Annotated in this window: 52 protein-coding genes (2 of these 52 only partly in view); 26 read left to right on the forward strand and 26 right to left on the reverse strand. The window is 52.3% G+C overall.

Annotated features, from left to right (window positions below):
• A protein-coding gene (locus tag DUE52_RS05035; protein ID WP_114404868.1) for a sulfatase family protein crosses the window boundary here: on the forward strand, window positions 1–210 show its final stretch. Its footprint begins 1,179 nt before the window's first position; the window shows 210 of its 1,389 coding nt (coding positions 1,180–1,389); its start codon lies off the left edge, out of view; the stop codon is at window positions 208–210.
• A 12-nt stretch (window positions 211–222) separates the two neighbouring features.
• On the opposite strand, the gene DUE52_RS05040 is transcribed toward DUE52_RS05035, so the two are convergent.
• From DUE52_RS05040 to DUE52_RS05085, 10 genes are all read right to left on the reverse strand, one after another.
• Window positions 223–432 carry a hypothetical protein gene (locus DUE52_RS05040; protein ID WP_114404869.1) on the reverse strand — a complete coding sequence of 70 codons (210 nt, stop codon included), beginning with the start codon at window positions 430–432 and terminating at the stop codon, window positions 223–225.
• Between the two features lie 91 nt (window positions 433–523).
• Window positions 524–835 (reverse strand): hypothetical protein, encoded by a 312-nt coding sequence (locus tag DUE52_RS05045; protein ID WP_114404870.1) that lies wholly within the window; start codon window positions 833–835, stop codon window positions 524–526.
• Window positions 836–1,356: 521 nt separating this feature from the next.
• Window positions 1,357–1,824: a nuclear transport factor 2 family protein gene (locus tag DUE52_RS05050; RefSeq protein WP_114404871.1), complete on the reverse strand. Its 468-nt coding sequence runs from the start codon at window positions 1,822–1,824 to the stop codon at window positions 1,357–1,359.
• Window positions 1,825–1,882: 58 nt separating this feature from the next.
• Window positions 1,883–3,535: an FAD-dependent oxidoreductase gene (locus DUE52_RS05055; RefSeq protein WP_114404872.1), complete on the reverse strand. Its 1,653-nt coding sequence runs from the start codon at window positions 3,533–3,535 to the stop codon at window positions 1,883–1,885.
• A complete protein-coding gene (locus tag DUE52_RS05060) occupies window positions 3,510–5,033 on the reverse strand; it encodes a polyamine aminopropyltransferase (protein WP_114404873.1) in 1,524 nt (507 codons plus the stop codon). The genes DUE52_RS05055 and DUE52_RS05060 overlap by 26 nt, the downstream gene beginning before the upstream one ends.
• Complete coding sequence (locus DUE52_RS05065) at window positions 5,026–5,241, reverse strand: DUF350 domain-containing protein (protein WP_114404874.1); 216 nt, start codon at window positions 5,239–5,241, stop codon at window positions 5,026–5,028. Before DUE52_RS05065 ends, DUE52_RS05060 begins: the two co-directional genes overlap by 8 nt.
• 12 nt (window positions 5,242–5,253) lie before the next feature.
• Window positions 5,254–5,445 (reverse strand): hypothetical protein, encoded by a 192-nt coding sequence (locus tag DUE52_RS05070; RefSeq protein ID WP_114404875.1) that lies wholly within the window; start codon window positions 5,443–5,445, stop codon window positions 5,254–5,256.
• A gap of 156 nt (window positions 5,446–5,601) precedes the next feature.
• The gene (locus DUE52_RS05075; RefSeq protein WP_114404876.1) at window positions 5,602–6,876 is read right to left on the reverse strand and encodes a DUF4178 domain-containing protein; all 1,275 of its coding nucleotides are present in this window, start codon (window positions 6,874–6,876) and stop codon (window positions 5,602–5,604) included.
• Between the two features lie 14 nt (window positions 6,877–6,890).
• Window positions 6,891–7,247, reverse strand: coding sequence for an S-adenosylmethionine decarboxylase family protein (locus tag DUE52_RS05080; RefSeq protein WP_114404877.1), 357 nt, complete (start codon window positions 7,245–7,247; stop codon window positions 6,891–6,893).
• Window positions 7,248–7,268: 21 nt separating this feature from the next.
• Window positions 7,269–8,963 (reverse strand): tetratricopeptide repeat protein, encoded by a 1,695-nt coding sequence (locus DUE52_RS05085; RefSeq protein WP_114404878.1) that lies wholly within the window; start codon window positions 8,961–8,963, stop codon window positions 7,269–7,271.
• Between the two features lie 181 nt (window positions 8,964–9,144).
• Between DUE52_RS05085 and DUE52_RS05090 the strand changes: the two genes are divergently transcribed.
• A complete protein-coding gene (locus DUE52_RS05090; RefSeq protein WP_114404879.1) occupies window positions 9,145–9,420 on the forward strand; it encodes a hypothetical protein in 276 nt (91 codons plus the stop codon).
• Between the two features lie 113 nt (window positions 9,421–9,533).
• Here DUE52_RS05090 and alaS read toward each other — a convergent pair whose 3' ends face one another.
• Entirely contained in the window at window positions 9,534–12,188 is a 2,655-nt protein-coding gene (gene alaS, locus DUE52_RS05095; RefSeq protein WP_114404880.1) for an alanine--tRNA ligase, read from the reverse strand.
• 105 nt (window positions 12,189–12,293) lie between these two features.
• On the opposite strand from alaS, the gene DUE52_RS05100 reads away from it, so the two are divergent.
• The gene (locus DUE52_RS05100) at window positions 12,294–12,623 is read left to right on the forward strand and encodes a MerR family transcriptional regulator (RefSeq protein WP_114404881.1); all 330 of its coding nucleotides are present in this window, start codon (window positions 12,294–12,296) and stop codon (window positions 12,621–12,623) included.
• A 105-nt stretch (window positions 12,624–12,728) separates the two neighbouring features.
• Here the strand turns inward: DUE52_RS05100 and DUE52_RS05105 are convergent, their stop codons facing one another.
• From DUE52_RS05105 to DUE52_RS05120, 4 genes are all read right to left on the reverse strand, one after another.
• Complete coding sequence (locus DUE52_RS05105) at window positions 12,729–14,237, reverse strand: capsule assembly Wzi family protein (RefSeq protein ID WP_114404882.1); 1,509 nt, start codon at window positions 14,235–14,237, stop codon at window positions 12,729–12,731.
• Window positions 14,234–14,446 (reverse strand): hypothetical protein, encoded by a 213-nt coding sequence (locus tag DUE52_RS05110; protein ID WP_114404883.1) that lies wholly within the window; start codon window positions 14,444–14,446, stop codon window positions 14,234–14,236. Before DUE52_RS05110 ends, DUE52_RS05105 begins: the two co-directional genes overlap by 4 nt.
• Window positions 14,447–15,036: 590 nt before the next feature.
• Window positions 15,037–16,938 carry a cytochrome-c peroxidase gene (locus tag DUE52_RS05115; protein WP_229312068.1) on the reverse strand — a complete coding sequence of 634 codons (1,902 nt, stop codon included), beginning with the start codon at window positions 16,936–16,938 and terminating at the stop codon, window positions 15,037–15,039.
• Complete coding sequence (locus DUE52_RS05120; protein ID WP_114404885.1) at window positions 16,925–18,412, reverse strand: PhoX family protein; 1,488 nt, start codon at window positions 18,410–18,412, stop codon at window positions 16,925–16,927. Before DUE52_RS05120 ends, DUE52_RS05115 begins: the two co-directional genes overlap by 14 nt.
• 102 nt (window positions 18,413–18,514) lie before the next feature.
• Here DUE52_RS05120 and dprA point away from each other — a divergent pair, with 102 nt between their 5' ends.
• Window positions 18,515–19,621 (forward strand): DNA-processing protein DprA, encoded by a 1,107-nt coding sequence (gene dprA / locus DUE52_RS05125; protein ID WP_445473989.1) that lies wholly within the window; start codon window positions 18,515–18,517, stop codon window positions 19,619–19,621.
• 506 nt (window positions 19,622–20,127) lie between these two features.
• Here dprA and DUE52_RS05130 read toward each other — a convergent pair.
• The 4 genes from DUE52_RS05130 to DUE52_RS05145 form a co-directional block, all read right to left on the reverse strand.
• Window positions 20,128–21,711 (reverse strand): DUF4394 domain-containing protein, encoded by a 1,584-nt coding sequence (locus DUE52_RS05130; RefSeq protein ID WP_114404886.1) that lies wholly within the window; start codon window positions 21,709–21,711, stop codon window positions 20,128–20,130.
• Between the two features lie 198 nt (window positions 21,712–21,909).
• Window positions 21,910–23,373 carry a capsule assembly Wzi family protein gene (locus DUE52_RS05135; RefSeq protein ID WP_114404887.1) on the reverse strand — a complete coding sequence of 488 codons (1,464 nt, stop codon included), beginning with the start codon at window positions 23,371–23,373 and terminating at the stop codon, window positions 21,910–21,912.
• A gap of 11 nt (window positions 23,374–23,384) precedes the next feature.
• Window positions 23,385–24,011 (reverse strand): orotate phosphoribosyltransferase, encoded by a 627-nt coding sequence (pyrE, locus tag DUE52_RS05140; RefSeq protein WP_114404888.1) that lies wholly within the window; start codon window positions 24,009–24,011, stop codon window positions 23,385–23,387.
• 113 nt (window positions 24,012–24,124) lie between these two features.
• Window positions 24,125–25,408 (reverse strand): hemolysin family protein, encoded by a 1,284-nt coding sequence (locus DUE52_RS05145; protein ID WP_114404889.1) that lies wholly within the window; start codon window positions 25,406–25,408, stop codon window positions 24,125–24,127.
• Window positions 25,409–25,553: 145 nt separating this feature from the next.
• On the opposite strand from DUE52_RS05145, the gene DUE52_RS05150 reads away from it, so the two are divergent.
• Entirely contained in the window at window positions 25,554–26,255 is a 702-nt protein-coding gene (locus DUE52_RS05150) for an NUDIX hydrolase (protein WP_114404890.1), read from the forward strand.
• 122 nt (window positions 26,256–26,377) lie between these two features.
• Here the strand turns inward: DUE52_RS05150 and coaD are convergent, their stop codons facing one another.
• The 4 genes from coaD to DUE52_RS05170 form a co-directional block, all read right to left on the reverse strand.
• Window positions 26,378–26,833, reverse strand: coding sequence for a pantetheine-phosphate adenylyltransferase (gene coaD / locus DUE52_RS05155; RefSeq protein ID WP_114404891.1), 456 nt, complete (start codon window positions 26,831–26,833; stop codon window positions 26,378–26,380).
• 66 nt (window positions 26,834–26,899) lie between these two features.
• The gene (locus DUE52_RS05160; RefSeq protein ID WP_229312069.1) at window positions 26,900–27,772 is read right to left on the reverse strand and encodes a DUF3822 family protein; all 873 of its coding nucleotides are present in this window, start codon (window positions 27,770–27,772) and stop codon (window positions 26,900–26,902) included.
• Window positions 27,773–27,898: 126 nt separating this feature from the next.
• Window positions 27,899–28,387, reverse strand: coding sequence for an NUDIX domain-containing protein (locus tag DUE52_RS05165; protein ID WP_114404892.1), 489 nt, complete (start codon window positions 28,385–28,387; stop codon window positions 27,899–27,901).
• A gap of 161 nt (window positions 28,388–28,548) precedes the next feature.
• Window positions 28,549–28,986: a CBS domain-containing protein gene (locus tag DUE52_RS05170; RefSeq protein ID WP_114404893.1), complete on the reverse strand. Its 438-nt coding sequence runs from the start codon at window positions 28,984–28,986 to the stop codon at window positions 28,549–28,551.
• 213 nt (window positions 28,987–29,199) lie between these two features.
• On the opposite strand from DUE52_RS05170, the gene DUE52_RS05175 reads away from it, so the two are divergent.
• The 15 genes from DUE52_RS05175 (at window position 29,200) to DUE52_RS05245 (ending at window position 46,845) form a co-directional block, all read left to right on the forward strand.
• Window positions 29,200–29,568: a hypothetical protein gene (locus DUE52_RS05175; protein ID WP_133299764.1), complete on the forward strand. Its 369-nt coding sequence runs from the start codon at window positions 29,200–29,202 to the stop codon at window positions 29,566–29,568.
• 43 nt (window positions 29,569–29,611) lie between these two features.
• Complete coding sequence (locus DUE52_RS05180; protein WP_114404895.1) at window positions 29,612–31,054, forward strand: ATP-dependent DNA helicase; 1,443 nt, start codon at window positions 29,612–29,614, stop codon at window positions 31,052–31,054.
• On the forward strand, window positions 31,041–31,334 hold the full coding sequence (locus tag DUE52_RS05185) for a hypothetical protein (RefSeq protein ID WP_114404896.1): 294 nt from the start codon (window positions 31,041–31,043) through the stop codon (window positions 31,332–31,334). Before DUE52_RS05180 ends, DUE52_RS05185 begins: the two co-directional genes overlap by 14 nt.
• 3 nt (window positions 31,335–31,337) lie before the next feature.
• Entirely contained in the window at window positions 31,338–32,687 is a 1,350-nt protein-coding gene (locus DUE52_RS05190; RefSeq protein ID WP_114404897.1) for a neutral/alkaline non-lysosomal ceramidase N-terminal domain-containing protein, read from the forward strand.
• A gap of 83 nt (window positions 32,688–32,770) precedes the next feature.
• On the forward strand, window positions 32,771–33,199 hold the full coding sequence (locus DUE52_RS05195; RefSeq protein WP_114404898.1) for a response regulator: 429 nt from the start codon (window positions 32,771–32,773) through the stop codon (window positions 33,197–33,199).
• A gap of 397 nt (window positions 33,200–33,596) precedes the next feature.
• Entirely contained in the window at window positions 33,597–35,225 is a 1,629-nt protein-coding gene (locus DUE52_RS05200) for a sensor histidine kinase (protein WP_114404899.1), read from the forward strand.
• A 561-nt stretch (window positions 35,226–35,786) separates the two neighbouring features.
• Window positions 35,787–38,168, forward strand: a complete 2,382-nt coding sequence (locus DUE52_RS05205; protein WP_114404900.1) for a putative Ig domain-containing protein — start codon at window positions 35,787–35,789, stop codon at window positions 38,166–38,168.
• 299 nt (window positions 38,169–38,467) lie between these two features.
• On the forward strand, window positions 38,468–40,096 hold the full coding sequence (locus tag DUE52_RS05210; protein ID WP_114404901.1) for an NADP-dependent glyceraldehyde-3-phosphate dehydrogenase: 1,629 nt from the start codon (window positions 38,468–38,470) through the stop codon (window positions 40,094–40,096).
• Between the two features lie 231 nt (window positions 40,097–40,327).
• Window positions 40,328–41,218: a cupin-like domain-containing protein gene (locus DUE52_RS05215; protein ID WP_114404902.1), complete on the forward strand. Its 891-nt coding sequence runs from the start codon at window positions 40,328–40,330 to the stop codon at window positions 41,216–41,218.
• Between the two features lie 244 nt (window positions 41,219–41,462).
• Window positions 41,463–41,936 (forward strand): hypothetical protein, encoded by a 474-nt coding sequence (locus DUE52_RS05220; protein ID WP_114404903.1) that lies wholly within the window; start codon window positions 41,463–41,465, stop codon window positions 41,934–41,936.
• Between the two features lie 41 nt (window positions 41,937–41,977).
• Entirely contained in the window at window positions 41,978–42,505 is a 528-nt protein-coding gene (locus DUE52_RS05225; protein ID WP_114404904.1) for a GNAT family N-acetyltransferase, read from the forward strand.
• Window positions 42,502–43,338, forward strand: a complete 837-nt coding sequence (locus tag DUE52_RS05230) for a hypothetical protein (protein ID WP_114404905.1) — start codon at window positions 42,502–42,504, stop codon at window positions 43,336–43,338. Before DUE52_RS05225 ends, DUE52_RS05230 begins: the two co-directional genes overlap by 4 nt.
• Before the next feature lie 174 nt (window positions 43,339–43,512).
• A complete protein-coding gene (locus DUE52_RS05235; protein WP_114404906.1) occupies window positions 43,513–44,493 on the forward strand; it encodes an SPFH domain-containing protein in 981 nt (326 codons plus the stop codon).
• A gap of 89 nt (window positions 44,494–44,582) precedes the next feature.
• Window positions 44,583–45,680 (forward strand): TFIIB-type zinc ribbon-containing protein, encoded by a 1,098-nt coding sequence (locus tag DUE52_RS05240; RefSeq protein WP_114404907.1) that lies wholly within the window; start codon window positions 44,583–44,585, stop codon window positions 45,678–45,680.
• A 160-nt stretch (window positions 45,681–45,840) separates the two neighbouring features.
• Window positions 45,841–46,845, forward strand: a complete 1,005-nt coding sequence (locus tag DUE52_RS05245; protein WP_114404908.1) for an ABC transporter ATP-binding protein — start codon at window positions 45,841–45,843, stop codon at window positions 46,843–46,845.
• On the opposite strand, the gene DUE52_RS05250 is transcribed toward DUE52_RS05245, so the two are convergent.
• Together DUE52_RS05250 and DUE52_RS05255 are read right to left on the reverse strand one after the other, a co-directional pair.
• The gene (locus DUE52_RS05250) at window positions 46,842–47,537 is read right to left on the reverse strand and encodes a head GIN domain-containing protein (RefSeq protein ID WP_114404909.1); all 696 of its coding nucleotides are present in this window, start codon (window positions 47,535–47,537) and stop codon (window positions 46,842–46,844) included. The genes DUE52_RS05245 and DUE52_RS05250 overlap by 4 nt on opposite strands.
• 68 nt (window positions 47,538–47,605) lie before the next feature.
• Complete coding sequence (locus DUE52_RS05255) at window positions 47,606–48,991, reverse strand: sulfatase-like hydrolase/transferase (RefSeq protein WP_114404910.1); 1,386 nt, start codon at window positions 48,989–48,991, stop codon at window positions 47,606–47,608.
• Between the two features lie 63 nt (window positions 48,992–49,054).
• Between DUE52_RS05255 and DUE52_RS05260 the strand changes: the two genes are divergently transcribed.
• From DUE52_RS05260 to bshB1, 5 genes are all read left to right on the forward strand, one after another.
• On the forward strand, window positions 49,055–49,687 hold the full coding sequence (locus tag DUE52_RS05260; protein WP_229312070.1) for a 7-carboxy-7-deazaguanine synthase QueE: 633 nt from the start codon (window positions 49,055–49,057) through the stop codon (window positions 49,685–49,687).
• Window positions 49,688–49,692: 5 nt separating this feature from the next.
• Window positions 49,693–51,639, forward strand: coding sequence for an OmpA family protein (locus DUE52_RS05265; RefSeq protein WP_310587777.1), 1,947 nt, complete (start codon window positions 49,693–49,695; stop codon window positions 51,637–51,639).
• 185 nt (window positions 51,640–51,824) lie between these two features.
• Window positions 51,825–52,778 carry a thioredoxin-disulfide reductase gene (trxB, locus tag DUE52_RS05270; RefSeq protein WP_114404912.1) on the forward strand — a complete coding sequence of 318 codons (954 nt, stop codon included), beginning with the start codon at window positions 51,825–51,827 and terminating at the stop codon, window positions 52,776–52,778.
• 127 nt (window positions 52,779–52,905) lie between these two features.
• Window positions 52,906–53,979 carry a M23 family metallopeptidase gene (locus DUE52_RS05275; protein ID WP_114404913.1) on the forward strand — a complete coding sequence of 358 codons (1,074 nt, stop codon included), beginning with the start codon at window positions 52,906–52,908 and terminating at the stop codon, window positions 53,977–53,979.
• 3 nt (window positions 53,980–53,982) lie between these two features.
• Window positions 53,983–54,717, forward strand: a complete 735-nt coding sequence (gene bshB1, locus DUE52_RS05280) for a bacillithiol biosynthesis deacetylase BshB1 (RefSeq protein ID WP_114404914.1) — start codon at window positions 53,983–53,985, stop codon at window positions 54,715–54,717.
• Window positions 54,718–54,794: 77 nt separating this feature from the next.
• On the opposite strand, the gene pdxH is transcribed toward bshB1, so the two are convergent.
• Entirely contained in the window at window positions 54,795–55,436 is a 642-nt protein-coding gene (gene pdxH, locus DUE52_RS05285; protein WP_114404915.1) for a pyridoxamine 5'-phosphate oxidase, read from the reverse strand.
• A gap of 96 nt (window positions 55,437–55,532) precedes the next feature.
• Here pdxH and DUE52_RS05290 point away from each other — a divergent pair, with 96 nt between their 5' ends.
• Window positions 55,533–57,671 carry the 5' portion of a DUF349 domain-containing protein gene (locus tag DUE52_RS05290; RefSeq protein ID WP_114404916.1) on the forward strand. 69 nt of this gene lie beyond the right edge of the window, so 2,139 of the gene's 2,208 nt are visible here — the first part of the coding sequence; the start codon lies at window positions 55,533–55,535; the stop codon falls past the right edge of the window.

The following is a 57,671-nucleotide window of genomic DNA, read 5'->3' on the forward strand; positions in this document are numbered from 1 at the left end:
CCGGGACCAAATACCGAAGACCACGCATTTCCGCTTGCCCTGTATGACCTCCGGCGCGACCCCGGTGAACGCTATGATGTCCGTGAGCAAAACCCCGAAATCGTGGCGGTTCTGGAAAAATTAGCCGACGAAGCCCGCGCCGATCTGGGAGATGATTTGCAGAAACGCGAAGGGAAAAATGTGCGTCCGGCGGGACGGGTTGACAAATAGTGCAGTTAACAATTAACTGTCTTTCCGGTGCGGAATGATCGTCCAGTGTTTGGCGTTCGGCATGTGTTCGGCCGCAATGGCAGCCGCTACCTCTTCCAGATTTTCTTCGTTGGTGGTAAAAAAGAGACTCTTGTGATGCGCGTCATCCTGGGTCGTATGCACTTCAAAATATTCATTGTGCTGCGCGATGTCGTCTTTTTCGACCAGTTGGAAATGTAACATGCCTGATGGAGTTAGGATTAGAATGAAAAAAAATAGCCCACTGAACCAGGAGCTTCCAACGGATAGGCTGGATCAGCGGGCTATTTTTTAATTAATTAGCCGCTTTGGCTGCTTCAATGGCCGCGGCCGCTTCAAGCGCAGCAATGGCCGCTCCGTTCTTCTCGGCATACTCATCGCGTTGGCTCTCAAAGTACGAAAAAATCTCCGTAATGGAATCCAGGTTTTCGGCGATTTTTCCGTGCATGGTTCCCAGCGTTTTTTCCAGATTCGCGTCGTTCAACCCATTCATGTTGTCGACTTCGATCTTTCCGATTTTCTGAATGAGAGCCGTCTGACTATTTTGAAGATCCTCGAATTCACGAACAATCTTATTCATCAATTCAAACTTCTGTAGCTTATCCATAATTGCAATTTGTGGTAAATACAGAATACTAACCGGATGCCTGCCAAAAAGTTTTGCGGATGGGATAATCAAGGCAAAAGAGTGGGTGACGGTTCTGTTTTGTCGGACACCATAAAACCGCCTTTTAAATCTAAGACTTACGTTTGAGAACTCTATTACACGTTCACTATCTGCCCCGTTCCCCTAAAAGCCGGACTGTTACGTTCCTGAATTAACGCGAACTATAAGGTTTATTGATTGATTATTAGATAATTAAGTGCCATAGGCACGACATGTTTGTAGCCAATCGAATCACCCGGTTCCTCCGGCGTGCCTTTGGGTACGCAATCTGCTGCACTTGTTGCGTACCCAAAGGCACGCCGGAGGAACCGGGTGATTCGATTGGCTACAAACATCAGTCCGCTACGCGGGCAATAATCCCATTGCTCGCATTAATTCAAGAACGTAACAGCCCGGCCTTTAGGGGGACGGAGCAGAAATCGAAAGTCCTAAAACCATTCAACGATCGTTAGAACCCAAACTCAAAACGGATTTTGCAAAATAAAGCCGTTCCAGTCCAGCGCAGACTGGTAGAAATATTCCCGCCAGTTGCCGATCAGGCCTTCGCGGATTTTGACACTGACCATGCCGTGCGCGCTGGAACCGTTGGTGAGCGTAAACTCGCCCGAGCCAACCTGGGTTTGCTCATCGAACGTCAGGTGGTGCCACACCATCTGCACTACTTTCGGGCGTCCTTTCCAGCCGCCAAAAAACTCAAAAATCCGGTCGCGACCCCGGTAAATCTGTTTGTTGGGCGGTTCGGAATAAATGGCGTCCAGCGTAAAACAGTCGGCTGCTTTCCGGCCATTGTTCTCGTTGAGACCAGCGGCCACGGTTTGCATGAGCCGAATGAATTCGGCCCGGTTGATGGGTTTCCGGTTGCCCAACTGGGCCGGGGATTGAACGAATAATCCGAATAAGAAAAAGCAGAAAAGTAAGGTTCGCTTCATGAAATGGGGGCAGTGGGTGCTTCCTGTTGGAGCAACGATCAGTCGTTCCGATAGATTGTCAGGCGGAGGATTTTTGCCCCAAAATTTCTTTGGCAGCCCGAATGCCCTGATAAAAGGCCTCCTCAAAAATCGAAACACCGCTCAGGTCCGAGTGAGCAAAATAGAGTTTGTGATTGATGGCCGTGGCGGCTTTCTGGCGGGCTTTACCCCAGATAAAACCGGGAGTGGGCGCTATCATCCCGTGCCCCCAAATCCAGCAATCGATGGATGCAATGTTTTCACTGACACCGGGATGCGCCCTTTCCAGATCGGCCACCAGCAGCGTTACCCATTCTTCGTACGGTATTTGGTAGGCTTTGCGCCGGGCAAGATCGGGCGGTTCCTGAACCAGCGGCCAATAGACCGTAATCACTTTCCGGTCCGTCGCTTCCAGGTGCTGGTGCGTGGCCGTGACGTAGCCGACGGAGGGGCTTCCGTAAATCACGTTATCCCAGCATAGCGGCATGCCCCGGTATTGCGGCAATCCGCTGACGGTCAGATTGGCCACTAGCCAGGGAGCATATTCGAATCCGTCGATTATCCGGTTTTTGAGCAGATTTTTCGTAATGAACTGGGGCGTCGCCAGCAAAACTTTCCGGGCCAGAATCGCAGTGGTCGTTTTCTGAACGACATCGTAACTGAGAACGCGCACGCCCTGATCGGTTTCCTCCAAACCGAAAACCAGCCGGTTTGATTGGATGGGAGATGCTGCCTGCTTTTCTAACTGGGTGACTAAGAAAGCATTGCCTTCCGGCCAGGTGAGCACCGCATTGGCTTCGGCATTGGCCGCAACGCCTTTTCGGGCGGCAAAATAATGCAACCCGGCCCAGGCTGAGGTGTTTGACAAGGTCGTTCCGTAATCATCCTTGCAACCGTATTCCAGAAACCAGCGCAGATAGGGCGACGTAAACTGCTGTTCGTTCAGATACGTTTCGAACGAAACCGCGTCCCACTGCCGGAAGCGATCATCCGTCGAAGATCCGTCGAGTGGAATGGCAAACGCATCCCGGCCATCCTTGCCTTTGGCTTGTTTCAGTTCGTCTACGAGTTTAAAAAACCGGGCGATCTGATGTTTGTCGTCGTCCGAAATCCCCACTTCCGGCACCAGCCCTTCCTGCCAGTGCCCGTTGATGAACAGCCTTTCTTCGGGATCATGACAGAGGTAGTAATCATTGTAAACCGGTAAACCGCCTGAATCAAAACCGGTAATGACTTGGCTTTCGGTCAGGAAATCAAGCAGTTCGCGATTGCGAAGATCAGGAATCGGTAGATAATGCGCCCCCCACGGATAGGCCGATATGGCATTCTGACCACTGACGGAATTGCCCCCCGGTCGATCCGCCAGTTCCACCAGCAACACATCCCGCATGCCCTGCTGCCAGAGCCACCGCCGGGCCGACAAACCGGCAACGCCACCGCCCACAATCAGGACGTCCGTTTCCAGTGTCTGCGTCGGCAGGGGCAGTTTTTCCGGATTCCGCAGCAAATGACCGACCGCATGATTTGCTCCGATCATGCCGCCCTGGATGTGTTTGAGAGACGACGGCTGGCAGGCACTCAAACCCGCCGATCCGGCCAACAGAGCCGACAAACCGAGTCCGGCGGCTTGTTCCAGAAACTGACGGCGGCCCGGCGATTCGGGCGGGTCAGTGGGCGTAGGGCGTCCAGTCATCTTCGAAATAATGCACCAGCACCTGGTTGTTGAGCTTGTTGATTTCGGTGGGAACCTCGGCCATGTCGGGCGGAAAATTCAGCATGTCGTGGATGGTTCGCGCATTGACAAACCGGAGCCCCGTCGGCAACGGCCCGTCACCCCGCCAGTGGTGGTTTCGCAACAGCAGAATAAAACCCCACTCGCCAAACGAGGGAACGTAAGCGTGGTAGGGAATCGTCTGAAAACCGGAGGCCGCAATCGTGTTTCGAATGCACCAGAATGACTGCCGGGCGATATAAGGTGAGGTCGATTGTACCACCGCCAGACCACCTGGCTGGATCAGGCGATTGAGTTCCTGGTAAAAGGATGTGCTGTACAATTTTCCAATCGAGTAATTCGAAGGATCGGGAAAATCAATGACAATCAGGTCGTAACGGGCGGTGTCCTGCCGGACGAAATTGTAGGCATCGGTATTAATAATCTGTACTTTGGGTGAAAGCAAGGAACGGTTATTCAGTTTAAGGAGTACCTCATTCCGGCGAAAAAGATCCGTCATGCCGGGATCGAGGTCGACGAGTGTAACAGATTGGATGTGCGGGTATTTCAGGATTTCGCGCACGGCCAATCCGTCGCCACCGCCCAACACCAGCACCCGGCTGGCCTTCGGAAGGGCCTGCAAAGCCGGATGGACGAGCGCTTCGTGGTAGCGGTATTCATCCGCCGAACTGAACTGAAGATTGCCGTTGAGGAAAAGCCGCAACTCGCGGTTGTTGGCCGTCAGCACGATGCGTTGGTAAGAGGTGCTTTTGCTGTAAATCACCTTGTCCTGAAACGTCAGATTTTCGGTGTAGGTCATGATCTGTTCGGCATAAACAAAACCGCCGATCAGCAGAAAAGAGGAGAGGAGAATGGCCGTGACCAGCGACCGGCGATACGGTTTGGTTTCGGGAAACTGGTGCAGCAGAAACCAGGCGACGCCGACGTTCATCAACCCGAAAAACAGCGACGTCCGGATGAGGCCCAGATAGGGGACGAGCACGAGCGGGAAGATCAGCGAAGCGAGCAACGCCCCAATGTAATCGAAGGTGAAAACTCTGGAAACCAAGTCTTTGAAGGCGAGCTGGTTTTCTAGAATCCGCATCAGCAATGGAATTTCCAGCCCTACCAGAATACCGGTTAAACTCACCAGCGAATACAGAACCAGCCGGAACGAAGCCGCGTATTCGAACAACACAAAGAGCAGCGGAGCACTGCCACCGCCCACGATGCCGACCAGAATTTCGATGCGAATGAACCACTTTAACAGATTGCCATCGAGGTACTTGGAAAGCCACGAACCAATGCCCATCGAAAACAGATAGACACCAATGATGGTCGAAAACTGCGTAACCGAATCGCCCAGGAGGTAACTCGCCAGCGTTCCGGCCACCAATTCGTAGATGAGTCCGCAGGTGGCAATCACAAAAACCGACAGCAACAACAGCAGGTGCCGGTGTCGATTTTCCGGGTTACTCATGTATGGCGGAACTGATGATAATCGCCACCGCAATCATGAAAGCGGCTGCCAGAATGGAAAGCGCGACGTTTTCTTCGTCGACAATCTTTTTCCACAGGTTTTCGGGGGCAATTTTCTCGATAATGACGAAACTGATGACCAGAATCAGGATACCGACAAATGAATAAACGACGGAGGGAACGATGTACTTCAGCGTAGACAAGTCCATGAGAAACAGGGTTTATTTGTGGTAAAAATAACTGCGTCGGCCCGAATGCCGCCCGCCCGAACCGTTTTTGTAGTTGTCGAGCTTGTCGACACTTTCCAGATCGTCGCCCAGCAACCGGCTGCCCGACATCCCGGCCCAGGCGAATCCGGCCAGGAGCAAACCACCCGCCAACAACAGGGGTTTTATTTTTGTGAGGTTTTTCATGATTGTTACATAGACAAAAAGGTTTGTTTGATATTCGGATAGTTTGTTGTAGTTCTCGTGTTTTGCCCCTAAATCCCCTGAAGGGGACTTTTAGCATCCGGAGAGCTCCGCGTCCAAGTCCCCTTCAGGGGATTTAGGGGCAAAACCGGATCGAAACTATCCCGTCGGTCCGAAATCGCTCTCGGCCCACCGTTTCTGTTCGAACAGATTTCGCTGAAAAAACAGGATGATCGGGTAGATCGCCAGCAGGGCCAGCATGATAAACAGGTTGGAATACAGAATCGGATTTTGAATCACTTTAAGCTGGAAAATAACCCGGTTTTTCCCTTCGGACGACGGATACAGATTGAGGTGATAGCGCCCGGACGGAATGCGCGACAAAATGGCTTCGTCGTCCTGCGCCCCTTCCTGCCAGCTTTCGCCGTATTCAACACCGTGGTAATATTCGACAATGCGCGTGAACTCGTAGGACTGGTTGGTGCTTTCGTTGATCAGACTGACCGGTAATTCGAACCAGTTGTTGTCGATATTGACCTTTAACTGAATCGCCACAGCCGCCGGGCCGTCGATGTTGAACGAAGGCGACACGATGGGTTGCGCGCGGCTTTGCACCGTCGAATCCGAGTTCCAGGAAAACTCCTGATTGAAAAGAGTTTGTTGCGGTTTCAGGAAGTAAAAAAGCACCTGAACGGCTACGATCAGCAACGCCAGCCGGGTCGTCAACCAGATCGCCGGTTCCCGTTTTTCGACCCCCGGATTGGGCTGGATGGCCCCGACACCAACGGGTTTCGGTAAAGCCGTATCGGCCAGTCCGAAGGCTTTCGAAATGTCCTGTGGCGTTTTGTATTCCGCTTTGTAGCACTCGGTTTTCTGGCTGCTGGCCTCCCGGCTAATCAGATAGGGCGGATGAATATACTCCGAAATGGTCAGTTCCGTATCATCGATAATGTTCCAGTAAAACTCTCCGACGGCATTCAGAATGAGGCAGTTGTAGCGGTTATACAGGACGTATTCGCGGTCCTGATCCGAGACTTTCGCGTTCTGTGTTTCAGTATAGGTTTCGGCCACCGGCCGAATCACCATCCAGTGTCCCCTGAATTCGGCCAGCATCTGGTGCTGTCCTTCTTTGGTCATCAGGACGTATTCCATCCAGCTTTCCTCATACTGGATTTCCCGTTTGCGCAGGTAGCCCGTCACCCGAACCCATTTTCCATCGAGGTACCCTTCGGCTCCGAGCGGCAGGGCGGGTGGCGTGGGCATGGGCGGAAAGGCCATGATGATGCGCCGTGGGCCAGTATCACCATATTGAAAATAGGTGTAGCACTGGCCGCAGCAGAAATACGAACTCTCGGCCAGGTCATAGCCCGGAACCGGGGCCTGGCAGTGTGGGCAGTTGAACGAGGTAGGGGAAGAGGATGGGTCGGTGGGCATGGTTTCGGACAGCGTCAGCGGATGATTTCCTGTTCGTTTAAAACCGCCGTAGCCCCGAACAGACGCAGGGATTCCTCATAGAACCGTCGGACTTTCGGGCTGTTATCGCGTAGGAAATTGGACAGGAAAACGTCGAACGTCGCCAGCCCGTTTTCGGGCCAGGTATGAATCGACACGTGCGATTCGGTCAGGCAGAGAACCGCCGTAAAACCGCCGTTGGGAAACGAATAATAGACCTCGCCGACCTTAGCCAGTTCCAGTTCCTGAATCAGTCGGTCGAAGCCCGCGCGACACCGCTCAACGTCCGTGAGGGCAGACAATGGGGCTTCGAAGGTCGACAAAATGTGCAGGCCGGGGCGGTAGGCATTCATGGCCCGCAAGATAGAATTTTGTTATTTCTTTTTTGGAAAATTTTGCGCTAAAAATACCGCATCGGCTTTCGACCAGCCTTGCCGGGCCAGTTGACGTTCGCGTTCGGCGGTTGCTTTGTCACCTTTCAGTTCGGCCACCCGGGCGAGGGCAAAATGAGTGCCGGGGTAATACGGATCATGTTCCGCCAGCACCTTCGTGGCTTCTTCGGCGAAATCGGTCAATTTGAGCTGGGCGGCCACCTGCGCGATGATTTCCAGTTGAAAAAGGGCTTCAATCCAGGGATCGGGGCCGGTTTGGTCGCGGGCGCTGGCCTGAAACTTGCGGATGTCGGCCAGTCCTTTCTCCCGGGCTGCGGGGTCGTGCAGGGCAATCAGAGAAGCCAGGAATTTGGGATGGGGATCGAGCCAGGCATTCAGCCAGTCGGTGTGGGCGATGTTTTTGGCTTCCACCAACTCGGTTTGCGACTGCTTCAGCGAAGCCCGCGCCGATTCGATTTGGTTCTTTTTCAGGGCGATCATGCCCAGTAAATAGTGTCCGATCACGCGTTCGCCCGGTGTTTTGCCTTTCGTCATTTCCTCGGCAATGGGCCGGGCTTCTTCGTCCCGGTTTTGCGTAATCAGCAGCGTTGGGTAGCCCATTTTGTTGTAGAACGTCCGCTCCAGATTGATCGGTCGTTTGATCTCAAACCGTTCCTTCACCAGTTGTTCCGCTTCCTGAATCCGGCCCTGATACTGGTAGCAAAGTGCCAGCAATGAGATGTTGTGAATGTGGTGCCAGTCGTACATCGGATCGTATTTTTCGCTGGTATATAACCCGCGTTCAATGGCGTCCGTCTGTTTCATTTCCGCGATGGCACTATCTACATCGCCGGTTTTCATCAGGTCGTGGGCATACATGTGGAGGGCGTGGGCCAGATTCGGAGCCAGCCGGGCGTAGGCTTTGCCATGTTTCAGGGCTTCGGTATAATCGCCCATGCCTTCGTAAGCGTGAATCAGATAATGGTGAGCTGCCGGATGTTCGGGCGCAAACTGGAGGATTTTCTCGTAAATGGCGATGCTGCCCGTCGACGAACCCTGCCCCCGGCCGGTGGCAAATTTTTCGTAGGAGTTGCCGGACAGCAGCCACAGTTCCGGATCGGTCGGGAAGCGTTTGACGGCACCGTTGACTTTTGTCCGGTACTCGTTCAGCAGTTTTTGATTGCTCAGGGAATCGACGGCTTTCAACTGCGCAAACCGCAGATCGATGTGGGCTTTTTCGCGTTCCGATGCAAATTTCGAGAACGACTTGGCAGTTTCGGCGGCTTTCAAAGCGGCCTTGTTGTCTTCCAGTTGGATATACAGACGGCTCAGGCCCACGTGCGCCATCACGAATGTCGAATCGAATTTCAATGCTTCGTGAAACGACCGGGCCGCTTCCACCAGTGCATAACCGTGCAGATACGCCATGCCCTGTTCAAAATACGCCTGTGCCTTCGGGTTTTTGGTGGAGGTTGGTGTGGTGAATTGCCCGACATTCGGCCGCAGCGCCACAGATTGTTGCAGCAGCGAATTGGGAATCCCGCCAATGTTTGCCATGCCGCAAATGGGGGCGTACGGAACCTCGTTGACCGTCAGCGTTTGCGCCGGTTCGGATGGCTTTTGGGTTTGGGTAAATTCACCCACCAGCAATGCGATCAGCAGGAGCGGGAGATAGGAGTAGGTATAGAGTCGTTTCATAAGCGTGTTTGCGGATCGTACGGGCGTCCTGTTTTCGGGTAAAAAAGCGGACACCCATCCGGGGTGTACGTAAAAATAGCAATTTATTGGTTGAGATGATAACCGTTTACGAAAAGGAAAGCAAGGTCTGCCCCAACTTTTGCGCGTCGGAACAGTTTAGTAGAAAAACAGATTACACCGTATGGAAAAGATGTTTGTAGTTCGCGTCATTGCCGTCGATGAACGGGGTGTTGAAACGCCCACCACGATACCGATGAAATTCGAGACGTCGCCCGAGGTCGCGTTGATTGAACAGGATTTGGATGCGCAATATCCCCACCTGAAACACCGCGTTGTTGAAATCGATGAATTAAAAACCCCGGAGCAGGTCGAAGATTGGCAGCATTCGTATCTGGGGCCGGTGCTGGGGTCAGAACATACCCCGCTGGAGGAAGAGAAGGAAACGAAGGAGGAGTAAAAAAGGAATTTCAAATAATAAATGATGAATGTTAAATGTAAAAGTGCAGAATTGGCATCTCCTTTTACATTTAATATTCATCATTTTACATTTAAAATTCCTTTCTTAAGCTTTTATTGCAAAAGTTCCCGCCCCTTCGCCAGTGCCCGGTCGAGGCCGGTGGCATCGGTGCCGCCAGCGGTGGCAAAGAACGGCTGACCACCGCCACCCCCGCGAATTTCCTTCGCCAGTTCTTTCACCAGCGTGCCGGCGTGGAGGTTTTTGGTTTTGATCAGGTCATCGGGCAGCATCACGGCCAGTTGCGGTTTTCCGTTGATATCCGAACCCAGCACCAGAGCCAGGTTATCCAGCTTCGCTTTCAGGTCATAGGCCAGTTGTTTCAGCGCATCCGCCGACGGAACCTCGATGCGTTCCACAATGACAAAATGCCCGTTGGCCGAATAGACTTTTGTCAACAAATCTGCTTTCACTTTTTGAAGCTTCTCGGCTTCCAGCACTTCAATTTTTTTCTGTAACTGATGGCGTTCATCCATCAGGTTTTGAACGGCTTTCAGCACATCTTTCGGCGCTTTCAGGAGTTCTTTCAACTGGTCCAGTGTTGCTTGCTGCTCGTTCAGAAGGGCCAAGGCTTTTTCGGCGGTTACGGCTTCGATGCGCCGGATACCGGTCGAAACGGAACCTTCGGATGTGAACTTGAAGAGGCCAATTTGCCCTGTTGCAGGAACGTGTGTTCCGCCACAAAGTTCGACCGAATAGTTGGGGTCAAAAGTAATGACGCGCACGAAGTCGCCGTATTTTTCACCGAACAAAGCCATCGCGCCGAGGCTTCGGGCTTCGTCGATGGGAACATTGCGCCGTTCGTTCAGTTGAATATTCTCCCGGATTTTTTCATTCACAATTCGCTCCACCTTTGCCAGTTCGTCGTCCGTCACTTTGGCAAAGTGGGAGAAGTCAAACCGCAAGGCATCCGGCCCGACGTACGAGCCTTTCTGCCCGACGTGTTTGCCCAGCACTTCGCGCAAAGCCGCGTGCAGCAGGTGGGTGGCCGAGTGGTTGTCTTCAATGGCGACGCGACGGTTGGTATCAATTTTGGCGAATACCGCAGTGTGGTTATCCAGGATTTCCTCCAGATTTTTGTCGTTGGAAATGTGGATGATCAGGTCGTTTTCTTTTTTTGTATCGGCAATGCGGATCAACACGGTTTCGTCGCCCACGCGCAGTTCCAGGCTGCCGGTATCACCAATCTGACCACCGGATTCGGCGTAGAACGGCGTCCGGTCCAGCACGATCTGGTATTGGGTGCCTTGCTTGTTCTGTACTTTCCGGTATTTGGCAATCCGGGCTTCGGCTTCGGTCTGGTCGTAGCCGACAAATTCGACGCCGTCGATGTCAGTGAGTTCCGTCCAGTCGCCGGTTGCCGAGGTCGCATCTTTGCGTGAGCGTTCTTTCTGTTGCTGAAGGGCTTTCTGAAAACCGGCTTCATCGATAGAAAGCCCTTTTTCACGCGCGATCAGAGCGGTTAAATCGGAGGGGAAACCGAACGTATCGTTGAGTTCGAAAACCGTCTCGCCGTCGATTTCTTTTCCGCCCGACTGTGCGAGATCAGACGTGATTTTATCGAGCAATTTCAAACCATTTTCCAGGGTCCGCAGAAACGAGGCTTCTTCTTCCCGAATCACCGTTGCCACGAAGTCACGCTGGGCGTTCAGTTCCGGGAAAACGTCGGCAAACTGCATCGCCAGTGTGGGCACGAGTTTGGTCATAAACGGTTCGGTGAAACCGAGGTACGAGTAGCCGTAGCGAACAGCCCGGCGCAGAATCCGGCGGATGACGTAGCCCGCCCGCGCGTTCGACGGAACCAAACCGTCGGCAATGGCGAACGAAACCGCCCGGATGTGGTCGGCAATCACACGCATGGCCACGTCCGGGTAGTCGCGCTGCGAACCCTTGTAGGAAATGCCCGACAGTTCTTCGATGACCTTGATGGTATGCGTAAATACATCGGTATCGTAGTTCGACAGTTTGCTCTGAATCGCCATGCAAAGCCGCTCGAAACCCATGCCGGTGTCGACGTGCCGCGCGGGCAGCGGGTCGAGCGAACCGTCGGCTTTGCGGTTGAACTGCATGAAAACGAGGTTCCAGATCTCGACCACCTGCGGGTGATCGGCGTTCACCAGTTGCTTGCCGGGCTTCAGTTCAACCTCCGACTGGGGCCGCAGATCGACGTGGATTTCGGAGCAGGGACCACACGGCCCCGTATCGCCCATTTCCCAGAAATTATCTTTTTTATTGCCGAGAATGATGCGGTCTTCGCCCACAATCGGTTTCCACAAATCCCAGGCTTCCTGATCGAACGAAACGTTGTCTTTGGTATCGCCTTCAAAAACAGATACATAGAGCCGGTCTTTCGGCAGCTTATAGACCTCCGTCAGCAGTTCCCACGCCCAGGTAATGGCTTCTTTCTTGAAATAATCACCAAACGACCAGTTGCCGAGCATTTCGAACATGGTGTGGTGGTAGGTGTCGAAACCGACGTCTTCAAGGTCATTGTGCTTGCCCGAAACCCGTAGGCATTTCTGTGTATCGGCGACCCGTTTGGCGGGCGGTGTTCCGTTGCCCAGAAAAAAATCCTTAAATTGAGCCATGCCCGAGTTGTTGAACATCAGCGTCGGGTCGTTTTTGGCCACCAGGGGCGCCGACTGAACAATCAGGTGGTTTTTACTTTGAAAAAAGTCTAAAAAATGCTGGCGAATTTCGGAAGAAGTCATGGTACTTGGTGGTCAGTCATCACCCCTGTGATGGCTACGGATTGAAATGTTTTGCAAATTTACGGAAAACTTGTGTTTCTTCCGGTTTGAACGGAAGTTTGTTCTATGGAGGAGTTAACAAAACGGTATTACGGCATTCGCGAGGTGGCCGACATGCTGGGGGTGAACATATCGAAATTGCGGTTTTACGAAAAAGAGTTTCCCACGCTCAAGCCTCGTAAAAACCGCGCCGGTGACCGGATTTATACCAAAGATGACATTGTGCATCTTCGGGAAATTCTGGAATTGGTGGAAGAAAAAAAACTGACGCTGGAAGGGGCGAGGCAGCACCTCAAAGCCCGCTCTTCGCGTCAGAATGAAATTAAACAGATGATCGGCCGTTTGCAGGAAATCCGCAAATTCCTGGTCGACACTCAGAGTCAACTGGAGGGATAGTTTACGGTTAGGTTGCCCCTAAATCCCCTAAAGGGGACTTTCAGTATCTGGAGGATTCTGCGTCCAAGTCCCCTTTAGGGGATTTAGGGGCAACCTAACCGTTCTTTACATCCTCCTCGACCGGTATTGGTAGTAATCCCAGGTTTTTCGGATGCCGGCGTAGACGCCGTTGCTGCGGGGGAATAATCCGCCCTGATCGGATGCGGCCGAAACCGTCATCAGTAAACCGCTTTGGTTCAACGGAACACCGACCTGAAGAAGCGATGAAAACTGTTCGACGGCGTTGGGGAACGGAACGTCGTAGGTGCCAAAGTTTTCGCTATACGACAGCTTCATCTGAAACGTGCAGTTGCGCCCAAACCCACCCTGCAAACCGGTGTGGAAGGCGCGAACCCGATTGTTGCTGAAAAAACCGTACTGCGGCAAATCCGGGCGGGCCGTGGTCATCGGTGTGATGAAAGGCGTTCCGATGCCCTGCCCGAAATACGACCAGCCGCTGCGGTACTGGCTGTGATTGAAGTAGTTATCCCGTCCGCGCAGCTTGTCGGCGGCTTCAAAAACGCTTCCACCCTGGCTTTTGGTATACAGGAGTTCCACGACGGCACCCGTGATGCGGAAGCCGGAGGTCGCCGGTTTCAAACTCCGAAAGCGAATGCCGTTGAGTCCATCTTCCAGATTGGTACGGTAAAACAGTGAACCGTCTTCGTAAACACTCTGGCGATACACCAGAATCGACAGTTTTTTCGTGCTGAACTCCAGGCCGACGTCGATGCTCCCCAGGTGGTTGCCGATCCGGTTTTCCCGGTCGAAGCGGCTGTAATACGTCGTATCAACACCGGGATTGTAGCCCAGGCTACTGCCTGTCACCATGTACGAATACGCCTGAAAGTTAGACGGAAACCGGCCTTCCTTGATCAGCCCATCCGAAAGTTCGCTGGTGGTGCCGCCCCACTCGGCCTGGTGATTGAAACCGGCGTAGAGTTTGACAGGCCACTTTGCCTTGCCGATCCGGGCATACAGGGCTTTTTGGTGCAGAAAGGCCCGGCTGACGAAATTTTTTTGCTCGAACCAGCCATGTGCGAAAAAGCCTCGAACCGACAGGATGCCGCCCGTAAAGGGAATAGGCGTATACTGCGAAAGGCCAATCTGGATTTTCGGCAGGGGAAGGGCATTGCCCGACCAACTAAATGACCCCGAACTCAGGGTCGAATCCACCAGCCCGACCACCTCCCGACGCCGTCCGGCCACCAGTTCGAAGGCCCCCGCGCGAAGTTTGCCGTAGAGTTCCGGGATGATCAGGGTGGTTTTTGAACCCGCCCCCGTATTGCCCACCAGTTCGACACCGTAGCCAAAGCCAAAAAAATCACGCTTTTTTATCGGCGTGTTGTCATCGATGGCGTAAAATTGGGAATCCCAGCGAAGGCCGGTTCGCACGCTGGCATACGGCAAATCCGTCGGCACGGTACCGTATTGATTCGAGCGTAGCCAGAAGGGCGTCTGCTTTGAGCTGCCGTAAAAACCGCCCACTTCCGCAAAAAGCTGAATGGGTTTTCTTTCGATCCGGGTCTGGCAGAGGCCCAGCAGCGGACAGAAAAGCAATAAAAGTAGTCTCATTTTGCCCTGATTGGTAAGAAGGTGCCGCCTAAGTAATACATTACGTAAAAACCAATGCAGGCAAATCCAACGGTAATCGAGCTTTCACTGGTTAGTTCATAAGCCATATAGGCACTTCCGAGGGCTAAGAATCCACTGATCAGAATCAGCAGGACATGCAAACACCAGGAAAGAATGGAGCGTTTTTCAATTGTTATTTTGGGTGCCATGGGTGGTTAAGAAATTAATTGTAAAATGGTGCTGGATGAACTGGACGTCGCTTTGAACCCGCCAGGAAGTGTTGATCCGGGCGGTGGTTCAGGGTGGTCAGGAAAAGTACGGTGGGTAAAAAAAATCGGGAAAGGAAAAACTCGCTAACGGAGAGGTGGGTAATCCAGAAAGCTGCTTCTGCCGAAGCGGGCGAATAGATAGTTTGCAATGTGACTTTCGGCAAACAGAATGGCAACTACTGATTTCATGCAAATGGGTAAGTTTTCATTCTTTAACTTTTGGTAACATCAAAGGTTTGAAGAATTTTACCATTTTGAGTAATTTAAAATCAATCTATTTGTAAAGTATTGTGAAATTATTTCTGCCGGTCTCGGTCCGTGTCTTATAAAAAAGCTTAAAATGATCGCTTTGATAGTATATTTAATTGAATTTTAGGTGCTTACTTGAAGAAAAGGAAGGGGTTCGGAATTAGTGTAATTCGTGGACATGAGTACTAATAACTGAGTGGTGTCACGGGATACGAAATATACGTTTTCAAAAAAAAGAAATTTTGGCCTATACGTCCGGAAGGTCGGTTCCCGTAAATATCCTAATTGTGGTCCGACAGGGTCTTCAGAAAGGCAAGCAGTGCCGATTGTTCCCGGTCCGTCAGATCAAGTTTGTCGGTCGGTAAGGTTTGGTTTTCGAGCCGGATGCCCAGTCCCCGGCCCCCGCCCTGGTTGTAAAATTCCAGTACATTCTCCAACGTTTGGTACGCACCGTTGTGCATATACGGGCTGGTTTGGACGATATTCCGCACCGTTGGTGTTTTAAAGGCATACTTTAGCGGGTCGAGCCGGAAGAGGGCATAACGACCGGGATCCGGATCAATCTGCCGGCGATTGGGTTGCACCGGAACCCCGATGACCTCCGACTCGGTTTGGGTGAAAACCGGCGGAACCGTTCCGTTGAAAAGCGGCAAGAAATGGCAGGTTCCGCATTTGGCTTTGCCCATAAAAAGATTAAAACCGAGCCGTTCTTCGGTCGATAGAAGCGGTTTTCCGGTGCCGTTGTTTTGCTCCCGCATGGCCCGGTCGAACCGGGAATTGAGACGAACGAGGGACCGCTCGTAGGCTGCCAGGGCATTCTGGATGTGAATCGGCTCGATCGAATCCCGCAGGGTCGGGAATGCCTTTTCAAACCACGCCCGGTATACGTTGTTTTGCTGCAACGTTCGGGCCGCGTATTCCAGAGAACCGTGCATTTCGTCCACATTTTGAATGACCTCGGACGACTGATTTTCGAGCGTCTGGGCGCGTAGATCGTAGAATTGGGCATTTTGTAAAGCCGCATTCAACAAAGTGGGCGTGTTGCGCCGGACGAACCCGCGACCCGACAAGCTGGCATTTTTGGGTAAACCGTCGGTGAAGGCTTTATCGGGTTGGTGGCAACTTGCGCACGACCGTTTTCCGCCCGGCGGATCATCGCCGGCGGATAAAACCGGGTCAGAAAACAGCTTTTTGCCCAGCAGGATCTTGGCCGGATTGGAGCGCGTAGCGACCGTCGGGGCGTAGAAATCCGGATTGAAAGCGTTGGTGTCGAACAACGTTTTGGCGTCGGTCCGCAAGGCCCGAATCTCGTTAAAGGGTTGGATATTGCGCTGTTGCTGGAACGCCAGCACCTGTGTGGAAAGTGGATTGGCAAATTCCGTGATGAACTGAAACCGGTCGAACGTGTTGAAGTCGGAAGCCTGGTTCAAATGCTTTTCAGTGCTTTGAAGGATTTGAACCAACCGGTAAAAATCCGGTGTCTTCGTGTTATAAAAGGACAAATAGGTGCTGAGTGTGTGAACCGAAGTTGCCGCTTCAGGCAAGGCATTTAGACAGCGGGGGGTGTCGAAACCGCTGATTCCGAGCGTGATGATTCGAAAAATTTGAAGTCGAAGCGCGTCGAATACATGAGCGTCGGTTAGATCGGTATCTTTTTCAAAATCCGCATACCGCACCAGTTCGCGCCGGAGTTTTTTGATTTCACGAATGAGATCATTGCGTCGGCGCACGTCAAATTCCGGAAAAATCAACTCTTCAATCACCTGCAAACCGCCGGGTTCCGAAATGCGGTTGTCTTCGGCTTCAATTTCGGGCAGGGGCGGCCCGTTGACCAGCCGGGTAGTAGCCGGCAAATAATACTCCGCAAACGGCTCCAGCTTTTTATAGGCCCGGCGGCAGGCCAGAAAAGCGGTTTTCATCGAATCGGCTGAGGCACTGCGTTCGGCCAGCGGCAAAAACCGGGTTTCGATCAGGGCACGAAATACCGCCAGATCATGGGAGAACTGCTGTTTTACGCGTTCCGTTGCCGCAACTGGTTTCGCAGTCGGTGAGTCCAGGTAATTGAGGAGAAAGACACCTGTGAAAGTTGTGAGCAGGAAAAGCCCCCAACCCCCTAAAGGGGACTTGAACTCACCGATTTTTGAGCCCCCTTTAGGGGGTTGGGGGCTTTTATTTCGGAACACCGCGTACAATGACAATCTGACCGCCTTCGCCCATATTCCCAATCGCATTGTCGTAGATATTGACGTCTTTGGTAATCGCGCTGCCATCCGCGTTGATGAATTTGGTATCGCGCCAGGTGTGCGGTTGCAGGTTGATCAGGAACGTATTCGGAACACCCACCACGTCCGAAATGTCGGTCATCGCGCCGTATTCCCAGGTGCTAATGCCCTGATGGCCAATAATGTTGTATTTGCGCTGGAAGTCGCCATCGTTTCGGCGGTGGTTCATTTCCAGAAACGGTTTGAGCTGTTTGGTGGTGATGCCGTATTGCCAGATGCGTCCGTCGTGGTCGGGCGTCGAAATCGGCGCGTCGCCATCTTCCCCGATGTATACGAAATTCTCGGTGACGCAGATGTTGTCCGGATTGATCAGGCTCTTGCCTGGATTGGAATATCCTTCGGCCACAAACGACAATTGCCCTTTCAGCGGATTGCCGGCGTCCAGTTCCAGGCGGTAAATGCGGCCCCACTGTACCCGGTCGCTGGCATGAGAGCCGGTTACCGCAAAATACAGTTCACGTCCGTTGGCCGCGCTGCCTTTCCGGTAGTCGATGTCCTCGACCCGCGCAAACTGAATGGCATTTTTTTCCAGTTGCTGCGCGGCAATCTGGACACCCGTGGCGGTTTTTGCGTTGTCGATTTCCACAAATTCGACCTCATACCGCTGGTCGGCCTGCATGGTTTTTTCGATGGGGTCCTGGTTGGTCCGGCGGAGGGTGTAGAGTTTTCCGTTTTGGAGGTCGCCGGGCGTGGTGGAAACATACATCGTCACCTGCCCATTGCCTTCATCTTCGGTCAACAGCACCACGGTTTTGTTGGGATACGAGCCTTTCGGCAAAGGAAGCGCATTTTCGAACGACGCTTTTCCCAGCGCCGGGAGCGTCCGGTTGCCGTTCTTTTTATCAACCGCACCCAACGGATCGATGGCGTGAACCCGACCTTCCGCGTCGCTCTCGCCAGCCGTCAGGTAGAGCGGTCCAAAACCGTGTTCGGCCGGGGTGGCCAGCGTGGCCGAACAAAGCCGCCAGAGTCCTCCTTCGGCATCGACAAGGTATTCGCCTTTGATCGGTTTGAAGGTTTTGTCCAGATAAACGCGGGAAACCGACCGGATCATCTCGTGGTTCGTGATCAGCACATAGCCGTCGCCCGCCGAATTTTTCAATAAACCCGCCCCATCAGGTTGTCCGGCAAATATGAAATCGGGTGATTGTTCCAGTTGATCGGAACTGCCGATGAGCGGCAGAATTTCCAGGCTTTCAAAACCGGGCAGGGCCTTTACCAGCGGGGGCGTGGTCGAATGGGCTTTCAGTTCCACCTCGGTCCCGGTGGTCGGCGTGGTTCCGGTTTTTCCTTCTTTCTGACACCCTGCCCATCCAGGCGCTGAAAGAAGAATAACGATTTGGATGAAAGAGCAAAACCGGCTGAACGTTGACATGGAGTGGGGCTGTTTAGCAAATATACTTAATTTTTATTTTGCCTCGCACCGTTACTCCGGGCTCCCGATTCCGTCTTGATTAAAACCCTGAATGAGCAGCCTGTGAATCAACCTGAATTATTTTACCAATCGGCTTTGACATCCGTACCCGGTGTGGGCGACGTATTGATTCGTCAACTGATGAGTTATTGCGGCTCGGCTTCCGAGGTTTTTCGGTCTCCCCTGTCGAAATTGAGGAAAACACCCGGCGTGGGGGAGGTGATTGCCCGCGCCATTTTGCACCCGGACGTGTTGCGGGAAGCGGAACAGACGCAGCAGCGGTGCGAAAAGCTGGGGATTCAGCAGTTATTCTATACCGACAAGGCGTATCCGGCCCGCCTGAAAGCCCTCTACGACTCTCCGGCGATGCTGTATTTTCAGGGCAGCGCCAACCTGAATGCTCCCCGCACGATTGGCATTGTCGGAACGCGGCAGGCCACCGACTATGGACGGCGAATCACGGAGGAACTGATTCAGGCGGTGCAGCCCTACCAGCCGCTGGTGATCAGTGGGCTGGCCTACGGCATCGACATTGCCGCCCACCGGGCCAGTTTGGTCAATGGCCTGCCGACGGTGGGTGTCATGGCCAGCGGTATTGATATCGTCTATCCGTATGTTCACAAGAAAACCGCGCAGGAGATGGTGCTGCTGGGCGGTTTGCTGACCGAAAACCGCCCCGGCGTCAAGCCCGACGCCCGCTTGTTTCCGGCCCGAAACCGCATCATCGCGGGTTTGAGTGATGCCATTATTATCGTGGAAGCGGCCACCAAAGGGGGGGCTTTGATCACGGCGGAATATGCCAACAACTACCACCGGGAGGTTTTTGCGGTACCCGGCCACCTGAATCAGACATTTTCGCAGGGCTGCAACAAGCTGATTCGGGAAAACAAAGCGCAGATTTATACCAAACCGGAGGATGTGATTGAAGCCCTGAACTGGGATCAGCCGGTGAGCAAAACCGCTCCGATCGACAAAACCGCCCTGGCCCTGGAATTTACGGAAGAAGAAAGTCAGATTCTGGCGCTCTTTCGTCAAAAGCCCGACTGGCACATCGACGAGCTTAGTTGGCGAACGCAGATTCACATTGGCAAACTGGCGTCACTGCTGCTGAACCTGGAGTTTAGAGGAATGGTCAGGACGCTGCCCGGGAAGAAATACCAGTTGAATTAATGGCTGGTTTGCAGTAAAAATTGTGAATTTCAAATGTAAAATCAGTAGTGTACGAAGGATGCATTTTTTTCCACCCTCTTTGGCTGTTGGCGTAGAACGATCTTTAGAATGGTTTTTTCTGATACTGTAACGCGAATGCGGGGTGGTTGGCCGCGTAGCGGACGGATGTTTGTAACGAAAAGACTACCCGGTTCCTCCCGCGTGCCTTTGGGTACGCAACAGGCAGGTGCAGGTGATTGCGTACCCAAAGGCACGCGGGCTTTCTTGATGGCACACTGTGGCTACAAACATCCGTCCGCTACGCGGCCACCCACCCCTCATTTGCGTTTGCATCGACAAGCGTTTGCAAAATCGTGACCAAAAAAGGGAAGGAAAAACGGTTTACCAATCATTTTAAATCCTTCGTACAGTTCTGATGTTAAATGATGAATGCTAAATGTAAAAGGGGGTTTCCAATCCGAAACTTTTACATTTAGCATTCATCATTTGATATTTTTCATTCCCAGTTAAAACCCTAAGCCAATGGCAAAACCGCGTACCGTGGTCGGGAATGTTCCCAGGTTGGTGAGCGCGCCGTTGTTCAGGTTAATGGTGTACAGATTCGTGGAACTGCCCGCCGTCAACAGCGCATAGGCTTTGTTGCTGCGGCCACCAATGTCGAATCCGTTGGTGGCCGTGATGTCGATGCCCAGCGGGCTTCCACCCACCAGTGTGCCGTCATTCGGCGGAATCTGGCGGTACAGGCGGTTAGAAAAGTCGTCGAGGTCATACAAAACCGTTGTCGTTGCGCCCTGAACGTTGTTCGAATAGGCAGCCGCCCGCACCGAAGGGCGATCAACCGCCGTGGGACCATAATTGAGCGGTTTGTCGACACTAACGTTCCCATTTGTCGGATCAATCCGCAGGTTCTGACCCGAGTTGCTGATCACCCGAATCCGGTCGACGGTTGGGTTGAAATCGAAACCGTAGTCACTGCCCGTCAACATCGGCGTGAACGCGCCGGAACCCACCACGGTAAGCTGGGCGTTATTGGTGCCGGCCGGATACGAAATGGTGTAAATGCGGCTGGAATTTCCCAGCGCGTAGAGTTGCCCCGTTGCCGGACGCATGTCGATACCGCGAATCGTTTCGCCCGGTTGTAGTCCGGTAATGTTACGCTGAACGGGTCGGATGTCGAAGGGATCGAAAATCAGCAGGTCGTTGCCACTCACGGCGTAAGCGACGGCATCCGTCGGAATGGCCAGCCCGATGTAGGTTCTGGAACCCAGATCGCCCAGCTTCTGGATGGCACCCGTGGTAAGGTTTACGTTGCCCAACTCGGCTTTACCGCCCACCCAGTAGGCCAGCAGGGCATGGCTGTTGTCGGACGAAATGTCAAAACCGGCACTGCCCGTGATGTCTTTTCCTAGGGGGCCGACGTTGACGAGCGTTCCGTTGTTGGGCGGAATCTGGGAATAGAGACGATCCGAAACCGGATCGATGTCATACAAAACGGTGCTGCTCGAAACGCCCTTGCTGTTGGTGTACGCCACCGCCGAAATCGCCGGACTCATTCCACCGTTGATGTTTCCGTCCTGCCCACCGGTCTGGAGCAAGCCCGTATTGGGATTGAGCCGAAGGTTTTGGCCGGTACTGGTCACCAGCCGGATGAGGTCGACGGTCGGGTTGAAGTCAAAAGCGACCGAAGCCCCGTCGGCGATGGCGGGGGAGAAAGGGTCCACACTTACCGAACGTGCTACCCCCGTTTCCTGATTGATGACGTAAACGCGGCTGGTACTACCCAGCCCATAGAGCTGCCCTGTTGCCGGGCGGAAGTCGATGGCCAGGATTTTTTCGTTTTCTTTCAAACCCGTAATCTCGGTGTCCGACAGGTTCGCCATCGGGTTCATAACGGTCTTCTTGTTCAACCGGTTGTTGTCCGTCAAAGCAAAAAACGAAAGTTCTGTCGCGCTTTCACGGGCACTGCTGTGTTTGGTAGCATCGGGGCTCAGGGCGCTTTCGGGTGACGTACATGCGTTCACACCCACCATCAGGCCCAGTACCCACGCGCCTGCCGGTAGGCGAAATCCTCCTTTTTTAGTCGTACTCATGTTTCAAATCGTTTTAAAAAGGTTGAATGGAATGATAGGATATTGACAGTCATACGAATGAAGACGGTCATTTAGATTTCCATATCGTAACATTCTTACGATATGGCCCCGGCAGGAGAAGGTAAATTGATAATAATGAGAAGATTATGTAGGCAGCGGTGGAGAAAAATAATACTACGGTAAAGTTGAAACCGGCGATTACCAGCTTTTTTTAACAGACATATACATGCCCGTTTGAGTCGGATATAACGCGCCCTGATCCAGGGCAAAAGAGGCTGAGAGAAAGGTGTTGGAAAGCCGGGGTAGGGGAACCTGAGCCGCCAGAAGGGCTGAAAACTGCTCGAAACGGGGAGAATACGGCAGATTGTAGGTGCCGTAGTTGCGGCTGAACGACGCCCGCGCATTGAGTTGAATCCGGTATAGAATTCCTTCGAGACCAAGATACCAGACATTGACCCGGTTATTGGGGAAGAAGCCGCCCCCGGTATATTGCTGTACGCGGACGGTGTAGTCGGCCCGGGGGGCGATGAAGGGCGTGCCGATGGTTCGGCCAAAATACGACCAGCCTTCCCGGTACTGACCGTGGTTAAAATAATTGTCTGCCCCCTGATACTGAGCCGTCTGGTCGAAAACCGCACCACTCTGATTGGTCATCGGGAGCCACTCCACCACGGCGGCATTCCACCGGAACCGGGGGTTTGGGGTGGCGGTTTTATTCCGAAAACGGAGGCCCCACAACCCGTCGGGAAAGTTGAGGTAAACGATTCCGCTGACGTCTTCGTAAAAATGCTGGTAGTAGAACAAGGTGCTTAACCGGGAGGTCGTCCATTCCAGGGCGTAGTCGATGGAACCCAGGTGATTGCCGACCCGGTTTTCGCCGTCGAAGGCGGTTTGCTGGCTATTAGTGAGTTCTTTGGGATAAAGCCCGAAAATGAGCCCTGTATAATCCCGGAATGAGGAAGGCAACTTGCCATTCACTGCGAATGAAGTGCCTTTCAGGTAATCGGCATGGCCGCCCCACTGCACCTGGTGATTCATTCCCACGTAAAACTTCACTTTCCAGTGCGGTTTTCCGAAGCGGCCGTAGAGGTATTTCTGGTGGAGATACGCGCCTTTGATGTAGGGTGCATTAAACCAGCCGTGGGCATACCCCAGCCGGAAAGCCACCAGTTTTTTCAGAAAACCGATCGGCACGAAGTCGGGCGTGTGGAACTGCACTTTCGGAATGGGCAGCGCATTGGCCGACCAGGCCACAAAACCGGACGTCAGCGTGGTGTCGCCGATGCCATATTGCTCACGCCGACGGCCTGCCCAGAGTTCAAATTTCCCCAGCCGAACTTTGGCGTATAATTCCGGGAGAATAAACTGACTGCTTTTGCCCACATTGACAGCCGCATAGCCACCGACGCCCCAGTCAAACCGGTGGTGGTTCGTGTAAACCGTATCGGTGCGGTAGTCGCGGCTCACGTGTCCCCGCAAGGTCGCAAACGGGCCTTGCAGCGGTACGATACCGTATTGATTGGTACGGAGCCAGAACGGCGTCTGGCGGGTCGCTGCGCCCATACCCCCGAGTTCGAGGTCGGCCTGAACAGGGAGTGATTCCTGCGCCAGGGCCGACGTTGCCAGCAGCCAGCCCAATGCCAAACAAAAGAGCCGTCTCATCGGCTATGGGGCTAGCGGTTCCATTCCGCCGGATTTTGCCGCCAGGCCGCGAGGGAGTCCATGGCGTCGGCCGAAATGTAGTGCAGATCCCGGGCTTCGCCAACGAGTGTTTCGTAGTCGCTCAGGCAGACCAGTTTGACGCCCTTGTCCGCAAAATTTTGACTGGCTACCGGAAAACCGTAGGTAAAAATGGCCGCCATGCCCAGCACCTCGGCGCCGGATTGCCGCAATACATCCACCACTTTGAGCGAACTGCCGCCGGTCGAAATCAGGTCTTCAATCACGACCACGCGCTGGCCGTCTTCCAGCCGCCCTTCAATCTGGTTGCCCATGCCGTGTTTTTTGGGTTCCGGCCGAACGTACAGAAAGGGCAGGTTCAGCGCGTCGGCTACCAGCGCTCCCTGAGCAATGCCGGCCGTGGCAACGCCCGCAATGGCCTGAACATCAGGGAATTCTTTCAGAATCGTTTCGGCTAACGCGGTACGGATATACGTCCGGGCTTCCGGGTACGAAAGCGTGATGCGGTTGTCGCAATAAATCGGTGATTTCCAGCCTGAACTCCACGTGAAAGGCTCTTCCGGCCGGAGTCGAACCGCTTTCACTTCCAGTAGTAATCGGGCAACTTTTGCTGCAATCATTGGAAAAGGGAATGTAAAATGTAAAATGATAAATGTAGAATGTAAAAGTTGCTAAGCGCTCTCGAAACACTTTTACATTCTACATTTATCATTTTACATTTATAATTTTTAAACTACTCTTCAATTCGTTTCGTCACCAGAATCTTATCGATCCGGCTTTTGTCCATGTCGATGATTTCAAACTGGTAATCCTGCCAGGAAAAAGTTTCGCCGGTTTTCGGGATGTCCTTGATAATCTGTAACGCAAAACCGCCCAGCGTATCGAAACCGGTCATTTCGCGCCGGTTCTGGATATTGATGTCAAAATAATCCAGAAAATCGTCGAATGGAATCTGGGCGTCGACGAGGTAACTGCCGTCGCCCCGTTCCACAATCTCAAATTCAAATTCGTTGGTGTCCGAAATGTCGCCCACGAGCGCGTCCACGATGTCGTTGAGCGTCACCATGCCCAGAACGCCACCGTATTCATCGACGATGATGCCGACGTACTGCCGGCGTTCCCGAAACCGTTCCAGCACCTGGTAGGCCATGTTGCTTTCGGGAATGTACAGAATATCGCGTTTCAATTCTTCGAGCCGGGTGAGCTGATCATCGAGGTCTTTGCCCAAAAAATCCTTGCTGTGAATGAGCCCGATCATTTCATCGACGCCCCCCTGGCAGAGCGGGTAATGCGAATGGCGGTGTTCGATGATGTACTGGCGGTTTTCTTCAACCGTTGCTTCCAGATCCAGGAACACCATTTCCTGCCGGTTGGTCATCAGGGAAGTAATCCGGCGGTCGCCGAGTTGAAAAACGTTCTGTACAATTTCCTGCTCGATCTCCTCGATGACCCCGCCCGATGTGCCTTCCTGAATCAGACTTTTGATTTCTTCTTCCGTTACGGCACTGGCATTGGGCTTGATATTCAGGATTTTAATGATCAGATCACTGGAAAAGCCGAGGAGGCTGATGAAGGGTGACGTTACCCGGGAGAGCATGTTCATCGGCCCGGCCATAAATTTGGCAATGCCTTCGGGGTTCGACAGACCGATTCGTTTGGGAACCAGTTCGCCCAGCACCAGCGACAGATACGTAATCAAAATAACCGTCAGCGTGACGGCAATGCTGTTGGCGTACGGTTGCAGGAGCGGAAACTGGGACACGAAGCCCGAAATCTGGTCGGTCAGGCTGTCACCACTGAAAATACCGGTCAGGATTCCGATGAGGGTAATCCCGATTTGAACGGTAGCCAAAAAACGGTTGGGCGATTCGGCGAGTTTCAGAGCCTCTTCGGCCCGGCGGTCGCCGTTTCGGGCGTCGGTTTCGAGTCGGGCTTTGCGGGAGGAAACCAGTGCGATCTCCGATAAAGAGAAAACACCGTTCAGAATGACTAAAAATAGAATGATTGCAAGTTCCACACGGGGGAAAGTTGGCGTTCTGCAAAAATAGTGGATTTAGTTTCTCTTCAAAGATGAATGGTTTATCTAAATTTGTTTTGTAATTCACGCTATTCGGTACGTCGACGGTTCGACGGGCTCATTCACCCAGCAGTTCAACTACCTCATGACCATTTTTATTGACGACCGACCCATTCATTTAAAGGGTTCAAAGAAGGCAGCCAAATTGCAGGACGCTGCGCTGGATAACCACGTGGAGTACGACCGGATCATCGACGCCCGTCTCGACGGCCTGAAGCTGGGCATGTTGAAAGGGCATCTCCTGGTGCTCAATGCGACACCGGTTACCATCGAAAAACTGGTCAATCTGCTCAACAACTACGAAATGGGCGACCTAAGCTCGGTTACACTGGTAGCCGCTGAAAAAAAGGCCGTTGAGGAGAAGTTTAAAAGTATGTTCAAGATTGTCCGGGCCGCGGGAGGGGTGGTGTTTAAAGAAGATAAAATGCTGTTGATTTTCCGTCGTGGCAAGTGGGACCTGCCCAAAGGGAAACTCGACGGGGATGAGCAGTCGCGGGTGGCAGCCCTGCGGGAGGTGGAGGAAGAAACCGGCGTCGTGGCCACCCTTGAAAACCGCATCTGTACTACCTGGCACACCTATACGCTGAACGGAAACCGCATCCTGAAAAAGACCAAATGGTACCACATGACCTGTGTCGACGATGCCAAAATGGCGCCCCAAACCGAGGAGGACATCGATCGACTCGAATGGATGGATGCGAAACAAACGGCCCTGGCCCTCACCAACTCCTTCAGCTCCATCCGGTACGTGATTGAGGAAGTGAACGGGAAGGTTATAAAGGAATGATGGACTTTCGCTTTTTGCCCCTAAATCCCCTAAAGGGGACTTTTAGCATCCGGAGGGATTCGCGTCCAAGTCCCCTTTAGGGGATTTAGGGGCAAAAGCGAAAGTCCTACCTTCATAATTCATTACTTTAATTTGTACGGCAGAAACTCGTCGATGTTTTTGGAATACCGGTGTAGTTCGCGGATGATGCTTGAACTGATGGGGGCGAGTGACGGGGACGTGATCAGAAAGACGGTTTCGACGTCTTCGTACACGTACCGGTTGACCTGCGAAATGCTGTTTTCGTATTCAAAATCCGTCGTGTTGCGCAAGCCCCGCAGCAAAAACCGGGCGCCCAGGTCGCGGGCGACGTTGGCGGTCAGGTCGTCATACGATACGACTTTCACCGCCGGATAGGCTGCAAAGGTTTGCTCGATCAGGCCGGCCATCACGTCCAGTGGAAAATACCGCTGTTTGCTGGCGTTTCGGCCGATGCCGATGAAAATTTCATCAAAGAGTTTGAGGCCCCGTAACACAATGTCTTCATGTCCCTTCGTAAAGGGGTCGAAGGAGCCGGGAAAGAGCGCGATTCGTTTCATAAAGGTTGGAGAAACCGGGTGGTGGCTGGCTGAATGGTTGATGGAAGGTCAGTCGGTTGCCCGTTCTCACTCGATCAGGGTGTTTCCGTACAAGCTAAAATACCGGTGTTCCGGTAACTCATCGAACGCCGGTGTCAACTGCAAGCCGGGCGGTGTTGAACCAAAGCGGATGTTGGGCAAAAATTGCTCAAGTGCCGTATATATTTCGGCAAAAGGCGTGATTTCGCCGAACAAAATCACCTGCAACTCTTTCGGTTCGGTTTTCAATTCGTTAATGACGTAGAGGATGTAATACACCAGATCGGTGGCATTTTTGTAGGCAAACCGGTTGCAGAACCTGAATTCTCCGCCTTTTCGGTAAATAACCGTAACTGATTCATCTTCAAAGTTCAACGATAGTTTTTGATCCGAATTCAGCACCGAATCCGTCAGCGACGTTGCCTGAATCAGCGTGCTCGACTGGTGAACCAGCGTGATCTGCTGCAGGGGATAGGTGGCCGAGAGCCAGTCGGTCAGGGCATTGTCGACGCTGAAAACCGCCTGAAAATCCTCTTTTTTGTGGGCATACGCCAGCGCGTGTTCCGAACTGGAGAGCGGATTGCCGCGCATCAACTGGAGGTACTGCGCTGCGTATTCTTTCCGGAACAGACTGGACGGAACCAGCGTAAACGATGGCGAATTGACCGACACCTGAATGCTTTTCCAGTAGGATGACTGAAGGATCGGGTGATTCTGGTAAATGGTTCGTAATGAGGGTAGTAGCGGGTTTTCGGTCAGCAGGGTCGGAAAGGTGTAATCCTCCAGCCAGACACACCGGCGGGGGTGGGGTTCGACCACACAAAACCGGAACCGTTCCTTGCCCATTTCCAGGCAAAGCTGGTAGGAATCGGTCGTTGACACATCAAAAGAATCTTCCCGAATGGCGACGGTTGGGGTCACAGTAGCAATGGTCTCGGTACGCACAAAAAAGTTAATGGGTTAACAGGTACAGTGGGAAGTTATATGTTTTCCAATTTTGGGAACATATTGTGAGCTAAATGTACAAAAATACCCGACAGACCACCGCTATTGTTTCAAATAACCTTTTAAGTGGAATACCTCCTCCATGGACTGGCACAGGCGGAACATCCGGTGTACCTCATTTTCGGGGTACTTTTTGATTTCCTCGAACGTCATCAGCCGCACTTCGGTAATGATCTGGTTTTCGGCATCCATTTCCGGATCGAACCCCTGGCGCAGGTGGCCGCCCACAATGCGGACGTCGAAAAACAGTTCCATCGCGTGCAGGGGTGTTTGCATGAATTCGTTGACAAACTGGAGTTCGCCCACTTCAATGTCCAGACCGGTTTCTTCCTGAAATTCCCGAACCAGGGCTTCATAGGCGGTTTCGCCATATTGGGGGCCACCGCCCGGCGGACACCAGAAAGTATCCGTGGGGCCAATGCCCCGGTGACGGACCATCAATAGTTTTCCGTCGATGAGGCACAAACCGCATACCCGCAGCCGCAGGCGATTGCCGTAGAGCCGCTTTACTTCTTCGCGTGCAATATCCAAGTTGATTTCTGGTGGTTTCAGCCCGCAAATATAGGGAGAATTAAGAGTTAAGAGTTATGCTTTTTGCCCCTAAATCCCCTAAAGGGGACTTGGACACCGCTCAAACCGGATGCTGAAAGTCCCCTTTAGGGGATTTAGGGGCAAAAAGCATAACTCTTAATTCAATAGGGGCTTCCCGAAATGTAGCTTTCCAGGGAGTGGATGCGGGCTTTCTGGTCGTGGATGATGGCCGAAACGACGTCGTTGATGGAAATAATGCCGATGAGTTGGCCTTCGTCGACGACGGGCAGGTGGCGAATGTGTTTATCGGACATGATCAGCATGGCGTCTTCCAGGCGTTGATCAGAGCTGATGGTGATCAGGTTAGCGGTCATCACCTCTTCGATCAGCGTGTCTTTCGACGCCCGGCCTTTCAGAATCCCTTTGCGGGCATAGTCGCGTTCCGAGAAGATTCCCGACAAATTTCCTTCATCGATCACCAAAACGGCCCCGATATTTTTGGTAGCCATAGCTTCCAAAGCTTCATAAACCGTCGTGTTGGACGTGACGGAATAGATGGTGTTGATCGTTTTGCCTTGCAAAACCTGACGGATTTTCATGATTTAAGGAAGTTTGGTAAATGGGTTGGGATCAAAATAAAAAAAAGGTATGATAAAAGCAATGCGGTGTTGTATTTTGGATGCTATATGCCTTATAATTCTTAGAATTGTCAAAACTTGCTTGGTGATTCAAGGGTGGTAGTCGATTTGTTTTTAAAAAGAAGTACGCCTAAGTTTGAAAAAAAACCGCCTATGATTTCCTTTCCATCGCGTGTGCGCAGACTGATCAGCGGGTTATTGTTCCTCGCAAGCCTGAGCCTGTCGTGCCAGCGGCCACCGGTCAAAGCCCAGCAGGAAGACGTCAATCCGCTGGTGGGTTCCTGGGAAAAAGTGAACCCCTCGAAGTGCAGCCAGATGTACCCGGATGTGATCGAGTTCAGCGCGAACGGAGTATACCAAACGCAGTCGGAAGTAACCTCCGTGGCGATGGCCTGGGACGCCGGGACGTATGCGGTGGATCGGCAAATTGTGAAGATCGCCAATGCCCTGGAAGTTTCGAAGCCCTACCGGTTTGTAATCAAGAACGAAATCGTTACGTTTGAGGATGAGCAGGGGTGCCGGTTTCCGTACCGGCGTATGTAAAATCGGTTGAAAAAAACCGGCTGTTATTCCGTATATTCGTACAATGAATGATACTCTCACGCCCGCAGAATTGCTGGCGAAACGCTTCCCTTTCAAGCCTACTCCCGGGCAGCAGCACTTCTTTGAACAGATGAATCCGTTCATGATTCGGACTGAACATGAAAATTACCGGGATTGCTTTTTGCTGAAAGGCTATGCCGGTACCGGAAAAACCACCCTCATCAGTACGCTGATCAAAGTGTTGCCCAAATTTGGGTTCAAATCCGTTTTGCTGGCACCCACGGGCCGGGCGGCCAAGGTCATGGCGAATTACTCGAAGCGCATGGCCCAGACCATTCACCGGAAAATTTACCGCCAGGTGGCCGACTCCAGTTCGGGAAATCTGGTGTTTCAGCGGCAGAAAAATTACCACGAAGACACGGTTTTTATCGTCGATGAGGCCTCCATGATCAGCGATGATTCGGAGATCGGTATGAACGGACTGCTGGCCGATCTGGTCGATTTTGTGTTTGAAAACCCTGGAAACCGCCTGATGCTGGTGGGAGATGTGGCGCAGCTTCCGCCCGTTGGCAAGGAACTCAGCCCGGCGCTCGACAAAGGCTACCTGGAGCGGCATTTCGACATGGTGGTGGTAGAACAGGAGTTGATGGAAGTCATGCGGCAGGATGAACATTCGGGTATTCTGCTGAATGCCACCAACTTGCGGGATGTGCTGAATGATCCGAATCCGAAAATTCATCTGAACGTCCGGAAATTCCGGGACATCTATAAAATGACCGGCGAAAAGCTGGAAGATGGAATCCGGTATTGCTACGACAAATACGGGCGCGAAAATACCATCATCATCACGCGCTCCAACAAGATGGCCGTACAGTATAACCAGTACATTCGCCGGGCCATCAACCAGTGTGAAGAAGAACTCGACGCGGGCGACATGCTGATGATCGTCAAGAACAATTATACGGTGCTGGACGACGATTCTCCGGCGGGTTTTCTGGCCAACGGCGATTTTGTGGAGGTGATGAAAATCCGCAAACGCGAAGAACAGCACGGCCTTAAGTTTGCCACCGTCACCCTGCGGCTGGTCGATCTGGAGGAGCAACCCGAGTTTGAAACCAAGATCATTCTCGATACGCTGTATTCCCCACAGCCGTCGCTGGGACGGGAAGAAAACAAGCAGTTGTATGAGAGTGTCCAGCAGGATTATTTTTACATCAAATCGAAAAAGGAACGTTCCGAAGCCATCCGTCGCGATCCGTATCTGAGTGCGTTGCAGGTGAAGTTTGCCTACGCATTGACCTGTCACAAGGCGCAGGGCGGCCAGTGGCCGGCGGTTTTTGTCGATCAGGGCTATTTGCCCGACGGACAGGTGAACCAGGATTTTGTGCGATGGCTCTACACGGCCATCACCCGGGCCACCGACGAAGCGTTTCTGATGAATTTTATGCCGCAATTTTTTGGAAACACCCCCCATGAACCTGACTGAGTTTACCCAAACCCTGACCAACACCCAACCGCCGTTCGGTTTGCACCCGGTTGCCGAAGCCCTCTGGTATGACGCCAAAGGCAATTGGGAACAGGCCCACAACATTGCCCAAAGCAAGGAAGGAACCCGCGATTACGACCGGCTGCACGCCTATCTGCACCGCAAGGAAGGCGATGAGTGGAACGCCGGATACTGGTATCGCCGGGCGGGCGCAACGGTTTTTGCCGGCTCGCTGGACGACGAATGGAATGCGTTGATCCAGAATTTTCTAGCGAAGTAAGCGATGAAACGCATACGCTGGGTGATCGTTTTGCTGCTGGCCGTCCATACGGTTTGGGCACAGGGCTGGAAAGCCGGGGTCGCCCGGACGGTGATTACGCCTAAAGAATCGCAGTGGATGGCGGGCTATGCAGCCCGTACCCGCCCCGCCGAGGGCAAACTCCACGATTTGTGGGCCAAAGCCCTGGCGCTGGAGGATGAAAAGGGAAACCGGGTGGTGCTGGTGACCACCGATCTGCTGGGCTTTCCGAAAAAACTCTCGGACCAAATCCGGGAGCGGCTGAACCGCCAGTTCAATCTGTCGAAAGCACAGATCCTTCTGAACAGTTCGCACACCCATTCCGGGCCGGTTCTGGCCCACGCCCTGTACGACATTTACCCGCTCGATTCCGTCGAACTGGCGAAGATCGACCGGTATACCCGCCAACTGGAAGACCAGATTGTGACGCTGGTTGGGCAAGCCCTGAAAGACCTTGAACCGGCGGAATTGTTCGCCCAGAACGGCGTAACGCGGTTTCAGGTCAACCGGCGCAACAACAAGGAAGGCTCGCTGCGGGAGCAAACCGAACTGAAAGGCCCGAATGACCACGCGGTTCCGGTGATCAAGGTGCTCGATAAGGCTGGGAAACTCAAAGCCATTGCCTTCGGATATGCCTGCCACCCCACTGTGCTGGATCAATACCAATGGTCGGGCGATTACGTCGGGTTTGCGCAATTGGAACTGGAAAAAGCGCATCCGGGTGCGCTGGCTCTGTTTTTTCAGGGTGCCGCCGGGGATCAGAACCCGATGCCCCGCCGAACTGTTCCACTGGCCCGGCAACACGGTCGGGAACTGGCCGTGGCCGTGGATCGCGTGCTCGAAGAACCCATGCGAAAACTGACGGCCCAGGTTCGCACCGCCTATTCAGAAATCGACCTCCCGCTGGCGGCTCCGCCTTCGGAAGCCGAATTGACGAAAACCAGCCAGGAAGGGGAGAGTTACATGAAACGCTGGGCAACCCGGATGCTGGCCGAAAAAAGGCAGGGAATACCGGTGTTGACCCATTATCCGTATCCAATGCAGGTGTGGCAGTTGGGCGACCAGCCGCTGCTCGCTTTCGGGGGTGAACTCGTTATCGAATATGCCATTGCGTGCAAAAAGCGGTTTGGCCCGGACCTTTTCGTGCTGGGGTATTCCAACGATGTGATGGGCTACATTCCGTCAGCCACGGTTTTGAAAGAAGGCGGGTACGAAGGGGCTTCGTCGCAGATGGTCTACGGTTTGCCGGGTCTCTGGGATTCCACCGTTCCGGAATTGATCATTCAGGAAATCAACCGCTTAGCCGGGCAGGCTGGCGTGCCATCAATCAAATAAGTTGATTAAATCGACTGTTTAGCAATGAGGAAAACGGCGGGATAGTTGTTATCTTTAGAAACAAGTCCTGAACCCTTCTCGTCATGACCGGCAAACAAACGTATTTAACCTGGATCGTCGATGACGATGAGGAGTATGGCACCCTCCTCACAAAGGCTTTTTCCGAGAAAAAGCTGGATAGTCGACTGGATTTCTTTCTCAGCGGTCAGTTGGTGTTGGAAAAACTGGACGATGTCGATGGGGAACTTCCGGACTTGATTTTGCTGGATTTGGTATTGCCAAAACGGGATGGGATCGACATTTTGCTGGCGATTCGCAGCAACCCGCGGACGATGCACATTCCGGTGTTGATCGTTAGTACTTCTACTTCACCCGCAACGATTAGCCTCTGTTATCAGCTAGGTGTTAATGCTTACGTAATGAAGCCCGGCCAATTTGACGATTTAGCCTATTTTGTCAATTCGATCTGCCGATATTGGCTTGAAATGTCCGATCAGCTCACCCGAACCTAATTCGGTTTATCCGCAAGAAGTAAATTGTTTTCATAGCGTTTTCCCGCCTTTTCGGTTCATAATGCCCGTCGGCTGAGATGATGCTGCGTGTAAGGAATAGCGTTAGCACGGTTGTAAGGCTGATTTTAGGTATAATTTGACCAGAATAAGCGCTGTCTGCGGGAAAAATAAACTTCGTAAACTACGCCGGTAATTTTAGTAGGTTATTGAAATTTAAGCAATTAGCTTAAGTTTACAGAACATTCGTCTAATAATCGAGTTGTCTTCCGTAAAGGACCATTCTATACCGGTTTTGAAAGTAGCCAGGTGGTCGTCAGGAGTATAATAAATGTAGGTATTTTTTTTAACTGCGCGGCTGACTACTTTTCCCCTTGGTCTGGCTTCCTGAGAACAGAACATGGCGGATTCCCAGAATGATAAACCGATAAAATCCCTACCGCCCGAAAAGCAGCCGAAGGACCAGTCTGATCTATTGCAAGGCATCCTGATCAACATTCCGACGGGTCTTTACGTCTATGATCCGGTTTTCAACGACGAGGGTCTGCCAACGGATTTTCGGCTGGTGTTGTTGAACCCGCTGGCGGCCCAACTGGTTGATCGTCCGTCGGACATATTGATCGGTGAGTCGATGAAGCTCCTTTTGCCAAGCCTGGTTACCATTGATTTGTGTGCTTTGTCTGTTCAGGTTTTCCAAACCCGGCAAAACTACCAGTTCGAAACCGAATTTCACCACCGCGACGGTCTTGTGGGCTGGTACAAAATCAGTATTTGCCGGTATGATCACCGGATTATTGTAACGACAATCGATATTACTGCCCTGAAAGAAGTGCAGGCCAGGTTGCAAAAGGTGACCGAAACCATGCAAACGATGCTGGATGGCTCACCGATTGCGATTTCGCAACTGAAAGCCGTCCGCGACCGGAGAGGGAATCTCATCGACTTTGTTTACGAAGGGGCCAACGAAAAATACGCTTTGCTGCTCAAACGCTCGGTCGGCGACCTGGTTGGAAAGCGGTTTTTAGGGTTGTTTCCGGAAGCCCGCGAGGTGATTTTTGCGGATTATGGCCAGGTCATTGAAACCGGCGAACCCCGTCGCACCGAGCGATACTACGCGGGCGAGCCGTTGAGTGGCTGGTTCGATATTTCCATCATTAAAAATGACGATGGCGTGGTGGCTTCGTATCTGGACATCAACGACCGCAAAGAAGCGGAAAGGCAGTTGGCGGTGACGATGCAAAACCTTCAGGAAGCTAAAAATCAGACCGATATAGATTTGATCCGCTTGCAGATTGCCGAGGAAGAAGTCAACCGGGTGCTGCGGCACGAACGGGAAATAAACACCCACCAGTCGCAGTTCATTACCTTTGTTTCACACCAGTTCCGCAATCCGATGACGGGCATTTTGCTGGCTGCCGAAGCGCTCGCTAAATACAGCGAACGGTCGACAGGGACGGTATTGGCCGAAAAGGTGGTGCATTATGCCCACCAGACCCGCCAGGAAGTCCAGCGGCTCGACAAACTGCTGACGAAAGTGTTGTTTCAGGATCGGATGCAGTTGCTGCAGATTGCGCTCCGGATCGAAGATGTAGAACTGGTGGCTTTTTGTAAGAATTTGATTGAGCAACAACTCGAACAGCATACGGATTACCAGCGGATTCAGTTTCAATGCGGTCAGGAAACGGTCTGGGCAAAAGGTGATCTGATCATTCTGGAGCAGGTGTTGGAAAACCTGATGAGCAATGCGTTAAAGTATTCCATCGGTTCCGAAAAACCGGTGGAAGTGGGGATCGATACGTCGGATCATGAAATCCGTATCTCGGTCAGGGATTTTGGAATCGGGATTCCGGGCGAAGAACTGGAACACATTGGCAAGACCTTCTTCCGGGCATCGAACACCTCCTTCATCTCGGGTATCGGGCTGGGGCTATCGTTATCCCGCCAGTTTATCAAGCAGCATGGGGGGCGTCTCGACGTCGAGAGTAAACTCAATCAGTATACGCTTTGCACGATTGTGTTGCCCTGCTGAGCGCCTGAGCAGTTTACAGAAAATATTTGTCTGATAATTAATTCTTTTGTCGGTGAATCCGGGATATGGCACATTTATTGTCTAATCCATCCTGTAAGCAATTGGTCTTATTGTCAGGAGTTTAAACCTTCGACAATAGACCGTTTTTCCAACACTTCTTTTGGTGTTCAGCTTATTTTCATATGAAAAGTAAGTCTGTTAATTTTCGTCGGCACTCCTCAATCATATGCTGATGTATGCTCAAAAAAAGTAAAATTTTTCTTTTCGGCGAAATCTTGCCGTGCTAAATTTGCACGATTCGAAACCAAATCCGGGAGCTGAAGCAGGCAGTTTTCCACGCTTTCGAGCAAAAATCCTGCTGTTACTGTGAAGTAGAATGTGGCGTCCTGGGAGTAGTTAGTCACCCTACCATTTCGATTTACCTGTAGCCCCCAACAGTCGCAGACTGTCGGATCGAAACCTTGTTGCTTTTTAATTTTTAAACGGGATTTATCCCGATCGGATAACTATGGATTTTAATAAATTAATATAGTAACATTTTTTTATTTGTTAACGCAACGTATGAAAAACCGTAACGATCTACTGGCTTGCCTTGTACTCCTTCTGGGATTGAGTTTTAGTACCGCCCGGGGCAGTGGGGGAGTCATTCACGCCATCAAATTGCCATCGAACGCCCTGGTTTCCGAACCCGCCCCCGTCAATCGGCAGCGGTATCTGGGCGTCACCATCTTTAACTTTGAAAATGACCCTCGGGTCGACGATGAACGCATTGAGCATTCGGCCGCTGCGGGCTGTAATGCCGTTGAAATCACCATCAACTGGGACCGGGTTTACCCCACCCGCCAGAGTGTGGCCAACTGGAAAGTGGTTGATTCACACGTCCAAACCGCCTTGCGGCTGGGCCTGAAGATTGCCCTGCGGATTCATGTCGGTCGTGAAATCAAGATGCTGGGCGATTTTTGGGAGACGAACGAGACCATGCAGGCGGCTGACGGGTCGCGGAGTACGGGCAGTGGCATCACGCAGTTTAGCTACGCCCACCAGCCGACCATTGAACTGGCGAAGGATTTCGTGAAGGAAACCACCCGGCGGTATCTCTATTTACAACAGCAGAATAAACTGCTGTTTTTCTCCGTTGTGGCCTCACCCGCCCTGGAATCCGAATATTCGCCGGTGCTCGACAAGGCCGATGGCGACAAGGTTGTCATTGCTTTCGATTACAGCGATCCCATGAAAACCGCCTTCCGGCAGTGGTTGCAGGAAAAATTCACACTATCGGATCTGAACAAACGCTGGAACACCGGTTTTGGTGACTGGAATGCCGTCGTACCACCGGGCAACACGACCAGCGATCCACGGGGCATCTTCAGTGCCAATCGCCGGGGGCTCGATTGGTACGTTTTTCGGCACCGCCTGCTCGAACGGTTTTTGAACGACATTACCAACACGATCAAGGGTGTCGATGGGTCGATCCGGGTGGTCAATCAGCACGGGGCCGTCTGGGACCGGCTGAGTGGTCTGCGGGGCACATACGCTTTCAAGAGCCTGAACCAGAACTCGGATGGGCTGAAATTCAACGACGGCCCCACCTACAACCACCGGTTTTCGATGGATATTGTGCGCAGTAATTTAAAACCGGGTGCGTTTATGATCAATGCGGTCGACGGAATGTTCTGGCAAACGGTTTCGATCGGTACGTATTACGATCAGGTGAAGGAATGTTTTGATCACGGGGCTTCCATGTTGACACTGGCCAATTTCGGGGGAAAAGACGCCCGCGCCACCCTCACACAATTGGTCGATCGGGTTGTGGATGCCGGTTTGCTGAATCAGCCCGTTACGCAGGTACAAACCGGCGGCAGCATCAGCTACAAACTGTCGGAAATCCTTCGGGACACTTATACGCCCATCACCAATCGCTGGACGGATCAATACAATAAGTCCGGAAAAAAACCGGTTCAGGTTACGCTGATCGAAGATTTGCTGGATGAGATGGATGAACCAGCCCAACCCGACGGGAACAAGGCACCCCAGGTGATTACGGCGTATGCGGACCGCGATGCCACCGTTGGCAAACCGTTTAATCTGGCTGTTTCGAAAAGCCATTTCAGAGACGCGGACGGAACCATCGCCAAAGTCGAGGTGAGCGGTTTGGCGGCTGGTCTGAGTTACAATGCGTCTACGAACCTGATTGCCGGTACGCCAACGTCGGTGGCCACCCTGAGCGTGACGGTGAAAGCAACCGACAACGACGGTGCAACCGGCACGGATGCCTTTCTGATTCGGGTGAAGTCGGCCACGGAACCCGCCCCGGCTCCGGAGCCGGAACCCGAGCCGGAAGGGCCGGTAACCGGTAGTTTCGACGGGTATCTGGATAAAGTAGAATGTGGTACGATGCGCGGGTGGGCCTGGGATCGGAACAAGCCCGACGCGTCGGTGACGATTGAATTTTCGGCCGACGGCCAGGTGATCGGAACGGCGGAAGCGGATATCTACAGAACGGATCTGGACGATGCGGGAAAGGGAAATGGAAAACATGCCTACAGCTTTCCGACGCCGGCGAGTCTGAAAGACGGCAATGCCCACCAGATCAGCGCCAAAGTACGGAACAGCACCTTTACCTTGAAGTATGCGCCCAAAGCATTGACCTGTCCGTCGCCGGCGAGAGCCTCAGTGGCGTCGGCAGAACGGGGTTTGTCGGTGACGGTGTTGGGAAATCCCGTTGGTGAGCAAACGAGTGTGGAAGTTCGGGGGGTGGAAGGAAAATCGGTTCGTTTTCAACTCAGCGACGTCCGCGGACGAATCATCAGCGAGCGGGCGGTAGAAACCGCCGGGGTCGTTGAAAAACAGCAATTCAATCTGGGCCGCGAACTGACGGGGCTGTTGCTCTTACGGGTGGTGTCGGGTCAGCAGGCGGTAACGGTTAAAATGCTGAAACCCTAAAGACGTCTATTTTGAAAAAAACAGCCCAGACGTATCATTTGGGCTGTTTTTTTGCTTGATAAAGCCGTGTTTATTAAAAAAAAAGGTAAAATAGAGTAGTATTTGTCCGACACCCTCAATAATTCCCGTGATTGGGTAGCCACGTTTCGTCAGGCTTTCTGTACTTTTGCAGGGCTGATCCGAAAGGCCAGCCTCTATTCATTCTTCATCGACTTCTGATTGACCAACCGGCCTGCCTGACTTGAGGACGGTTTTTTTGTGCCTTTGTACGCTGCAATTACCATTTCTAATTTAATAGTATGACTAATTTATCACAGCAACTGGAAATTCTGTTTCCGGCAGAAGACCAGATTCCGGAGGAATTTCGGATCGAAGCATTGCATCAGCGGGACTACCTCGTGGATGGCGAAATCCGGCAGTGGGACGGCCCCACGCAGGAGGTGGTATCGCCAATTTTTGTTCAGACGCCCGCTGGTTTGGTTCGGAAAGTGATCGGCAGTTACCCCTTGCCGGTGGATGACAACGAAGCCCTGGATGCGCTGGATGCAGCCGTTCGGGCTTTCGACAGCGGAAGGGGTGCCTGGCCGACGATGTCGGTAACCGATCGGATCGAGTGCATGGAACGCTTTGTCGGGAAGATGATGGAGCAGAAAAAAGCCGTCGTCAACCTGCTGATGTGGGAGATCGGGAAAACCCTGGCCGACTCGATCAAGGAATTTGACCGCACCGTGCAATATATCTACGACACCATCGACGCGTTCAAGGACGTCGATCGCGCCGGTTCGCGTTTCCGGATCGAGGAGGGCATCATTGGCCAGATTCGGCGCTCGCCCCTGGGAGTCGTTTTGTGTATGGGGCCGTTCAATTACCCGCTCAACGAAACCTATACCACGCTGATCCCGGCCATTTTGATGGGCAATACGGTTTTGTTCAAACCCCCGAAACACGGTACGCTGCTGCATCACCCGCTGCTCGACGCATTCCGGACGTCGTTTCCGAAGGGGGTCGTTAACACGGTCTATGGCCGGGGGGCTACCGTGGTTCCGACACTGATGAAGTCGGGGAAAATCAACGTGCTGGCGCTCATTGGGTCGAGCCGGGTGGCCGACAGCCTCAAAAAAATGCACCCCAAAAGCAACCGTCTGCGGGCGGTTTTGAGTCTGGATGCCAAAAATGCCGCCATTATTCTACCCGATGCCGACATCGAGCTGACCGTGAAAGAGTGTATGCTGGGCGCGATGTCGTTCAACGGGCAGCGGTGTACGGCCCTGAAAATCCTGTGGGTACACCGGTCGGTGGCCGACGTTTTTCTGCAACGCATGGGCGAAGAACTGAACAAACTGAAGCCCGGAATGCCGTGGAGCCAGGGAGCGCAGGTAACACCGCTGCCAGAACCCGGAAAACCGGCGTATCTGGATGCGTGTCTGCGGGATGCTGAAGCGAAAGGTGCCCGGATTATGAACGAAGGGGGCGGCACGACCGTGGAATCTTTTGTCTTTCCAGCCCTGGTTTATCCGGTAAAAGACGGTATGAAACTCTACCGCGAGGAGCAGTTCGGGCCGGTGGTTCCGGTGGTTCCTTTTGACGATATTGATGAGCCGATTGCCTACATCATCGACGCGGATCACGGCCAGCAGGTCAGCATTTTCGGGAGTGAAAGCGAACCGCTCGCGCGTTTGATCGATCCGCTGGTCAACCAGGTCAGCCGGGTGAATATCAATGCGCAATGCCAGCGCGGACCAGACACGTTTCCGTTTACGGGCCGGAAAGATTCGGCAGAAGGCACCCTGTCGGTGGAGGATGCGCTGCGGTCGTTTTCCATCCGCACCGTGGTGGCCACGAAAGATACGGCGCAGAACAAAACGATTCTAAACGACATTGTGGAGCAGCACCAATCCGAGTTCCTGTCGACGAAATTCATTTTTTAATTCATTGCCATAACCGGGTCCGCCGTGCCTTTTATCCAACATCGTCCGGGGTGTTTCGATGCTGATTGGAAGAAGGTACGGCGGTATCGCCGGATTGCATTATAGTAGGATTGCATTAATCGAAATTTAATTCTATCTCTCCCTCATTTTCGAACGGTTTTGTGAACTCATTGGTAGAAATCTTGTTACATCCAATAAATTTTGGGTTGTACGTTGCATTCATCTACCCGTATGGCACTTGAACTCGTTCCAATCGATCGCATCAGCAAACAGGATAAAGCTCTTTTTCAACAAAACTATTTCAAAAAACACCAGCCCGCCATCATCCGGGATTTTTGCCACGACTGGCCGGCCTATACAAACTGGTCGTTCGAAAAACTTAAAGAAAGGGCCGGTCATCTAACGGTCGATTTGTACAATAACAAGCCGGCAGATCCAGATAAAAGCACGATGTTTGTCGATGAGCGCATGAATTTTGGCGATTATCTGGACAAAATTTCTTCCAATCAGCCCGTCGAACTCCGCATATTTCTCTTCAATATTTTCAAGCACATTCCATCCCTCAAAAAAGACGTTCTGAAGCCTGATCTGGTGGACGGATTTGCGATGAGCCTGCCGTTCATGTTCTACGGCGGTGCCGGGTCGGTGGTACACATGCACTATGACATTGATCTGTCGCATGTTTTCCTGACGCAGTTTGTGGGCCGAAAGCGGGTGGTATTGTTTGCGCCCGAATACACGCCCCTGCTGTATCGGCTCCCGTTTTCGGTCATTTCGTACATGAACGTCAACAAGCCGGATTACCAGAAATACCCCGGTTTGCAGCACGTCAAAGGCTATGAATGTACCCTGGATTATGGCGAAACGCTCTATATACCAGCCGGTTACTGGCATTACATTGAGTACATCGATGGCGGTTATGCGTTGTCGCTCCGGGTTCTCAATGAATCCTGGCTGAAAAGGATTCAGGGTGCCTGGAATCTGTTCGGGCAAATGCGGATTGACAATTTTATGAAGAAATACTTTACACAATCGTGGTTTCAGTATAAAAACCGGAAAGCGTTTGAAAATGCCAATGAAGCGATGAAAGATCTCCCTCGTTTGGAAAACGCAGAAGCATAAATCATTTTTCTTATAAAATTTACCACTAGATTAATTTGGAAATAAGCTGTTTTTTATTTAAGTTTCTAAAGATTAATTCACTATTTTAAAACTCATTTAACGTATAAACGTGACTGTTAGCAGGTGTGTTATTGAATTGTTATCAAATTTTATTGTTGGAATTGATTTTATAATATAACTACGAATTGGCTTACTGGGAAGATTATTAGTGATGCTCAAAAATAGGGTAAATGCAAGCTGAAAAATGGAAAAGAAATGGCATAAAATAAACGAAGGGATCTATACGTTTTTTGTCGGAAACGAAAAAAAAGGATCACTCAGTATGAACACCGCGGGCGGGAAAGCAACCGCTACTGTAGGCAGCAAACAATTCACGATCAAGAGAACCGGATTCTGGCAAAGCTCCCTGGAAATTAGTGACGGGGATGAAAGACGGGTGGCCAGGGCTTATCCTGAAACGTGGTATGGCAATTCGATGGTTTTCGAATATGAGGGCCGAACCTATCAATTAAAAATAAAAAATAATCCGTTGGCCGAGTGGTCGATCCTGGCGGGAAAGCAAGCCGTTTTATCGTACGGTTTAGCGGTTGATCAGGGGAAAACGGTGGTTACCATCCGTTCCCAGCCGGAGAATTCGGATTATTTGCCCGACTTTCTGCTCTGGTACCTTTTTGAACCTATAGCGACTGAAAATACCACCGATCCTGATTTTTTCTAACGCTGACGGTATAACACCTTGATCTACATAAAGCAGTAAGCATGCATTTTTCGACGCGATTGGCAGAAGAAACGGATGAATTTAAAATTTATAATCTTTACAAACAGGTGGCCAAAATTCCCGGTGGAATAGCCCGGGAAGAAGACGAAATTACACCCGCTTATGTTTCGAATAACTTGCGGAAATCGCTTCAGAATGGCCTTTCTCTCGTGATCGCTAATCCGGAAAATCCCGCAGAACTGGTGGCTGAAATGCATGGCTATCAACTGGAACCCCGGGTTTTTAAACACATCCTGTCGGAATTAACGATTGTTGTTCACCCCGGTTTTCAGAACTGTGGGCTGGGGAAACGACTATTTTTAGATTTTTTAAAGTACGTCGAAGAAAACCGCCCCGACGTCTTACGGGTTGAGCTGATTGCCCGCGAAAGCAACACCAGAGCCATTGCGTTTTATCAGAAAATAGGCTTTGTGGTCGAAGGACGGTTAGAGAAACGGATTGATACGAAAACCGGCTCATTTGAAGCCGATATTCCAATGGCCTGGTTTAACCGGAATTTTGTAAAATGAGCACAATCATTACACCCGAAGACCCCGACTGGCTGGTAAAACTGGTACAGGAACGGTACGCCTTTTGTAATCCGGATCTGGCACAGGCCGAACGCATTCATCACTATGAACAAGACAAAAGGCTTTCTTCCAAAGACACGTACTTTTCGCAATGGGAAGAATGGGATTTTGAATGGGCGACTTTTAAAGACATTCTGGGCAACGAGCAGTTTGAACGGTATGAAGCGAATCTAAAAACCCGGATTCGGAGTTATGAGGAAAGCCTTGTGGAAGATGACAACGGCAAATTGGGTGAAATTGCGTATAATCAAGCATTGCTAACGAATTACGAAAAGATTTTGCCTGATTTTTTTAATCCACGGTCTCCGTTAAAATTGACAGGACTATTTCAGGAAGAGACCAAGATTGACTTTTTAAAAGCAGAGTACAAACGGTATTTAAATGAGATGAAAGTCAGGTTATTGGTTGAGCATTTTCGGTTTGCCCGAACGTTTATGCCCAATCTGTTGAAGATAACGTTACTGCAGCACAAACTCGATTATCTATGGCCGGACTATTTTTACTTCAAACACCGAATGGACGAGCCCACAAAAGCCACGGCGAATTACCTGAAAGGAAAGCTTTTCTACATTAATGACAAAATCTATAACTTGGTTCAGGAGAAATTTGATAAGTTGAAGTCGTTAAATCAAGAAAATTACAACAAATACCTGGGTGAACGACCCGCTGTCGGTTCTCTTACCTATGGGCCGTCAACGCCCGAAGACCGGCGGGAACATCTGTTGATGAGTTTGTTGCTTCTGGATGAGAACAAATACGGATGGCGGGAGTAAACTTCTGAATTCAGGCAGCCGCTCCGTCATTACCGAAAACGGAACGTCTGGCGGTTTTTTCTTGCCGTTCAAAAAAACGAACTCGTGCGGGTTCGTTTTTTTTGTGTAGAATTGAACGTGTAAAACAGCAGCACCGAAAAACCCGATGGCCTAGCGGTTGTCGAAGACAAGCATATGGGACTATTTGACTTCATTCGCAATGAATTTATCGAGGTCATCGACTGGGTCGATAACTCGAACGATACGGTAATCTGGAAATTTCCGGACAATGGCAATAACATCAAATACGGCGCTCAACTGACCGTGCGTGAGTCGCAGGTGGCGGTTTTTATCAACGAAGGCCGGATTGCCGATGTGTATCAGCCGGGACGTTATGAACTGACTACGCAGAACATGCCGATCATGACCACCTTGCGGTCGTGGAAAATGGGTTTCGAGTCGCCATTCAAAGTGGATATTTACTTCGTCTCGACCAAGCAGTTTACGAACCTCAAATGGGGAACCCAAAACCCGTTCATCGTCCGCGATCCCGAACTGAAGCAGGTACGCGTACGGGCGTTTGGGGTGTTTGCCCTGCGGGTGGTCGATGCCGGGAAGTTTATCAAGGAATACGCCGGAACGACGCCCGTGGTCCGGATCGGCGATGTGGAGGATCAACTCCGGTCGGCCATCATCACCAACTTCACGGATACGATTGGCGAAGCCGGTATTTCGGTCTACGATTTATCCCGAAATTACAAGGAAATCGGCGACAAACTGCTGCCGCTGCTCCAGTCGGATTTCACGGGCTACGGTCTGGAACTGACCAAATTTTACGTCGAAAATACGAGCCTGCCGCCAGAAGTGGAAGCTTTCCTCGACAAAACCACGCAGATGAATATGGTCGGTGATATGGCTCGCTTTCAGCAGTTTCAGGCGGGTGTTGCGCTGGAAGATGCCGCCGAAAGTGGTGGTGCCGGTGGCGCTGCCGTGTTGCTGGGCGGTTTGGGCAATTTCATGCAGAACACCAGCGCGGCCAATGCGCCACAGGCTCCCAAAGAAGACAAAACCGAGGTCATGAATCTGCTCAGGCAACTGGGCGAACTGAAAGCCGCCGGGATTTTGACCGAGGAAGAATTCAACGCCAAAAAAGCCGAGTTACTAGCCAGACTCTAAAGGAGGAAGGGAGGAAAGGATAGAAGGAGGAACGGAATCAACCAGTACCTCTTTTTCCCTTCCTCCCTTTATCCTTTTCTTCCTTCCTCATGCAACCATCAGAACTTTCAGACCTGGTCCGGGCTCCCTGCAAGGCCTGCGGAGCACAGTTGAAATTTTCGGCCGAGAAGCAGAAACTGAGCTGCGATTATTGCGGCAACACCGAAGACATTCCGTTTACCAAAAGCAATCTGCACGAGAACCCGCTGGCTTTTCGCGTCGAAGACCGGCAGTTACCCAACGCGCCCACTGAGGAGAAACGCTTGTTTACCTGCCAGAATTGCGGAGCGAAAACGACCGTTAATTACGACGCACCGACGATAACCTGTGCCTTTTGTAATTCCAAAAACGTGAACCCGGATGCCCAGAAAACCCGGCTGATCGAACCCGCCGGTTTGCTGCCGTTCCGGATTTCGAAAGAGCAGGCGTTGCAGCGGTTCAAGAGCTGGGTAGGGGATAGCTGGCTGGCGCCGTCGGATCTGGCAGCCGGTGCGATGCTGGATAACCTGCACGGTATTTACATTCCGTTCTGGACGTTCGACGCCCAGGCGCATTCGAATTACACCGGAGAAGCCGGGTTCTACTACTACGTTCCGGTGCAGGTGCGCGACGCCAATGGCAAAACCGTAACGCAGCAACAGCAGCGCGTTCGGTGGGAATACCGCAGCGGGTCGCACCAGGCGTTTTACGACGACATGCTCGAAATGGCCTCCCGGAAATTGTCGGAGCAGGAAAGCCAGGTGCAGGAAGCCAGTCGCTACGATTTGAAGGAAATCGTCGATTATGATCCGCGGATTTTGCTGGGCTGGGAAGCCGAAGTCTACAGCATCGATTTACAGGAAAGTGCGCGCAAAGCCGAGGAACAGATTCGGAGTCGCGAAGAAAATGCCTGTGCCTCGCAAATGGGCGGGGATACGCAACGCAACCTGAATGTCGATACGACCTTAACCAACCAGACGTTCAAGCATATTTTGTTACCGCTCTGGATTTGTATGTATCTCTACAACGGCAAGCCATACCGATTCCTGGTTAACGGACAAACCGGGCAAATTGCGGGCGAACGACCCAAATCGGCCTGGAAAATTGCCCTGGTGGTATTTGCTTTTCTTTTGTTGGTACTATTCTTTTATTGGCTGGGGAAACGGTAAAAACGCTTTGAGATTTTTCTCACATATGATAAAAGCTTATCGCAAGGTTGTTCCCGTAATTCCTTAATTTTACACCTTCGGCAAATACGGTTTTCGTTCGTTATCTGCGTAAATCATTGTTGATCAATATATTGCATGCACTGAAAAAGGTCATTGTCCATTGCTTGAGTCTATCCATCTTGTAAAATATTTCGGGGACGTAACTGCCGTTCGGGGCGTCTCATTGGTCATAAAACCGGGTGAGGTAGTGGGGTTGATTGGGGCGAGTGGCTCGGGGAAAAGTACCATGCTCAATCTGATGGCGGGTTTACTCGATGCAACGGAAGGGGTCGTTCAATTAAATAATGAGCGAATTAAAGGGCCATCAGAACAGTTGGTTCCGGGGCACCCGCATATCAAATTGGTACACCAGGAATACCAGTTGATGCCCAACGTTTCCGTCCGCGAAAATATCGCCTACGCCTTACGGTTTTACGAAAAACGCTACCAGGATTTTCGGGTCGAGCAGTTGATCAACCTGTGTCGGCTCGAAGCAGTGCAACACCGGCTCCCGCGCCAGGTGTCGGGGGGCGAAAAACAGCGCACGGCCATTGCCCGAGCCATTGCCGAAAAACCGGCCGCGTTGCTGCTCGACGAACCGTTCAGTCACCTCGATTTGCCCAACCGAGAACTGATCCGAAGTATGTTGCTGGATCTGGTTCGGAACGAGAAAACCGCCTGCCTGTTTGTTACCCACGACTCGACCGACGCCCTGTCCATCTCACACCGTATCGGGATTTTGCAGGACGGCCAACTGATTCAGATGGGGGCACCGATGGATGTCTACCGCCGTCCGTACAACGCCTATGCCGCGCAAATGACCGGCCCGGCCAACCTGATTCGGGCCAAACACCTGCCGCTGATGGGCATCATTCACGCCTACCAACCCAACGCACTGGCCTGTGTTCGCCCGGAAAACATCCGGTTGAGCGACCGTGGACGCTTCGGCGGAACCGTCCGGAATGTGTTTTTCAAAGGCGCTTACCTGGAAGTGGAAGTCGAAATGAACCGGTTTGTCAACCTGACGTTTGTGGCGGCCTCCCACGAAAAAATCAAAGTCGGCCAATTGGTCGGGCTGGAAATGTCGCCCGAATCCGTTCACTGGATGCGCGGATCGTCGGTCTAGTCGTCCGATTTTTTCTGGTTCGAAATCACCGTCTGCGGATTGCCCCGGTGCGAAACATCGGCTCCGCCCCGCGTATTTTTCTCCAGTCGTTTCGTTACGGTCACCGAGGCATCACTTGCTCCCGACGCCCGGATAATCGCTTCATTGGCCGTCAGTTCGTAAGCTTGTAAATCCGACGCCCCCGAAATGTCAACATCGAGTTGCTTCACGCGTCCCCTCAATTTGGTGTCGGAGGCTCCGGACGCTTTCAGCCGGATGCGGTTGGCCGAAACGTCTTTCATCGTCAGGTCGGCGGCTCCCGACAGCGTAATGTCCAGTTCTTCACTGTCGAATGCATCATTCACGTCGCCGTCGGAGGCACCGGAAAGGGTAATGCCGCGCAGGGCGGGCATCGTGACCAGCAAGCGGGGCGATTTGCGGCTTTTACCCGGCATCCAGTTGCCGGCCGGCCGGTTGAACCGGGCGACCAGCACGCCGTTTTCGCTTTTGACGGACAGGTACTCGGTTTCGCCGGGCGACAGATCGGCCACGATGTCGAAAGCGCCTTTGCGGATTTCGACATCGATGGCATTGGCCACGTCGATGCGGTCGAACGACTTGATACTGAACTGTTTAGTTACTGATTGCGCTTTTGAAAAACCGGCCATCAGCGTCGAAAACAAGAGAGATAAATAAAAACGATGGGTTTGCATGGTGGTTAGCGAAAGATAAAATTCCTGCGATGAAGATGCCGTCCTGAACCGGAAAGTTGCACCGATTCCTATTTTCTTTTCTGCCACGGTACGGCCCCGCCCAGTTGGATGTGGTTCATTAACAGGCGGGTCAGTTCATTGGCTTTCGCTTTTTCCTGCTTCGCCAGATCGGTGGTTTCTTTCGGATCGTCTTTCAGGTTATACAATTCAAAGGGTGAAAACGGACTGGGTTGCAGCAATTTCCAGTCGCCCAGTCGAACAGCCTGGGTCGTCAGTCCCTTGAAGGCGTCGTTGCCTTCCCGGCGAATGTAAAAAAGCGGCCGCTGGCGGAGCGTTTCGAGCTTCTGCGCATCCGGTTGATTCGTCAGCAAAACCGGCACCAGCGATTTGCCATCGACCGGCGTGGTGGCTTGCTGACCCGCCAGTTCCAGAAAGGTGGGCATCCAGTCGCTGAGTTGCCCACGCTCGTCCGACACCCGGCCCGGCTGAATGTGACCCGGCCAGACCACGCCCGCCGGAATCCGAATCCCGCCTTCATACATCGTTCCCTTGAAAGCGCGGTAGGGGCCGTTGTTGGCTTTGGCGGGTCCCCAGCCGCCGTTGTCGCTCGTGAAAACGATCAGTGTATTTTCCAACTGTCGGTTTGCCTTCAGGGTTGCCAGCAGTCGGCCGATGTTGGCGTCCAGGTGTTCGATCAGCGCCACCAGTTTGGCCCGGTTCGGGTCGATGGCGGGTTCCCGCTTTTTCACCCGGTCAATCCAGTCGGCGGGTGGTTGCAATGGGTTATGAGGAGCATTGTAAGCGAGGTACAAAAAGAACGGTTTTGGGTTGTTCTTCCGGCTGTTTACATACCGGATCGCTCCGTCGGTAAACACATCGGTTGCGTGACCGGGCGGATCGATGACCTGGCGGTTGTGGCGCATGAAATTGTGGCCGTTGCGTCGTTTGGTGTAATAATCATCCATCATATCGCCCAGAAAACCGTAAAATTCCTGAAAACCGCGTTCGTTGGGGGCGTTTTCGGGTTCCAGTCCCAAATGCCATTTTCCAACCAAAGCCGTGTGGTAGCCCGCTTTTTGCAGATAGTTGGGGAGCAGCAGACCCGGGGCCAGGTAGCCCCAGCTATCGGCCAAATCGTCACGAATAACGCCAGGAACACCCATCGCTTCCGGCCAGCGCCCCGACAGCAAAGCCGCCCGGCTGGGGGAGCAAACCGGGCTGTTGGCGTAAAAATTCGTAAACCGTAATCCGCCCCGCAACAGGCTGTCGATGTGTGGTGTTTTCAGGTCGGTAGCCCTGTAGGAAGAAAGGTCACCCCAGCCCAGATCGTCGGCGAAGATGAAGACGATGTTGGGCTGGGGAGCCGCCAAAGGGGGCGTATGACTCAGAAATAACGTGCTTATTACGGCGAGAATCAGGCCGGTAAGCAGAAACGAAAACGGACGATACTTCATAAAGGCTGCGGAAAGCCGTGGGAATAGATAAACCTTCGCCCGCAAATTCCGTAACTTTGCACCATGAATCAAGTACTCAATCAACAAACTGACACCCTGGAGCGGCTTCCCGTCATGGAATCGTTCTACACGTTGCAGGGAGAGGGGGCGCATACCGGAAAAGCCGCGTATTTCATCCGGCTCGGCGGTTGCGACGTCGGGTGTCACTGGTGCGATGTGAAAGAATCCTGGGATGTAAACGCCCACCCCAGCTACACGATCGATGAACTTGTCGACGGAGCTTTGCAATATCCCGGACGCATGGCCGTCATTACGGGCGGAGAACCGCTGATGCACGACCTGAGCGGTTTGACGCTGGCGCTTCAGAACGCCGGTTTTCAGACCAATATTGAAACCTCGGGGGTTTATCCCGTCACCGGGCGTTGGGACTGGATCTGTTTTTCGCCCAAGAAGTTCAAGGAGCCCAATCCGGATATTTTCAGCAAGGCGAATGAGATGAAAGCCATCATCTACAACAAAAGCGATTTTGCGTTTGCGGAGTCGTTTGTGGCATCGCTGCAACCGCATTGCAAATTGTTTTTACAACCGGAGTGGAGTCGTTCAAATGAAATGCTGCCTCTGATCGTTGAGTATGTAAAACAGCATCCGCAATGGCAGGTTTCGTTGCAAACACACAAATTCATGGACATTCCGTAAGGGAATTGAAGCAACGAAAAGGAAGAAAGGAGCGACGGCAAAACCGCCTGTTGATCCTTTTATTCCTTTTTTCGTTTCCGCCCTTTCTTCTTCCTTCCTACGGTCAAAACAAAAAGGCCGTCGAACTGTATAAAAAGGCGGTCGATGCTTTGTCGAACCGGAAAATGACCGAGTCGCTGGATTTATTTCACCAGGCCGTGGAACGTGATACCGGCTATACCGATGCGTATCTGAAACTGGGGCAGGTCTACGAATTCATGCGCCAGCCCGACCAGGCTTTTCAGGTTTACCAACGGGCCATCGGACAACAGCCCGACAAACCCACGACGGGGCTGGCGTATCAGTTTGTGAGTGCCTATCTGCTCAAAAAAGGCAATTATCGGGTCGCCATCCCGCACATCGAACGGTATCAGAAGCTGTTTCCACCCCAGTCGCTGCAATGGAAACGGATCGACCGGATGCTGCAAACCGCCCACTTTGGCGAACAGGCGATTCAGAATCCACTACCGGTCAAACCGCAGCCTTTGGCCGCGACGGTTCAGGCGTTTCCGTCCCAGTATTTTCCGGTGTTGACGGCCGACGAGCAGACGCTGGTGTACACGGTTTTGAAGCCCGAAGGCGATGAGGATCTGATGGTTTCGACGCACAAAGGCGAAACCTGGAGCCCGCCCGAGTCCATTTCACCCCTCATCAATTCCATCAACAACGAAGGGACGCCCACGCTGTCGGCCGATGGCCGGACGCTGGTGTTTACGGTTTGCCAGGGTCGTGCGGGCTACGGGAGTTGTGATCTTTACATCAGTCATAAAACCGGGAATGCCTGGTCGGAGCCGCAAAACATCGGGCCGGTGGTCAACACCCGCGCCTGGGAATCGCAACCGGCCTTGTCGGCGGATGGTCGGCGTCTGTATTTTGTGTCGGATCGGAAAGGCGGAATGGGCCGACGCGACATCTGGTGCAGCGATCTGGGCGACGATGGCGAATGGAAACCGCCCTACAACCTGAAATCCATCAACACGCCCTTTGACGAAGCATCGCCGTTTATTCACGCCAACGGCCTCAGTCTGTTTTTTGCGTCGGAAGGGCACCTGGGCATGGGCGGTTACGATCTGTTTGTGGCCGATAGTACGGCCAATGGCTGGTCGAATCCGCAAAACCTGGGGTATCCGATCAATACCTCCGACGATCAGGCGGCTTTGTTTGTGTCGGCCAACGGCACCCACGCCTATTATTCGCAGGAACAGGCCGCCAGCGACGGCAAGCAGCGTTCCAAACTCTACGTTTTCGATCTGCCCGAAGCCCTGCGTCAGAAAGTCCGCCCGGTCAGTTACCTGAAAGGGCTGGTGGCGGATGCCCGCACCAAAAAACCGCTGAATGCCACGATTGAACTCATTGACCTGTCGACCAATCAACTGATTACCCGCGTTCAGTCTGATCCGCAAACCGGGCAATACACCGCCATTCTGCCGACTGGTGGCGAGTACGCCCTGTATGTCATCGGGCCGGGGTATCTGTTCAAAAGTTTGTCGTTCGATTTTACCCGGAAACGGGAAGGCGAGGGGTTGACGATGAGCGTGCCGCTGGAACCGATCAAACCGTCGGAGGGCGGGGCTCCGGCCAGAGAGACGCTGAACAACCTGTTCTTCGAAACCGGGCGGTATGATCTGGCCGACAAATCGCGGACGGAACTCGACCGGCTGGTGAAGTTTCTGGAAGTCAATCCAACGGTCAATATCGAAGTTTCCGGGCATACGGACAATCAGGGCGGTACGGCCAATAATCTGGAACTGTCTAAAAAACGGGCGCAATCGGTGGTGAGTTATCTGGCCAAAGCCGGTGTTGCCCCAAACCGGATTAAATCGGCCGGATACGGTGAAACAAGGCCCGTTGTTCCCAACACAACCGACGAAAACCGGAAGCTGAACCGGCGGATTGAATGGCGGATTTGGTGATTTTGAATGACGAATGACGATTGACCATTGACGATCGACAACCGTCAATGGTCAATCGTCATTCGTCAAGCATACAACTTGGTTTCGCCGGGAATTTTTTGCACCTTTGCGCTTGTTTTTTCAGTGTCTGGCTCCGTATTTAAGCAAAAGCCGACCAGATTAAACATTCTATTCTTTGTCAGACGATGACCACCGAACACGTCAATTGCCTTATTATTGGTTCCGGCCCGGCCGGATATACTGCCGCCATCTATGCTTCCCGTGCGGGCATGAAACCCGTTTTATACCAGGGAATGCAACCGGGCGGACAACTCACCATCACCAACGAAGTTGATAATTTTCCGGGCTACCCCCACGGTGTCAACGGCCCCCAACTGATGACGGACCTCGAAGAGCAGGCCCGCCGGTTTGGAACCGACATCCGGTATGGTGTCGTCACCGCCGTTGATTTCTCCGGAACCATTCACAAGGCTACGGTGGACGATCAACAGGAAATTAGTGCCAATGTGGTGATTATTTCGACCGGAGCCTCGGCCAAATGGCTCGGTTTGCCGTCGGAAATGCGCCTGAACGGCCTGGGCGTTTCGGCCTGTGCGGTTTGTGACGGTTTTTTCTTCCGGGGCAAAGACGTTGCCATTGTGGGCGCGGGTGATACGGCCGCTGAAGAAGCGAGTTACCTGGCCAATTTGTGCCGGAAAGTATACATGATCGTTCGTCGGGACGAAATGCGGGCTTCGAAATTCATGCAAAACCGTGTGAAATCGCTTCCCAATATTGAAATTTTGTGGAACAGCGAAACGGAAGAGGTACTGGGTGAGGAGGAAGTAACCGGTGCGCTGATCAAAAATGCGGTGACGGGTGAAAAACGGGTGATCGATGTCTCCGGCTTTTTCGTCGCCATCGGCCACGTACCCAATACGGCCATTTTCAAACCGTTCGTTGATATGGATGAAACCGGGTACATCCTGACGGAAAAAGGCAGCACCCGGACCAATGTGCCGGGCGTATTTGCCTGCGGTGATGCCCAGGACAATACGTATCGTCAGGCGGTGACGGCCGCCGGAACGGGCTGTATGGCCGCCCTGGATGCCGAACGGTATCTGGCCATGAAAGAAGTTGAAATGCACGCGGAAGCGTAAACGATATACAATTAGTAACCACCAAAAAAGAGTTAAAAGTTAAGAGTTAAGAGTTAAGAGTTGGCTAAAGCATTCTTAACTCTTAACTCTTAACTCTTAACTTTTTTTTCAAACTTTATCCCCAAGGATGAGAAAACTGGCAGTCTGGTGGCTGTTCGCCAGCGTTTGCTGTTTGGCAAGCGTAACGACCGTAGAAGCACAGGAACGTGGAAAATTCAAGAAGAACCTGAGCATCAAGCCAAAGAAATCAGAAAAAGAAAATTCCAATTTCCCTACGCAATCACCGGTTCAGGTACCGGATGAGGAATTTGAACAGGAACCTTCCAACCTGCGGTTTAACAACCAGTTTGAACCCAAAAAAGAGGTGAATCCCGTAGTCGCTGAGGACACTTCCACCATCGATGAAGGTGAACCTGCCGTGGTGGAGTATATCGACTCGGTTCAGGTGGGCGATGATTGGGTGAAAATTGCGGATTATTATGCCATTTGGGACCCCCACAACGTCGATCCATATGGCATCGACCCCCTCCAGTTTGACGAAGTAATTGATCTGAAATTATACGATCCGGGCGAAAACCGGTATTGGTCGGCCCCAACCGTCGACGGAAAAGTAACCTCCATGTTTGGCCCGCGCTGGGGGCGGTGGCACAAGGGCATGGACCTTGACCTGGAAACCGGCGATCCGGTTTATGCCGCTTTCGACGGGATTGTCCGGGTGTCAGGCTGGGATGGTGGCGGGTTTGGCCGCTACATTCTGCTTCGGCATTACAACGGTCTGGAAACCGTATATGGCCACTTGTCCAAGGCTCTGGTCGAATCCGGCCAACTCATTAAAGCGGGCGACCAGATTGGCCTGGGCGGCAGCACCGGCCGCAGTTCCGGCTCTCACCTTCACTTCGAAACCCGGTATGAAGGCAACCCCTTCAGCCCGACCTTCGTTTACGACTTCCCGACCAACTCGCTCATTTCCGATCACTTTATACTGACGGCTTCGGCCTGGGACTATTTACGCGGGAAAAGCGTCAACTTATCCGGGTTCAAGCCGCGGTACAAACGCACGGTTCTCCACCGCGTTCGATCGGGCGAAACCCTCACCAGCATTGCCCGGCGGTATGGATTGACGGCATCAACGCTTGCCCGGAAAAACCACCTATCAACCCGCTCACGGATTCGGCCGGGACAAAAACTGAGAGTCCACTAACGAATGAAACTGGATTTACTTGTCATTGCCGTGCACCCCGACGATGCTGAATTGGGTTGCGCCGGCACCATTCTTTCCCTCGTTGCACAGGGCAAAAAAGTCGGGATTGTAGATCTGACCCGTGGGGAACTCGGTACGCGGGGAACGCCCGAAATCCGTTTGCAGGAGGCCGATGCGGCTGCCCGGATTCTGGGGCTGTCGGCGCGCGAAAACATGGGTTTTCGGGATGGGTTTTTTCGCAACGATGAAGAGCACCAGAAGGCGCTGATGGTGGCAATCCGACGTTATAAACCCGATATTGTGATCACGAATGCCATTTACGACCGCCATCCCGACCACGGGCGGGCGTCGGAACTGGTGGTGGATGCGTGCTTTTATTCGGGGCTTCGGCAAATCAAAACCGTGGATAATCTTGGTGCTGACGCGACGGGGCTGGAGCAGGAATCCTGGCGTCCGAAACTGGTGTATCACCTGATTCAGGATCGCTACATCAAACCGGATTTTATTGTCGATATTACCGATTTCTACGAGAAGAAACAGGAGTCGCTGCTGGCCTACAAGAGTCAGTTCTACGATCCGAAGAGCAACGAACCCATGAGTTACATTGCCAGTCAGGAATTCATGGAATTTCTGCGCGCCCGTGCCGAAGAGTTCGGCCACGTCATCGGCGTCAAATACGGCGAAGGCTTCACGGTAGACCGGACGATCGGGGTGAAGAATCTGTTTGATTTGAAATAATGATGGGTTATGAACGATGAATGATGAAAGGGCTGGCTCGAAAAATCATAACTCATCATTCATAACCCATCATCCCGTTACGGCGCCAGCCGCTCGATTACCCAATTCTCTTCTTCTTTTCGGTACAAAACCCGGTCGTGCAGACGGCTGGGTCGGCCTTGCCAAAACTCGATGCGATCGGGAACCAGGAGGTAGCCGCCCCAGTGTGGGGGGCGGGGAATGGGCTGGTTTTCGAATTGCTGCTCCAGTTCCTGCTGGCGGTTTTCGAGTACCTCACGACTTTCAATAGCTGAACTCTGGTGCGAAACCCAGGCTCCGATCTGACTGCCCCGGGGGCGGCTCTGAAAATAAACGTCAGAATCTTCCGCGGATACTTTCTGAATCGCACCCTCGATCCGGATCTGGCGTTCGAGTTCAGCGTAAAAAAAAGTCAGTGAGGCAAACGGGTGCGTGGTCAACTCAGATCCTTTGCGGCTCTGGTAATTCGTAAAAAATGAAAAGCCGTTTTCGTCGAATCCTTTCAGCAAAACAATTCGCCCGGAAGGCCGGCCTTCCGAACCAACCGTGGCCAGGTGCATGGCATTGGGCTCCGGAACGCCCGCATTCAAGGCTTCCGTGAACCAGCGCTGAAATTGAGCGAACGGATTTTTGGTAACATCTGAGGGGTCTAACCCGTTTAGGGTATACTCTTTGCGTAGGTCAGCCAGGGGAGATAGCATGGGTGTTTGGGATTCGATCCGGTGATGCGGTCTGTAAAGAAATAATAATCCGCTTTTTTTCGTATTTTTGCAAAAGTAACGATTCCTAAAGATCGTATGGCGAGCGAAGAGCAAGAAATAACTGAACGCAAGGAACAGAATCCGGAAGCATCTCACGAGAAAAAACCGGAGACTGAGCCGACTGATGCGGTAGAATCAAACGAGGAACCGACTGACAAGGTGGAACTGGAATCGAACGAAAAACCGGCTGATAAAGTAGAATCGGCTCCGGAGCCCGCCAACACGGTGGAGACGGAACTCAATCAGGAAACAACCGATTTGGAAGAGCCAAAGCCGGAAGGAGCGGAAACGCCGGAAGCTTTGGTAACGGAGCCGACGGTTGCTGACGAATCCGGCCAGGAACTGGTGTCTGCTGAAGAGCCACCGGTTGCAGAACCGCAGGCTGTGGAAGCATCCGCACCGGAGACTTCGGCGGTGGCAGAAATGCACGTTGAATCCACAGAATCGGCTGAACTGGAACTGGAGGAGGTGACACCGGCTGCCGACTACAGCCAGCTTTCCCGGGCGGATATGGTCGTGTTGCTCGAAAAAAATCTGGCTTCTTTGAAGACGGATGCGGTTTCGGCATCGGATTATCGTCGGGCAGATGACGTTCTGAAAGAATTACGTCCGTTGTTTGATCAATCGAAAGCATCGGATCGGGCCGAAGCCCTGCAACGGTATGTGCAGGAAACCGGCTCGGAAGAGGGATTCGAGTTTAAACCGGATGAACTGGTGGGTCGGTTCGATAGTCTGTTCAAGCAGATTAAAGACCAGAAAAATCAGTATTTCCAGCAGCTTGAAAAAGCCAAGGATAACAATTTTAACCTCAAAACGGAGCTACTGCGCCGGTTGCGGGAGTTGGTGGAAGCCGACGAAAACAACGCCGGTGATCCGAAGACGAGCTGGAACGGTTTCAAGCACATTCAGGATGAGTGGAAAGCCGCCGGGAATGTGTCGTCGCCCCACAATGCGACGCTTTGGGCCACCTACCACGCTCTGGTTGACCGGTATTACAGCAACCGCAATATTTATTTTGAATTAAAAGAACTCGATCGGAAAAAGAACCAGACCCAGAAGGCGGAGCTTTGTGAAAAAGTGGAAGCGATGGTGCTGGCGAACGAAGGCAGTCCGGTAACCAAAGCGGTTATTGACGAAGCCAACGCTCTGTTCGAAGAATATAAACACGTTGGGCCGGCTCCGAAAGCGGAGCAGGAAGTGTTATGGCAACGCTTCAAAAAAGCGCTCGATACGCTCTACGACCGCCGTCGCGGACAGAACGAGGAGATTCGGAAAGAGGGCGCACAGTTGTACGAAGAGAAATCGAAACTCTACGAAGAACTGATTCCGTTTACGTCGTTCACCTCGAACAGCATCAACGACTGGAACGAAAAGACCCGCGAAGTGATGACGATCCAGGATCGTTGGAACAACATTCGGGGGCCCATGCCGCGCGACGAAGGCAAAGAACTGAGCAAGAAATTCTGGGCTGCCCTCAAGCAGTTCTTCCACCACAAAGGTGAGTTTTTCAAACAACTCGAAAGCAAGCGGGAGCAAAACCTGAAAGCCAAAACCCAGTTGTGCGAAGAAGTAGAAGGCATTTTGGAGTCGGGCGAAGAGTCGGCCGAAATCACCCAGAAAGTCATTGAATTGCAACGTCAGTGGAAAAACATCGGTCAGGTTCCGGAGAAATTTAAGGACACGATTTTTGAACGTTTCAAAGCCGCCTGCGACGGTTTCTTCAACAAGAAACGCTCCCGAAACCAGGAGGTTGAGAAAGAGTTTGAAGAAAATCTGGCGAAGAAAATAGCGCTTTGCGAGCGGATCGAAACCGTGGCAAACAGCGGTAATGCGGACTTGGCGCAGTTGAACGACTTCAAAAAAGAGTGGTCGCAAATCGGGTATGTACCGAAGAAAGACATGCAGTCGATTCAGAAGCGGTACATCAATGCGGTCAACTTGTTTGTGGGGGCCAATGGAAAAATTTCTCCCAGAGAGAAAGAACGGCTGACGCTTGAGAACGAAGCGGAGATGATCCGTGAAACCGGTTCGTCGCGGGATTTGTACAAAAAAGAAGGTGATATTCGCCGTAAAATGACGACGCTGGAAAACGATATTGCGGTGTATAACAACAACATCGAATTCTTCAGCCGTTCGAAAGGCGCGGATAAACTGCGGGCCGACATTGATAAAAAG

It is taken from the genome of Larkinella punicea (genome assembly GCF_003334855.1).
Taxonomy (GTDB): Bacteria; Bacteroidota; Bacteroidia; order Cytophagales; family Spirosomataceae; genus Larkinella; species Larkinella punicea.

What these genes read in the sequence shown, in the direction of transcription:
- DUE52_RS05040 (WP_114404869.1), bottom strand. Translation starts at nt 432, where the DNA reads ATGTTACATTTCCAACTGGTCGAAAAAGACGACATCGCGCAGCACAAT.
- DUE52_RS05045 (WP_114404870.1), bottom strand. Translation starts at nt 835, where the DNA reads ATGGATAAGCTACAGAAGTTTGAATTGATGAATAAGATTGTTCGTGAA.
- DUE52_RS05050 (WP_114404871.1), bottom strand. Translation starts at nt 1,824, where the DNA reads ATGAAGCGAACCTTACTTTTCTGCTTTTTCTTATTCGGATTATTCGTT.
- DUE52_RS05055 (WP_114404872.1), bottom strand. Translation starts at nt 3,535, where the DNA reads ATGACTGGACGCCCTACGCCCACTGACCCGCCCGAATCGCCGGGCCGC.
- DUE52_RS05060 (WP_114404873.1), bottom strand. Translation starts at nt 5,033, where the DNA reads ATGAGTAACCCGGAAAATCGACACCGGCACCTGCTGTTGTTGCTGTCG.
- DUE52_RS05065 (WP_114404874.1), bottom strand. Translation starts at nt 5,241, where the DNA reads ATGGACTTGTCTACGCTGAAGTACATCGTTCCCTCCGTCGTTTATTCA.
- DUE52_RS05070 (WP_114404875.1), bottom strand. Translation starts at nt 5,445, where the DNA reads ATGAAAAACCTCACAAAAATAAAACCCCTGTTGTTGGCGGGTGGTTTG.
- DUE52_RS05075 (WP_114404876.1), bottom strand. Translation starts at nt 6,876, where the DNA reads ATGCCCACCGACCCATCCTCTTCCCCTACCTCGTTCAACTGCCCACAC.
- DUE52_RS05080 (WP_114404877.1), bottom strand. Translation starts at nt 7,247, where the DNA reads ATGAATGCCTACCGCCCCGGCCTGCACATTTTGTCGACCTTCGAAGCC.
- DUE52_RS05085 (WP_114404878.1), bottom strand. Translation starts at nt 8,963, where the DNA reads ATGAAACGACTCTATACCTACTCCTATCTCCCGCTCCTGCTGATCGCA.
- DUE52_RS05090 (WP_114404879.1), top strand. Translation starts at nt 9,145, where the DNA reads ATGGAAAAGATGTTTGTAGTTCGCGTCATTGCCGTCGATGAACGGGGT.
- alaS (WP_114404880.1), bottom strand. Translation starts at nt 12,188, where the DNA reads ATGACTTCTTCCGAAATTCGCCAGCATTTTTTAGACTTTTTTCAAAGT.
- DUE52_RS05100 (WP_114404881.1), top strand. Translation starts at nt 12,294, where the DNA reads ATGGAGGAGTTAACAAAACGGTATTACGGCATTCGCGAGGTGGCCGAC.
- DUE52_RS05105 (WP_114404882.1), bottom strand. Translation starts at nt 14,237, where the DNA reads ATGAGACTACTTTTATTGCTTTTCTGTCCGCTGCTGGGCCTCTGCCAG.
- DUE52_RS05110 (WP_114404883.1), bottom strand. Translation starts at nt 14,446, where the DNA reads ATGGCACCCAAAATAACAATTGAAAAACGCTCCATTCTTTCCTGGTGT.
- DUE52_RS05120 (WP_114404885.1), bottom strand. Translation starts at nt 18,412, where the DNA reads ATGTCAACGTTCAGCCGGTTTTGCTCTTTCATCCAAATCGTTATTCTT.
- DUE52_RS05130 (WP_114404886.1), bottom strand. Translation starts at nt 21,711, where the DNA reads ATGAGTACGACTAAAAAAGGAGGATTTCGCCTACCGGCAGGCGCGTGG.
- DUE52_RS05135 (WP_114404887.1), bottom strand. Translation starts at nt 23,373, where the DNA reads ATGAGACGGCTCTTTTGTTTGGCATTGGGCTGGCTGCTGGCAACGTCG.
- pyrE (WP_114404888.1), bottom strand. Translation starts at nt 24,011, where the DNA reads ATGATTGCAGCAAAAGTTGCCCGATTACTACTGGAAGTGAAAGCGGTT.
- DUE52_RS05150 (WP_114404890.1), top strand. Translation starts at nt 25,554, where the DNA reads ATGACCATTTTTATTGACGACCGACCCATTCATTTAAAGGGTTCAAAG.
- coaD (WP_114404891.1), bottom strand. Translation starts at nt 26,833, where the DNA reads ATGAAACGAATCGCGCTCTTTCCCGGCTCCTTCGACCCCTTTACGAAG.
- DUE52_RS05170 (WP_114404893.1), bottom strand. Translation starts at nt 28,986, where the DNA reads ATGAAAATCCGTCAGGTTTTGCAAGGCAAAACGATCAACACCATCTAT.
- DUE52_RS05180 (WP_114404895.1), top strand. Translation starts at nt 29,612, where the DNA reads ATGAATGATACTCTCACGCCCGCAGAATTGCTGGCGAAACGCTTCCCT.
- DUE52_RS05185 (WP_114404896.1), top strand. Translation starts at nt 31,041, where the DNA reads ATGAACCTGACTGAGTTTACCCAAACCCTGACCAACACCCAACCGCCG.
- DUE52_RS05190 (WP_114404897.1), top strand. Translation starts at nt 31,338, where the DNA reads ATGAAACGCATACGCTGGGTGATCGTTTTGCTGCTGGCCGTCCATACG.
- DUE52_RS05195 (WP_114404898.1), top strand. Translation starts at nt 32,771, where the DNA reads ATGACCGGCAAACAAACGTATTTAACCTGGATCGTCGATGACGATGAG.
- DUE52_RS05200 (WP_114404899.1), top strand. Translation starts at nt 33,597, where the DNA reads ATGGCGGATTCCCAGAATGATAAACCGATAAAATCCCTACCGCCCGAA.
- DUE52_RS05205 (WP_114404900.1), top strand. Translation starts at nt 35,787, where the DNA reads ATGAAAAACCGTAACGATCTACTGGCTTGCCTTGTACTCCTTCTGGGA.
- DUE52_RS05210 (WP_114404901.1), top strand. Translation starts at nt 38,468, where the DNA reads ATGACTAATTTATCACAGCAACTGGAAATTCTGTTTCCGGCAGAAGAC.
- DUE52_RS05215 (WP_114404902.1), top strand. Translation starts at nt 40,328, where the DNA reads ATGGCACTTGAACTCGTTCCAATCGATCGCATCAGCAAACAGGATAAA.
- DUE52_RS05220 (WP_114404903.1), top strand. Translation starts at nt 41,463, where the DNA reads ATGGAAAAGAAATGGCATAAAATAAACGAAGGGATCTATACGTTTTTT.
- DUE52_RS05225 (WP_114404904.1), top strand. Translation starts at nt 41,978, where the DNA reads ATGCATTTTTCGACGCGATTGGCAGAAGAAACGGATGAATTTAAAATT.
- DUE52_RS05230 (WP_114404905.1), top strand. Translation starts at nt 42,502, where the DNA reads ATGAGCACAATCATTACACCCGAAGACCCCGACTGGCTGGTAAAACTG.
- DUE52_RS05235 (WP_114404906.1), top strand. Translation starts at nt 43,513, where the DNA reads ATGGGACTATTTGACTTCATTCGCAATGAATTTATCGAGGTCATCGAC.
- DUE52_RS05240 (WP_114404907.1), top strand. Translation starts at nt 44,583, where the DNA reads ATGCAACCATCAGAACTTTCAGACCTGGTCCGGGCTCCCTGCAAGGCC.
- DUE52_RS05250 (WP_114404909.1), bottom strand. Translation starts at nt 47,537, where the DNA reads ATGCAAACCCATCGTTTTTATTTATCTCTCTTGTTTTCGACGCTGATG.
- DUE52_RS05255 (WP_114404910.1), bottom strand. Translation starts at nt 48,991, where the DNA reads ATGAAGTATCGTCCGTTTTCGTTTCTGCTTACCGGCCTGATTCTCGCC.
- DUE52_RS05260 (WP_229312070.1), top strand. Translation starts at nt 49,055, where the DNA reads ATGAATCAAGTACTCAATCAACAAACTGACACCCTGGAGCGGCTTCCC.
- trxB (WP_114404912.1), top strand. Translation starts at nt 51,825, where the DNA reads ATGACCACCGAACACGTCAATTGCCTTATTATTGGTTCCGGCCCGGCC.
- DUE52_RS05275 (WP_114404913.1), top strand. Translation starts at nt 52,906, where the DNA reads ATGAGAAAACTGGCAGTCTGGTGGCTGTTCGCCAGCGTTTGCTGTTTG.
- bshB1 (WP_114404914.1), top strand. Translation starts at nt 53,983, where the DNA reads ATGAAACTGGATTTACTTGTCATTGCCGTGCACCCCGACGATGCTGAA.
- pdxH (WP_114404915.1), bottom strand. Translation starts at nt 55,436, where the DNA reads ATGCTATCTCCCCTGGCTGACCTACGCAAAGAGTATACCCTAAACGGG.